Genomic DNA, 57214 nt, shown 5'->3' on the forward strand with positions numbered 1-57214 from the left:
CTGCGCCAGCTGCAACCGGCTGCGGGTCTCCGCACTCGGCAACCTGCATCTGTGCCTGTTCGGTGAGCAGGGGATGACGCTGCGCGATCTGCTGCAGCAAGATGCGCAGCTACCGGCGCTACAGGCACGCATCGCCGCCGCCCTGCAGCACAAGCGGGAGCGCCATTTCCTGCACCAGGGCGATAGCGGACATACCCAGAATCTCTCTTTCATCGGCGGCTAGCCCGCCGGTTCGGCCAATCCGGAATAGCGAAAAACTTATGAGCCAGTTAACCCATATCAACGCGGCCGGCGAAGCGCACATGGTCGATGTCTCCGCCAAGGCGGAGACGGTACGCGAAGCGCGCGCCGAAGCTTACGTCACCATGCGCCCCGACACCCTGGCGATGATCATCGACGGTAAACACCCGAAGGGGGATGTGTTCGCCACCGCACGCATCGCCGGTATTCAGGCCGCCAAGAGCACCTGGCAGCTGATCCCGCTCTGCCATCCGTTGTTACTGAGCAAGGTGGAGGTGACGCTGAGCGTCGAACCGGCGCACCATCGCGTGCGCATCGAGACCTGTTGCCGCCTGTGTGGCAAGACCGGGGTAGAGATGGAGGCGTTGAGCGCCGCCTCGGTAGCGGCCCTGACGATTTACGACATGTGTAAAGCGGTCCAGAAAGATATGGTGATCGGGCCGGTGCGCCTATTGGCCAAGAGTGGCGGTAAGTCGGGCGATTTTCGTGTCGAGGAGGCGCAATGATCCAAGTGCTATTTTTTGCTCAGGTACGTGAACTGACCGGCTGTGCCCAGTTAGCGTGTGAGGCCTGTCAGGATGTGGAGACCCTGCGCCGACAGTTGATCCAGCGCGGTGATAAGTGGGCCTTGGCGTTGGAGGCGGGTAAGCTGCTGGCCGCCGTCAACCAGACCATGGTCTCCTTCGACCATCCGTTGCAGGATGGCGACGAGGTGGCCTTCTTCCCCCCCGTCACCGGAGGCTGAGATGACACAGAGTCGGATCGTCGTCAGCACGGCACACTTTGCGGTCGCCGATGAGTATTCGTGGCTGGCGCAGTGCGATGAGGATGGCGCGGTGGTGACCTTCACCGGCAAGGTGCGCAACCATAACCTGGGGGATGACGTCAGTGCGCTGACGCTAGAGCACTATCCGGGGATGACGGAGAAGGCGCTGGCGCAGATCGTCGAGCAGGCGCGCGCCCGCTGGCCGTTGGGACGGGTGTCCGTGTACCACCGTATCGGTCCGATGCAGCCCGGCGAGGAGATCGTCTTCGTCGGCGTGACCAGCGCCCATCGCGGCATGGCCTTCCAGGCGGCGGAGTTCATCATGGATTATCTGAAGACGCGTGCGCCCTTCTGGAAGCGCGAGGCCTCGAATGGCCACGAGCGTTGGGTCGATGCCCGCGATAGCGACCGTCAAGCCGCCGAGCGCTGGTAAGCATACACCCCGCGTGCCAGGGACGTGGATTTCCCGCCAGGGCTAGCCTATAACTGTTGTGATCATCCGTAGACAAAAGGAGTCGGGATCATGGCAGTCATCGTTATGGTGTATCACAGCGGTTACGGGCATACCGCCCGCGCCGCCGAGGCGGTCGCGCAAGGGGCGCAAGGCATCGACGGCGTGCAGATCACACTGCTGCCGATCGACAGCGAGGGCAATCTGCCCGAGCACGGCTGGGAGCAGTTAGCGGCGGCCGATGCCATCATCATGGGCTCGCCGACCTATATGGGTGGGCCCTCCTGGCAGTTCAAGAAGTTCGCCGACGCATCCTCTAAACCCTGGTTCACTCAGCAGTGGCGCGACAAGCTGTTCGCCGGGTTTACCAACTCCGCCAGTATGAACGGCGACAAGCTCTCTACCCTGGATTACCTGTTCCATCTGTCGCAGCAACATGGCGGCGTGTGGGTCGGCATGGGCATGTTGCCGGCCAACAGCAAGGCGGCACAACGTAATGATGTGAACTATATCGCCGGTTTCTCTGGGCTGATGACCGTCTCCCCCTCCGACGCGACGCCGGATGAGGCGCCATTGCCAGGCGATCTGGAGACGGCGCGGCGTTTCGGTGCGCGTGTGGCCACGCTGGCCGTGCGTTGGGGCGGCGCGGCATCATAAGCGTAAGCCTGGCTGTACGCCGCCCGGCTAGTGCCTGGCGGCGTATGACGTGATTGTTTGAGCGAGATCGCATTTTTTTATGTTAGGCTTAGAGGCGTTAATCTAGGCGGTTCGCAGTGTCTATCGCCTGCGGACACGATTTTTTCGTATGCATTATCAAGGGGCATTCCATGGATCGTTACCCACGAACAAATGGCACACTGGTTGAGCGTGCCGGTAGCGGCCTCCAGGCCTATATGGCGCAAGTGTATGGCTGGATGTGCTGCGGGCTGTTGCTGACGGCGCTGGTTGCCTGGTATGCCGCCCGGACGCCGGCGGTAATGGAGCTGATCTTCGCCAATAAGGTGGTTTTCTTCGGGCTGATCATCGTGCAGTTGGGGGTGGTGTTCGTGCTGTCGGGGATGGTTAACCGCTTAAGCGGATCCGCCGCCACCGGGCTGTTCATGTTCTACTCGCTGCTCACCGGCCTGACGCTGTCGAGCATCTTCATCGTCTACACCTACAGCTCTATCGCCAGTACCTTCGTGGTCAGCGCCGGGATGTTTGGCGCCATGAGCCTGTATGGCTATACCACGAAACGCGATCTGAGCGGGATGGGGTCGATGCTATTTATGGCGTTGATTGGCCTGGTGCTGGCATCGCTGGTCAATATCTGGCTGAAGAGCAGCACCCTGACCTGGATCGTGACCTACGCCGGGGTCCTGATCTTCGTCGGTCTGACCGCTTACGATACCCAGAAGCTGCGTGTGATGGGGGAACAGATTGCGAGTGATGATCGCGACGGTTTCCGTCGTTATGCGATCATGGGGGCGTTGACGCTCTACCTGGACTTCATCAACCTGTTCCTGATGCTGTTGCGCATCTTCGGCGATCGCCGCTAAACGACCGTCACTCGACGGCCGCATTGATAACCCCAATGGCCTTTGGCCATTGGGGTTTTTTGTGCGCTTTTATCGCCTGGCGTCAGCGTGGCCTAAGGGGGTGACTATACTTACTGTTTTACAGTGTGCCGTGGGGGAATCATGAAGCAGAAGATAGAAACCTATCGGGCCGCCGCCGGCGGTTGGGATGCGGTGAAGGCGGTGGCGGGTGCGCTGCGCCAGCAGATGGATCTGCGGCGTGAGGTGATCGCCATGTTTGACATGAACAAACCGGATGGCTTCGACTGCCCGGGATGTGCCTGGCCGGATCCCAAGCACAGTGCCTCATTCGACGTGTGCGAAAATGGCGCCAAGGCATTGGCCTGGGAGGTGACGGATAAGCGGCTGGATGCCCCGTTTTTTACCGCGCATACGGTGCAGTCACTGCTGAGTTGGGACGATCACGCGCTGGAGGCCGCCGGCCGCCTGACCTTGCCGTTAAAGTATGATGCCGCCAGCGACCGTTACCTGCCGTTGAGCTGGCAGCAGGCGTTCGATGAGATCGGCGCCCGTCTGCAAGGTTATAGCGACCCGAACCAGGTCGAGTTCTATACCTCGGGGCGCACGTCTAACGAGGCCGCCTTCCTCTATCAGCTCTTCGCCCGCGAGTATGGCAGCAACAACTTCCCCGACTGCTCTAACATGTGCCATGAGCCAACCAGCGTCGGCCTGGCCGCCAGCATCGGCGTCGGTAAGGGAACGGTACTGCTGGAGGACTTCGAGCAGTGCGATCTGGTGATCTGTATCGGCCATAATCCTGGGACCAACCATCCCCGCATGTTGACCTCACTGCGGGCCTTGGTGAAGCGTGGGGCGAAGATGATCGCCATCAACCCCCTACAGGAGCGCGGTCTGGAACGATTCACCGCGCCGCAGAACCCGCTGGAGATGTTGACGGATGCCGAGACCCAGTTGGCCAGCGCCTACTACCGGGTGCGCATCGGCGGCGATACGGCGTTGCTCAAGGGGATGATGCGTTTATTGATCGAGCGCGATGAGGCGGCCCGCGCCGCCGGGCAGGCGCCGCTGCTGGATGACGCCTTTATTCAGACGCATACCGTCGGCTATGCCGATCTGCGTCGTGACGTACTCAATACGAACTGGGCGGATATTGAGCGGATCTCCGGCTTGCGCCAGGCCCAGATCGCCGAGCTGGTCGATGCCTATGCCGCCGCCGAACGTACCATCATCTGCTATGGGATGGGGATCACGCAACACCAACACGGGACGCAGAACGTACAGCAGCTGGTCAATCTGCTGCTACTGAAGGGGAACATCGGGCGGCCGGGAGCGGGCATCTGCCCGTTACGCGGCCATTCCAATGTGCAGGGCGATCGTACCGTCGGCATTACCGAGAAGCCATCGGCCGAGTTTCTGGCTCGTCTGGGGGAACGCTTCGGCTTCACGCCACCCTCGGCTCCCGGCCACGCGGCGGTCGCCAGTATGCAGGCGATTTGTTGCGGCCAGGCCCGGGCGCTGATCTGCCTGGGGGGAAACTTTGCGCTGGCGATGCCCGATCGGCAGGCGAGTGCCATTCCGTTGACCCAGTTGGATCTGGCGGTGCATATCGCCACCAAGTTGAACCGTTCGCACCTACTGACCGCGCACCATAGCTATATCTTACCGGTACTGGGGCGCAGCGAGATCGACATGCAAAAGAGCGGGGCTCAGGCCGTGACGGTGGAAGACTCGATGTCGATGGTGCATGCCTCGCGTGGGGTATTAAAACCGGCCAGTGCCTTACTGAAGTCAGAGTGTGTCGTGGTGGCCGGCATCGCCCAGGCGGCCTTGCCGCATAGCGTGGTGGCCTGGGAGAGCCTGGTGGAGGATTACGATCGTATTCGTGACGACATCGAGGCGGTATTCCCGGCCTTTGCCGACTTTAATCAGCGTATCCGTCATCCGGGCGGTTTCCACCTGACCAATGCGGCGGCGGAGCGGCGCTGGTTGACGGCATCGGGTAAGGCTAATTTTATTCCCTGTGAGGGTCTGTTAGAGGATCCCGCCTCGGCGTTTAACAGCGAGTTGGTATTGGCGACGGTGCGTAGTCACGATCAATACAACACCACCCTGTATGGGATGGATGACCGTTACCGTGGGGTGTTTGGCCAGCGCGATGTGGTGTTTATCAGCGCCGAGCAGGCGCAGCGCTGTGGTGTGCAGGCGGGCGAACGCGTCAATCTGATCGCCTTGACGTCGGAGGGGAAACGCAGCGCTCGCCGAATGGATGGCTTAACGGTGGTGATCTACCCGATGGCCGATCGCTCATTGGCGACCTACTTCCCCGAGTCCAACCATATGCTGACCTTAGAGAACCATGATCCAGCGAGTGGCATCCCTGCCTATAAGAGTATTCCGGTGGTGCTGGAACGGGTCGGTTAGAGATCCAGTTCGATGTCCTGCTGCACCTGACAGCAGCAGGGCAGGATCTCATCCGCCTGCAGGAAGGCCAGCGGCGGTTGGCGGTAGCTGACTCGACCGCGTAGTAGCCGGCAGCGGCAGGCGCCGCAAAAACCGGAGCGGCACTGGTACTCCAACGCCACCTGTTGCCGCTCCAGGCTCGCCAAGAGGGAGCCGCCATCATCGAGGTGGTCGACTTGGCGTCCGCTCCGCGCCAGCCGGATGCGGTAACGCACCGGCGCACAACCGTCACTCTCGCTTGCCGCCGTTTCCACGGCGGCGTCTAGGGCGAGCTTCGACATCAGAGTTGGAAGTCGCTCAGATCGTCGGTGTTGACTTCGGCGTCGATCTGTCCGACCAGATAGGAACTCACCTCGACTTCCTGCGGGGCGACCTGCACGTTGTCGGAGACCAGCCAGGCGTTGATCCAGGGGATCGGGTTGGAGCGTGTCTCGAAGGGCAGCGACAAGCCGACGGCTTGCATGCGGATATTGGTGATGTACTCCACGTACTGGCACAGAATATCCCGGTTTAGGCCGATCATCGAGCCGTCGCGGAACAGGTAGCTGGCCCAATCCTTCTCTTGCTGGGCGGCCTGCACAAACAGATCGTAGCACTGGGTCTCACACTCGGCGGCGATCTCGGCCATCTCAGGGTCGTCTTGCCCCGAACGCATCAGGTTGAGGATGTGTTGCGTACCGGTCAGGTGCAGCGCCTCGTCGCGGGCGATCAGCCGGATGATCTTGGCGTTACCCTCCATCAGTTCGCGCTCGGCGAAGGCAAAAGAGCAGGCGAAGCTGACGTAGAAGCGGATTGCCTCCAGGGCATTGACGCTCATCAGGCAGAGATAGAGCTTCTTCTTCAGATCGCGCAGGTTGACGATGACCGTCTTGCCGTTGACCTGATGCGTGCCTTCGCCCAGCAGATGGTAGTAACCGGTACTTTCGATCAGATCATCGTAGTAGACGGAGATGTCGCGCGCACGCTTGAGGATCTCCTCATTGCTGACGATATCATCAAAGACCACCGACGGATCGGTGACGATATTGCGGATGATATGGGTATAGGAGCGCGAATGGATGGTCTCGGAGAAGGACCAGGTCTCCACCCAGGTTTCCAGCTCCGGGATGGAGATCAGCGGCAGCAGGGCGACGTTGGGGCTGCGCCCCTGGATGGAGTCCAGCAACGTCTGGTACTTCAAGTTACTGATGAAGATATGTTTCTCGTGATCCGGCAGGGCCTGGTAGTCGATACGGTCACGTGAGACGTCGACCTCTTCCGGACGCCAGAAGAAGGAGAGTTGTTTCTCGATCAGTTTCTCGAAGATCTCATGTTTCTGTTGATCATAGCGAGCAACGTTAACCGGCTGACCAAAGAACATCGGTTCGAGTAGTTGGTCGTTCTTGTTTTGCGAGAAGATGGTGTAGGCCATACCCTAATCCTAGTGTGCCCCGCGGCGCGGGGCGTCGAAAATCAAGCGGAGATACCAGCGCTCCCGGCGGGGAGCGCCTGAGGCGGGAAGGTTAGATCTTACAGGCGCCGCTTTCGCAGCCATCATCCTGTGCACTTCCCAGATCCTCCTGGGCATCCTCCGCACCGTCGCGGGTGTTTTGATAATAGAGCGTTTTCACGCCCAGTTTATACGCCGTCAACAGATCTTTTAACAGTTGCTTCATCGGCACCTTCCCGGAGGGGAAGCGTGACGGATCGTAGTTGGTATTGGCAGAGATCGCCTGGTCGATAAATTTCTGCATCAGGCCGACCAACTGCAGGTAGCCGTCGTTGTTCGGCAAGGACCACAGCAGCTCGTAGGCCTCCTGCAGACGCTCATACTCCGGCACCACCTGGCGCAAGATACCGTCCTTCGAGGCCTTGATGCTGATGTAGCCGCGCGGCGGTTCGATGCCATTGGTGGCGTTGGAGATCTGTGATGAGGTCTCCGAGGGCATCAGGGCCGACAGGGTCGAGTTGCGTAGCCCGTCGCGGACGATATCGGCGCGCAGGGTCTCCCAATCATAGTGCAGCGGCTCGGCGCAGATGGCGTCGAGATCCTTCTTATAGTTGTCGATGGGCAGGATACCCTGCGCATAACGAGTCTCATTGAACCACGGGCAGGCGCCTTGCTCACGCGCCAGCTGGTGGGAAGCCTTCAGCAGATAGTACTGGATGGCCTCGAAGGTGCGATGCGTCAGGGCATTGGCGCTACCGTCGGAATAACGTACCCCATTCTTCGCCAGGTAGTAGGCAAAGTTGATCACCCCGATACCCAGGGTGCGACGTCCCATGGCGCCGCGCTTCGCGGCCGGGATCGGATAGTCCTGGTAATCGAGCAGGGCGTCGAGCGCACGTACCGCCAGGGTCGCCAACTCTTCCAGATCGTCCAGCGAGTCGATGGCACCCAGGTTGAAGGCCGACAGGGTACACAGGGCGATCTCACCGCTCTCGTCGTTGACGTCCTCCAGCGGTTTGGTCGGCAGCGCCACCTCCAGACAGAGGTTAGACTGACGAACCGGCGCCACCTGGGGATCGAACGGGCTGTGGGTGTTACAGTGATCGACGTTCTGAATATAGATACGCCCGGTGGAGGCGCGCTCCTGCATCATCAGCGAGAACAATTCGACGGCCTTGATCTTGCGTTGGCGGATGCGGCTGTCCTGCTCGTACTGTACATACAGGCGTTCAAACTCATTCTGATCGGCGAAGAAGGCATCGTACAGCCCCGGCACATCGGAAGGGCTGAACAGGGTGATCTCGCCGCCCTGGATCAGGCGTTGATACATCAGGCGGTTGAGCTGCACACCATAGTCGATGTGGCGCACACGGTTATCTTCGACCCCGCGGTTGTTTTTCAACACCAGCAGGCTCTCGACCTCCAGATGCCACAGCGGGTAAAACAGGGTGGCCGCGCCGCCACGTACTCCGCCTTGAGAGCAGGATTTCACCGCGGTCTGGAAATGCTTGTAGAACGGGATACAGCCGGTGTGGAAGGCCTCACCGCCCCGGATTGGGCTGCCCAGCGCGCGCAGACGCCCGGCGTTGATGCCGATGCCGGCACGCTGGGAGACATACTTCACGATGGCGCTCGAGGTGGCGTTGATGGAGTCCAGGCTGTCGCCGCACTCGATCAGCACGCAGGAGCTGAACTGGCGCGTCGGGGTACGCACCCCAGACATGATCGGCGTCGGCAGAGAGATCTTAAAGGTGGAGACTGCATCGTAGAAACGTTTGATGTAGTCCAGCCGTGTCTCACGCGGATAGTGGGAGAACAGGCAGGCAGATACCAGGATATACAGGAACTGGGCGCTCTCGTAGATCTCGCCGCTGACGCGGTTCTGCACCAGGTACTTGCCCTCCAACTGCTTGACCGCCGCATAGGAGAAGTTCATGTCGCGCCAGTGGTCGATAAAACCATCCATCTGTTCGAACTCATCACGGCTGAAGTCTTCCAGCAGATGGCGGTCATACTTGCCCATCTCGACCAGGCGCACCACGTGGTCGTACAGTTTCGGCGGCTCGAATTGGCCATAAGCCTTCTTGCGCAGGTGGAAGATGGCCAGACGCGCGGCCATATATTGGTAGTCCGGGGTCTCACGGGAGATCAGATCGGCGGCGGCCTTGATGATGGTTTCGTGGATATCCGCCGTGCGGATGCCATCATAAAACTGGATGTGGGAGCGTAGCTCAACCTGGGAGACCGAGACGTTCTGTAACCCTTCCGCGGCCCAATCGAGGACTCGGTGGATCTTGTCGAGGTTGATGCGCTCTTTTCTTCCGTCGCGTTTAGTGACGAGCAGACTCTGATTCATAGGATGCGTTCCTGTCCGTGTGATCCCCGGCGAGGCGTGCCCTGAGGGCCAGCGCCGCGCGGCATCAACACCCGGCGCACTAGTGGCTTGCTTGGGGTGTTAACACAATATATAGGGGGTTGGTGACGATGTGGCAACAAGATAGTGGTGTTTGCCGCGATTTGCAAGTGAACAAAATCGGCACGGCTTGTGGATAAGTTGGGGGTGAAATGTTACGGAGTGGACGGTAGACGGCGTCGGCTCTGGCACCATCCCCGTGGGGGATAAAATGGAGGCGGATTTAAAAAAATTGATCGTCTGCCGCTTTATTATTCATTGCTAAAATCACTAATCTTGATCTGCTTCGAGGTTGCTGCAAAAGCCATCGCATGGTGGACGGACGGTGCACCGCTACCGCCCGCCTTATCGGCCTTTTCGCTACGCTCGCCTTAGTCCGCCTCGCGTTGGGCGTGCAACAGGTAGTTGACATCGACGCGGGTCCCGAGGGTGAAACGGTCACGCAGCGGGTTGTAGTGCATGCCGCACAGATGGCGTACCGTTAACGGGGTGCTGTCTAACCAGCCCATCAGCTCGGCGGGGCGGATAAATTTACGCGCATCATGGGTGCCTTTGGGGACCATCTTCAGCAGGTACTCGGCGCCGACGACCATCAGTAGCCACGACTTCGGGTTACGGTTGATGGTCGAGAAGAATAACTGGCCGCCGGGCTTCACCAGGCGGGCGCAGGCGTGTACGACCGAGCAGGGGTCGGGCACATGCTCCAGCATCTCCATACAGGTGACCACATCATACTGTGCCGTGCCATCGGCGGCATGCTGCTCGACGGTCTCTTGGCGGTAGTCGACCGTGACGCCGCTCTCCAAGGCGTGCAGGCGCGCCACCTGGAGTGGCTCGCCTCCCATATCCAGCCCCGTCACGTCGGCACCGGCCTGCGCCATGGCTTCGGCCAGCAGACCGCCGCCACAGCCGACATCGAGCACCCGCTTGGCGAACAGCCCATCGGCACGCTGCTGGATGTAATCCAGCCGGAGTGGATTGATGCGGTGTAGTGGTTTGAATTCGCCTTCGGGGTCCCACCAGCGTGAAGCGACGGCCTCAAACTTGGCAATTTCCTGCATATCAACGTTTTGTGACACCTCAGACTCCTTTAATTCGGCGCGCTGGCGCGCGCAAAAAATACCCATTAGCGCGGATTATACCTTTTCCACGCCACGGGCAAAGGGGCAGCGATCAGGCGGGCAGGAATGGCGTGGCGCATTTCGCACAAGCAGTGCCTTTGTGGTATCATTGTCGTCTTTGTCATCGTGTATGCGCCTGGTTCTACTCGATGTATTGAGGGTAGCGGCAGATGAATAATTAGTAGAGGGATAGCAGCTCCATGAGCGACCTTGCCAGAGAGATTACGCCGGTCAATATCGAAGAAGAGTTGAAAAACTCGTATCTGGATTACGCCATGTCCGTTATCGTCGGTCGTGCGCTGCCGGATGTTCGGGATGGCCTGAAACCGGTACACCGTCGCGTCCTGTTCGCGATGAACGTGCTGGGCAATGACTGGAACAAACCATACAAAAAATCGGCCCGTGTGGTCGGTGACGTTATCGGTAAATATCACCCGCACGGTGACATCGCGGTTTACGACACCATCGTGCGTATGGCGCAGCCCTTCTCCCTGCGTTATATGTTGGTTGACGGTCAGGGTAACTTCGGCTCCATCGACGGCGACTCCGCCGCGGCGATGCGTTATACCGAAGTGCGCATGGCTAAGATCGCCCATGAACTGTTGGCCGATCTAGAGAAAGAGACGGTGGATTATGTGCCCAACTACGACGGCACAGAGCAGATCCCCGACGTGCTGCCGACCAAGGTACCGAACCTGTTGGTGAACGGCTCGGCCGGTATCGCCGTGGGGATGGCGACCAATATCCCGCCCCATAACCTGACCGAAGTGATCAACGGTTGCCTGGCCTATATCGATGATGAGAACATCACCATCGAGGGGCTGATGGAGCACATCCCGGGGCCGGACTTCCCGACGGCGGCGATCATCAATGGCCGACGCGGTATCGAAGAGGCCTACCGTACCGGGCGCGGCAAGATCTACGTGCGCGCGCGCGCCGAGATCGAGACCGACGCCAAGAATGGTCGCGAGACCATCGTGGTGCATGAGATCCCTTACCAGGTCAACAAGGCACGTCTGATCGAGAAAATCGCCGAGCTGGTGAAAGAGAAGCGCGTCGAAGGCATCAGCGCGCTGCGCGACGAGTCCGATAAAGACGGCATGCGTATCGTCATCGAGATCAAACGCGACGCGGTGGGCGAGGTGGTGTTGAACAACCTCTACTCCCAGACGCAGATGCAGGTCTCCTTCGGTATCAACATGGTCGCCCTGCATCAGGGGCAACCGAAGCTGCTGACCTTGAAAGAGTGTCTGGAAGCCTTCGTTCGCCACCGCCGCGAAGTGGTGACGCGCCGGACGATTTTCGAATTGCGCAAGGCGCGCGAACGCGCGCATATCTTGGAAGGTCTGGCCATCGCCCTGGCGAACATCGATCCGATCATCGAGATGATCCGTCATGCGCCGACGCCGGCGGAAGCCAAGGCGGCCCTGGTCTCCCACGCCTGGGCGCTGGGCAATGTGGCGGCGATGCTGGAGCGCGCCGGCGATGATGCCGCTCGTCCAGAATGGCTGGAACCACAGTATGGCATCCGCGACGGTCACTACTACCTGACCGAGCAGCAGGCGCAGGCGATCTTGGATCTGCGTCTGCAAAAGCTGACCGGCCTGGAGCACGAGAAGCTGCTGGATGAGTACAAGCTGCTGCTGGAGCAGATCGCCGCGTTGATCTTCATCCTGCAAAGCCCAGAACGCTTGATGGAGGTGATCCGCGAAGAGCTGATCGCCATCCGTGAGCAGTTCGGCGACGCGCGTCGTACCGAGATCACCGCCAACACGGCGGACATCAACATCGAAGATCTGATCGAGCAGGAAGATGTGGTGGTCACCCTGTCGCATCAGGGCTACGTCAAGTATCAGCCGCTGAGCGACTACGAGGCCCAGCGTCGTGGCGGTAAGGGTAAGTCTGCCGCCCGCATTAAGGAAGAGGACTTCATCGAGCGCCTGCTGGTGGCCAACACCCATGACACCATCCTGTGCTTCTCTAGCCGTGGTCGCATGTATTGGATGAAGGTCTATCAGCTGCCGGAAGCCAGCCGTGGCGCCCGTGGCCGTCCGATCATCAACCTGTTGCCGCTGGAGGCCGATGAGCGTATCACCGCCATCCTGCCGGTGCGCGAGTACGCCGAAGGGGTGAATGTCTTCATGGCCACCGCCAGTGGGACCGTGAAGAAGACGGCGCTGACCGAGTTCAGCCGTCCGCGAGCCGCGGGGATCATCGCGGTGAACCTGAACGACGGTGACGAACTGATCGGCGTCGATCTGACCGACGGTAACGACGAGGTGATGCTGTTCTCCGCCGCCGGTAAGGTGGTGCGCTTCAAGGAGGACGCTGTGCGTGCCATGGGCCGTACCGCCACCGGGGTGCGTGGGATTAAGCTGGCCGACGATGATCGCGTCGTCTCGCTGATCGTGCCGCACGGTGAGGGGGCGATCCTGACGGTGACTCAGAACGGTTACGGTAAGCGCAGCGCCGTGGCCGAGTATCCGACCAAGTCCCGTGCCACTCAGGGGGTCATCTCCATCAAGGTGACCGAGCGTAACGGTCGCGTGGTGGGCGCGGTGCAGATCGATGACGGTGACCAGATCATGATGATCACCGACGCGGGCACCTTGGTGCGTACCCGCGTCTCCGAGGTGAGCATCGTTGGGCGTAATACCCAAGGGGTGATCCTGATCCGTACCGCCGAGGATGAGCACGTCGTTGGCTTGCAACGCGTGGTCGAGCCGGTGGATGACGAAGAGCTGGACAGCATCGACGGTAGCGCCGCCGAAGGCGACGAGGAGATCGTGCCGGAGGTGGAGAACGACGACGAGGGGAGCGACGACGCGGAGTAAGCGTCGCCACGCCCGAGTAAACCAAGGCCGGTCTTGACCGGCCTTTTTGCTGTCTCCGCGCTTGTTGAGCCCCCGCTGGCGCGGCGCCAAGGGGGGCGATCGGCGTCAAGTCATTGCGCCGCGCGGGGTTTGCCGCTACCTTAACGCCATTCCTCCTGTCATCACGGTTACGGGTGCCACGTTGAAATATTTTGTCTCTTTTCGCACCACGCTCCGCCTGTCGCGCTACCTGTTCCGAACGCTGGCGTTGATGCTGTGGATCCTGGGCGCCCTGCTGACCACCTTCTATATTCTGAATCAGTTCCACCAGAAAGAGTCCGATATTCGCCAGGACTTCCACCTGAACTACGATCAGGCGGAGGCGGTGATCCGTCAGGCTAGCGCCACCATGCGCGACATTCGCTATATCGCCGAGAATCGCCTGGCCTGGTCGGGGGATGAGAGTATCCAGCCTTACAGCGGCGGGCTGTTGGACATTCACGGCGAGGTACCGCCGTTGTTGCCGGTATTCCCCGAGTCGGACTGCCGGCGAGCCAGCGACAACTATCGCACCTCGCTGCGGGCATTGAGCGGCTTCATCCGCTACTGGAAGGAGAACTTTGTCGCCGCCTACGATCTCAACCGCATCTTCGTCATCGGTGGTAGCAGCCTGTGCTTGGCGGATTTCAGCATTCGCAACGTACCGTTGGAGGGGGGGAACAGCCTGCGCTTATTACAGCAGCGTGTTAACCATTTCCGTAATAACAACGACAAGGAGCAGGTGTTGTACTGGGTGGTGCCAGGCGCGCAACGGGACGTCGGCGCCCTGTATATCACCGCGCCGGTCTATGCGGCCACCCACCTGGAGGCGGTGCTGGGGATCGAGCAGACGCTGCGCCTAGAGGAGTTGACCAATCCCTCGGTACTGCCCATCGGGGTGACGCTGCTGAGCGATGACGGAGACGTGTTGCTGAGTTACGCCGAAAACGGGGGCGCGTTGCCGCTGCTGAATGGCTTGCCGGAGGATGACAACTATTTCGGCTATAACAGCGGCTACGATACCCTGCTGTTGAAGAAGAAGTTGCGTCCCAGCGGCCTGACTATCGTCTATTCGTTACCGGTACGGGTATTGCTGGAACGTTTTAACCTGCTGTTGATCAACGCCATCGTGCTGAACCTGATCAGCGCGCTGGTGCTGTTTGTGCTGACCTGGCTATTTGAGCGCAAGATGTTCCTCCCGGCGGAGAACAACGCGCTGCGCCTCGAGGAGCACGAGCAGTTTAACCGTAAGATTGTGGCGTCGGCGCCGGTGGGGATCTCGATCCTCCGGGTGAGTGACGGCAGCAACATCCTCAGTAACGAGTTGGCCCATAACTATACGCGCCAATTTACACCGGAAGATCGTCAACGCATCGTACGCCTGCTCAATGAAGAGCAGGTCAGCGTGCTGGATGTGATCACCGCGCAGAATCAGAACCTGCAAATCAGCTTCGTGCGCTCGCGTTACCGCAACGAGGAGGTGGCCATCTGCGCCATGGTCGACGTCAGTACCCGGGTGAAGATGGAGGAGTCGTTGCAGGAGATGGCGGCGGCGGCAGAGCAGGCCAGCCAATCCAAGTCGATGTTCCTGGCGACGGTCAGCCATGAGTTACGCACGCCGCTGTACGGCATCATCGGCAACCTGGATCTGCTGCGTACCAAGACGCTACCCGAGGAGGTACAACGTCTGCTGGGGGCGATGAGCAACTCGTCGGGACTACTGCTGAAGATCATCAATGACATCCTCGACTTCTCCAAGATCGAGTCGGAGCAGTTGAAGATCGAGCCGGGGCGCTTCGTCGCGCGCGAGGTGATCCCGCACATCATCGGCAACTATCTGCCGCTGGTGGTGCGTAAACGTCTGACTTTGTACTGCTTTATCGAGCCCGATGTCCCGGCGGAGATCAGCGGCGACATCATGCGTATTCAACAGGTGCTCTCTAACCTGTTGAGCAACGCCATCAAGTTTACCGATACCGGCTGCATTATCCTCCAGGCGCGAGTCAATGATTTCTATCTGGAGTTCCGTATCCGGGACACCGGGATGGGGATCCCGGCGCGTGATGTGCTGCGCCTGTTCGACCCCTTCTTCCAAGTAGGTAGCGGCGTGCAGCGTCACTTCCACGGCACCGGGCTAGGGTTGGCTATCTGCGAGAAGCTGGTCAGTCTGATGGATGGGGATATCGCGGTGGAGTCGGAGCCGGGGCTGGGCAGTATCTTTACTATTCGTCTGCCGATGTATCAGGCCGTGCCGGCGCAGCCGATACAGCCGGTCTTGCTACAACGTACTCTATGGTTGGATATTCACAACGCCCGGTTGGAGCGTTACCTGCACGCGCTGCTGAGCGCGGCCGGGGCGCGGGTCTGTCTCTGTCCCGCCTCGTCAGACGAGGCGGCGCAGTCGGTGGTGATCAGCGATCATCCGTTGGCTGCCGAGACGCCTTTTGCTACCCGTATTCAGCTGCGTGCCGACTACTTGGGACACGCCTGTAGCCAAGCACCGGGCGCATGGGTGCTGAATACTGCCGCCCCGTTGGAGCTGTTGCAGCTACTCAACCGCCTCTTTGCCGCGCCGGGCGATGTGGTCAGCGAGGCGCTCGTCTCCTCGGGCGACGATGAGCAGGCGATGTCGCCGCAGGACTTCAGCGATATCGCGATCCTGATCGTCGATGATCATCCGATCAATCGTCGTCTGTTAGCCGACCAACTGAACTCGCTCGGCTTCACGCAGGTCAGCGTGGCGTGCGATGGGGTGGATGCCTTAGGCATGTTGCAGCAACAGCCGGCCGATATCGTGCTGACGGATGTCAACATGCCCAACATGGATGGCTATCAGCTGACGGCGCGTCTACGGCAGCAGGGGCGTACCCAACCGATCGTTGGCGTGACGGCCAACGCGTTGGCGGAGGAGCGGCAGCGCTGTATCGAGGTGGGAATGGACAGTTGCCTCTCCAAACCGGTGATGCGTGAGGATCTGCTGGCTTCGCTCAGCGGTTATGCGGCCGAGATCCGTCGCCATCGGGCGGCCACGCGCGGTGAATAAAAAAAGACCCCACAGATTTGGCGGCTGTGGGGTGACGGCTCGCCGCCGAGGCGGCGGGCGAGGGCGTGTTATTCCTTGTCATCATTCGGCATGATGTTGACCGATGAGAGGTAGTTGAGCAGGGCGATGTCGTTATCGACGCCCAGCTTCAGCATCGCCGATTTCTTCTGACTGCTGATGGTCTTGATACTACGATTCAGCTTCTTGGCGATCTCGGTGACCAGGAAGCCTTCGGCGAACAGGCGCAGAACCTCGCTCTCCTTCGGCGAGAGGCGCTTATCGCCATAGCCGCTGGCGTTGATCTTCTCCAACAGTTTAGAGACGCTCTCCGGGGTAAATTTCTTGCCTTTCTGCAGGGCGGCGAGCGCCTTGGGGAGATCGGTCGGCGCGCCCTGTTTCAGCACGATCCCTTCGATATCCAGATCCAACACGGCGCTGAGGATGGCCGGGTTATTGTTCATGGTCAGGACGATGATCGACAGTTCCGGGAAGTGGCGCTTGATGTATTTGATCAGGGTAATACCATCGCCGTACTTGTCACCGGGCATGGAAAGGTCGGTGATCAGAACGTTGACATCCAGCTTAGGCAGGCTATTGATCAGCGTAGTGGAATCTTCGAATTCCCCGACGACATTCACCCACTCGATCTGTTCCAGCGACTTACGAATGCCGAATAAAACGATGGGATGGTCGTCAGCAATGATTACATTCAGGTTATTCATATTGTTGGTTACCTAGTTGAAGCAGTCGGCTGACAAAAGCGTCAATATGACTGATCAGGACTCGCGCTTGTGCCGCGTCGTTATGTTTAACGGCCTCTTCTAGCTGTTCACACAGCTTTTTACCGACGGGGAACGCCAGCATGGCGAAGACACCTTTGAGGCGATGTGCGGTGAGGGCCAGCGTGGGCCAATCCTGTTGATCCGACTCAGTATACAGTTTTTGTATATCTGCGGGTACTGTATCCAAAAACAGCGAATAGTAATCCTTTGATTTAAAAGGGTTCTCCTCGATAGAGGATAACGCATTTTCAGCATTTTCAGCATATTCGCAATGGACGGGGGGCTCTGCCGCCGCCATTTGCCGCTCGATCAGCAGCAGGATGGCGTCGATCAATGCATCGCTGAGATTAAAGTTGGCGCGAATGCGTTGTGGCGCGTACTCCTCGAACCCGTCGACGTCGGCCGCCAGCAATAAGGTATTCGCCTGGGCCAGGGCGGGATCATCGGTAACCAGCAGATCGCAGGGAGGCGTGGCGCCGTTGGCTTCGCCCTCGTCGGCGGCGTTGATCAGCGTCGCGCCGAGTCCCTCCAGACGTTGGCTGACACGGGCGTGGATCTCTTCGGCGGTGATACGCAGGCCGATGGTGATGCCCTCCAGCAGTTTCTCCTCCTGCTGCTCGTTGAGTGGCAGGGGGTGCATACGGCAGGTGAAGCGGTAGTGGGTCCCGATATCGGGCCGGCTATCGATGGTTAACTCGCCGTCTAACCGGCGACAGAGCTGGGCGCAGAGGTAGAAGGTGAGGCTCGATCCACGGGTGAAGCGGTCGCTTTGTGCCGCGGATAGCGCTGGATAGTGCAGGTTACGGCGCTCGGTGCGTGTGAGGCCGGCGCCGGTATCGCTCAGTTGGACGTGCAGCCGGTCGGGTTGCTGGGGATCGAGGCCGATGGTCAGGCTGATCTTGCCATAGGCGGTGGTGACGATGGCATAGTGCAGTAGCATTTCCAGCACCCGCTCCAGGGTGGCGATGTCGCCATCAAACTGTTGCGCGGGATCGGTATCGACGCGCCCCAGTAGCATTAATCCCTTGCGCCGCATGGCGGGGAGATTGCGCAGTAACAGGGCGTCGATGTGCTCATGCAGGCGGAATTGGCGGGTCTGAGGATGCCAATCCTGGCTTTCGACGGCGGTCAACAGGGTGATTTCGTCGATCAGGCGCTGTGCGTGTTGGCTCTCCAGCCACAGATCATCGAGCAGGGCCGCTTGATTCGGCGCCTCGCGTAGGGCCGTACTTAGACGAGAGATCGCGCGTAGGGGGGCTTGCAACTCATGACTCAGGTTGTCGGTCATGGTCTTGCGCGCCGTCAGGTTCTTCTCATACTCCTCATGAGCCAGCTTGAGCTTCTGACTCATCAGCACCTCGGTGTCCAAATTCCGGATCAGAAATAGCGCCGAGTGAGGCGTCTGTTGGCTGCGCACCATCTGTACTTCGTACATGGCATTGTTGATGCTGACCTGCACCTTACCATGATGGCGATCGGCCATCGCAGCGATCTTATGCAGGCTCAGGTGGGGCAGCAACTGGTCAGCCTGTTTGTTACTGGCGACCAACGTGTTGTTATCGAAGCGGTAGATTAACAACCCCATCGGCAGATGCGCGATGATCTCCTGATTCATCTCTTGCTGGGCGTTCAGTTGAGCCGCCATGCGTTTACCGGGGCGAACATACTGGTGGCGTACGATGTAGAAGGCGATGGCGGAGAGGACCAGCAGCGCCAGGTTGATCAGCAGCACCCAGAAGTTGTTGCGCGCCAGATCGATGATCAACGCCATCGCCGGAATGTGGAACTGGAGCGTCAAGGGCGTGTTATGGATCGGGCTGTTGATGGTGATCCAGGGCCAGCTCAGCTGAGTCATCGCGCGTGGTGGCTCATCGTTGGCGTTCCACTCGCCCTCGTTGCCTTGCTCCTCCCGTAACTGGAAGCGCTGCGCCGGTAGGTTGCTCGGCAACAGATCCTCCACCGGAAGATCGAAGGCGATCACGGTGGCCAGATGACCGGGATCGTTGAAGGTGGTACGCAGGGTAAAGTAGTAGGCGTTTTGGAAACGAAACTTACGCAACCCGGAGAAGCCTTCACGCTGATCGAGCGCGTTCGACTGCTGGAGCATCTCGGCCTTGCGCGCCTCGACCAGGTTCCCCAGATAGCCATCCTTATAGCGCGCCGAGAGATCCTTCATCGGCATGGTTGAGATCAGGATCAGACTATTATCTTGCCCATTGAGATAGTAGAGCGAATAGGGTTCGGTATTGGCGCTCCAGAGGGTGTCCAGATAGCGCGACAGGTTCTGCGCCAGTTCGCTGGTGGCGCTATCGTGTAGGCCAAAGATCAAGGCATCGGTCTTATGGCGCGCCTTATCCAATAAGTAGATATCCGGGCGTAGGCGCAATTCATGCTGCGGCGCCGAACTGTTGGCGGGCTCGTCGCTGGGGGGCGTTTCGTAGATCTGATAGGTGATGAAACGGTAGGTCTCGATCCGTTGTTGTAACAACCGGGCGACCGACGACAGCATATTTTGTTTGGCGCTGAGGTAGCCATTGACCGTGTTATAGCCGTACAGCAGGTTGCCCAGCAGCAATAGCAAGATAAACAGCAGATAGCTGCGGGTGACGCCGGAAAGGGACATGGAATTTGACGTTAGCTGCATAGCGCGCGGGCGATCCTGTCAGTCGAAAAAAACGCTGTGCGCAGTATAGCAAGGGGGAGCAGCGCTGGCATCGCCCATCGTCGCCCCCCGCCTCATTAGGCGATCTTGCGCCGGAAGATGGCGTAGGCGATACCGCTGGTGGCGACGGTGATCACCAGCAGTGGCCACAGATTGTGCCAGATGACCGCGAAACCGACATTTTTCAGGTAGAGCTGCTTGGTGATGTCGGTAAAGTGGCGGATGGGGTTAATCCACGTCACATTCTGCAGCCAGACCGGCATATTCTCCACCGGTGAGACATAACCGGACAACAGAATGGCGGGCATCATGAAGACAAAGACGCCGATAAACGCCTGTTGCTGTGTGGCACACAGGGCGGAGATGAATAACCCGAAGCCGACCAGGGACAGGCCGTAGATCAGCAGGGTGAAGTAGAACAGCCACAGCGAGCCAGCGAAGGGGATCTGGTAGCCAAAGATGCCGATCAGCAGGACCAAGGTCGCCTGAAAGGTGGCGACGATCAGGGCGGGCACCGCCTTACCGATGAAGATCTGCCAGGTATTGAGCGGTGAGACCAGCAACTGCTCGAGGGTACCCTGTTCACGCTCACGCGCCACGGAGAGTGAGGTGACGATCATCACCCCGATGGTGGCGATCAAGGCGATCAGCGAGGGGACCACGAACCATTTGTAATCCAGATTAGGGTTATACCAGTTACGTACGATCAGGCGGCTATTAATCAAGCTAGGCTGATGCAGCTCGCTACGCAGCTGTTGCTGATACTCGCTGACGATCTGCTGGATATAGTTGGCGGCGATCTGGGCACTGTTAGAGCTACGGCCATCGAGGATCAGTTGCAGGGTGGTGGGCTGGTCGCTGAGCAGATCGCGGCTAAAGTTAGCTGGAAAACGCACCACGAGGAGGGCGCGCTGATCGTTGATGGTCGGGGCGATGGCTTGCGGACTCTCCAGCAGGATCACCTGAGAGAAGGCGCTGGCCTTGGCCAGACGCTGGGTCAGTTCGATGGAGGCCGGGCCGCTATCCGCGCTGTAGATGGCGATGGTGGCGTTAGTGACGTTAAGCGTTGCGGCAAAGGGAAACAGTAAGACTTGCATGATCACCGGCACTACCAAGATGGTGCGCGTCTGCGGGTCACGCAGTAGCGACTGTAGCTCTTTGATGATCAGGGTCAGTAGACGGTGCAGCATGGTCTCACTCCTCCTTAGTCCAGCCGCCGCCGGGTTTTTAAGGCCGTTAGGCCGATGAAGAACAGCGCCGATACCAGCAGGAAGGCCAAGTTTACCCACAGTACACTGCTGATGTTGCCGGCCAGAAACAGGGATTGCAGGGTGCTGACGAAGTATCGCGCCGGGATGACGTAGGTGATCGCCCGCACGATGGCGGGCATGCTATCGATTTCGAACACGAAGCCGGAGAGCATCACTGCCGGCAGAAAGGCCGCGTTCAGGGCGATCATCGCCGCGTTGAACTGGTTGCGGGTGACGGTGGAGATCAGTAGCCCCATCCCCAGGGTACTGGCCATAAACAGGCTGGTCATGGCGAACAGGATCAGCAGCGAACCACGGAACGGTACCCCCATAATAAAGACCGCCACCACCATGCACAGCACCATCGCCAGCATGCCCAATACATAGTAGGGCAACAGCTTACAGAGCAAGAGCTCGCTACGGGTGACCTGGGTCGACAGCAGCGCCTCCATGGTGCCGCGCTCCCATTCGCGAGCGATCACCAGTGAGGTCAGGATGGCGCCGATGACCGTCATGATGATGGTGATGGCGCCGGGAATGATAAAGTGCTGGCTGATGGCGGCCGGGTTAAACCAGTAACGCAGCTGAATATCAATAGGGGGCTGATAGGACAAACCGCGATCCTGGGCGCGTTGCTGGAGCCACACCTGCCAAACGCCTTCGGTGTAGCCGCGCACAAAGTTGGCGGTATTGGGTTCGCTACCGTCGGTGATCACCTGGAGCGGCGCGCTATCTTGGCTCCGCAGTAGGCGATCGGAAAAATCGACCGGGATCACCACCATGCCGCGGATCTGCCCGGCCTGGAGTTGGCGCGTCAGCTGTTGGCGATCGTCGCTGACGGTGGCGGCGATATAGGGTGATCCGCGGAAGGTATCGGCCAACTGGCGGGCCTCCGGCGTCTGTTGTTCCAATAGGATGCCGACGTGTAGGCGGCTGGAGTCGAGGTTGATGCCATAGCCGAAGATAAACAGCAGCAGCAACGGGATCACCACGGCGATCAATAAACTGCTGGGATCGCGCATGATCTGGGCGGTCTCTTTGCGGCATAGGGCGCGTAGGCGGCGCCAGGAGAAGTGGAGAGTCCCATCAGCCATGTTCATGCTCCCGATCGTAGGCCTGTACCAGTTCGATGAATGCCTGCTCCATGGTGGGCGTCGGATTGTCGGCACTGGCGATGCGCGCCTTGAGATCGTCCGGTGAGCCGGTGGCGATGATCTGCCCATGGTAGACCAGGCCGATACGATCGCAGTACTCCGCCTCATCCATAAAGTGGGTGGTAACCATCACGGTGACCCCCTTATCGACCATCCCATTGATGTGCAGCCAAAACTCACGCCGGGTCAACGGATCGACCCCGGAGGTGGGTTCGTCGAGAAACAGGATGTCCGGTTCATGCATCAGGGCGCAGGAGAGGGCTAGGCGCTGCTTAAAACCCAGCGGCAGGGCATCCGGCGTCTGCTGCAGGATCGGAGTAAAGTTAAACGCCCGGGTCATGTCGGCGATCTTGGCGCGCTGACGCTTGCCGTGTAGGCCATAGACGCCGGAGAAGAAGGCCAGATTTTGGGCGACCGTCAGGTTGCCGTAGAGGGAAAACTTCTGCGCCATGTAACCCAGATGCTGGCGCGCGCGCCCCGAATCGGTCTTGAGATCCATGCCTAACACCAGCGCGTGGCCGCTGCTGGGTACCAGCAGGCCACACATCATCTTGAAGGTGGTCGACTTGCCGGCGCCGTTGGGGCCGAGCAGACCGAAGATCTCGCCACGTTTGACCTGAAAATCGACGTGATCGGTGGCGGCGAAGCTACCAAACTTCTTGGTTAATTGACGCGCCTCGATCACCGTCTGCGTCGCATCGGCCTCAACCTGCGGCATGATACTCGCTAATGCCGAGGCCTGGTGCGGTCCGCCGCCTAAGAGGTCGATGAAGGCATCCTCGAAGCGAGGGGTGGCCTCCAACACCTCGGCCTGCATGAGGTTAAGCGCCGTCGGGATCTGCTGGTGGTCACAACCGGCTTGGAGGATCAGGCGCAGATACTGCCCCTGGATCACCGCGTCGCTGACCATCGGCAGGGTAATGGCCTGTTGCAGCAGGCGACGGTGAGAGAGGCCGGGGGCGCGTAGCAGAATGGTGCGCCCGGCCATGCGTTGGGTCAGTTGTTGCGGCGGGCCGCTGTACAGTAGCCGTCCCTCGTTAAGCAGGAGTACCTCACGGCACTGTTCGGCCTCATCCAGGTAGGAGGTGCTCCACAGGATCAGCATCCCCTCGTCGGCCAGCTCGTGCACCATGCGCCATAGTTCGCGGCGTGAGATGGGGTCAACCCCGACGCCGGGCTCGTCGAGCAGTAGCACTTGTGGCGAGCCGAGCAAGGTGCAGGCCAGCCCCAGCTTCTGTTTCATTCCGCCGGAGAGCTTGCCGGCGAGACGATCGGTGAAGGGGGCCAGCGAGGTGAAGGCGAGCAGACGTGCGAAGGTGCTGGCGCGCGCTGCGCCAGTGACGCCGCGCAGCTCGGCATACAGCACCAAGTTCTCCATGACCGTCAGATCCTCATACAGGCCGAACTTCTGTGGCATGTAGCCGAGGAGGGCGTGCAGTTGGCGATCCTGGCGCACGGGATCGAGTCCGACGACGTTGACCCGGCCGGCGCTCGGTTTCAGTAACCCGGCTAAGATGCGCATCAGGGTCGTCTTGCCGGCGCCATCGGGGCCGACCAATCCCATCACGGCGCCGCTGGCAATGCGCGTCGTCAGGCTGGCGACCGCTGGGCGATCCAGCCCCGCGAAGCGTTTTTCCAACCCCTCCAGCTCGATGTAATGGCTGACCATGCGCTACTCCGCTAGCGTTGCGCCGGGGTGGTCGGGAAGCGCAGGGTGACCGGCATCCCCTGGCGTAGCGCGTCATCGGCATCGTCGATGATCACGCGCAGACGATAGACCAGCGAGGTGCGCAGATCCGGCGTCTCGACGCTCTTCGGCGTGAATTCGGCCGTGGGGGAGACGAAGCCAATGGTGCCGTGATAAGGCTGACGCCGTCCATCGATATACAGCGCGATGGGCGTACCGGGGATGGCGCGATCGAGGTGGGTCTCATCGATGTAGGCCCGTACCCAGACCGGGCGGGTTAAGGCGACGTTGAATACCGTGTTACCGGCGGCCAGCATGGTACCCGGCTCGACGGCGCGGGTCATCACGGTACCGCGCGACGGGGCGAACAGCGCGGTGTCATGCAGATTCAGCTCGGCCTGCGCCACTTGGGCCTGGGCCTGTTGCAGTTGCGCCTGCGCCTGCTCGATCTGCTGCGGACGATTACCGGACTGATACTGTGCCAGCCTATCGCGCGCCTGTTGCAGTTGGGCCTGCGCCTGATTACGGTTGGTGCGCGCACTCTCTAACTCATTGGCCGAGACGGCGCGGCTGGTCCACAATCCCTGCTGGCGTTCATAGAAACTCTGCATGTAGCGGTAGTTGGCTTCGGCCTGAACCACGGCGGCCTGCGCCTGAGCGATCTCTTCGCTGCGATAACCGGCCTGCAACAGCGCCAGGTTCGCCTGTGCGGCGGCGGCGGCGGCCCGCGCCTCGTTCAACGCATTGACATAAGGGGCGTCATCCAGCCGACCGAGCAACATGCCGGGCTTGACCGCCGCGCCTTCATCGACGGTCAGTGAGGCCAGTCGGCCGCTGACGCGGAAGCCCAGATTGACGGTACGGATGTCGACATTACCGTACAGGGTCAGCGGTTGATCCTGCTGGCTGCGGTAGTAGCCATATCCTCCGGCGATGAGTGCTATCAGCACGATGCCGATAACGACGCCGGCGACTCGCCTTTTATTCATCGTTGATTCCTCGCGTTCCTCGCAATGCAGTGGGCTGTGCTGCGCCAAGGTGACGGCGCAGCCCGGTGATCAGCAGTTCGGTGTGGAGCTGTACCACCTGATGGATTTCATGTGCCTGTTGCGGCCCGATCTGTGGCCAGCCGGTCCGGGTAAGAATGGTTTCGCGCGCCATGCGAAAGGCCAGCACCTGACCGATCAGCGCATGGGTGTGCAGCGCCGCGATGGGATGATGCGCATCCAGACCGACGTAGCCCGAGACCAGGCGGGTCATCAGGGTATGCAGCGGGGTAATAAACTGTTGGTGCAGGATGGGGGAGGCGGCGCTGGGAAACATCTGCTCGCGCGAGATGATCTGGCTTAGGTGCAGGGTTTGTGGCTGAGTCATCAGGTGGCACAGATGGGCGATGGCGCGTTGGATCAATGCCAGCGCCGCCTGCGGCGTGGCGTCGGGATCGGCGAGATGGCGCTCGCACTCCTCGCGTAGCGGGCTGAAGCTGTGGCTGAGTGTCGTCGCGATCCATTGGGCGACGGCCAGATAGAGTCCCTGTTTAGAGTGAAAATAGTAGGGGATGGCGGCGATGTTTTGCCCACTTTCCTGGGCGATGTCGCGCGTGGTGGCCCCCTCCAATCCCTGCTGGGCGAACAGGCGTAATCCGGCGGCGATCAGTGCCTGGCGCGCCTGGTCGCCGCGTGAGCGGGCTTGATCTGGCGGTGGCGCGCGACGAAGTCTCTTCATGACGATGACACTCGGAAAAAGTTAATCATCTGATTGATTAACTTTAGGCCTCTTTTCCCCCACTGTAAAGTCGTGTCAGGCGGAACATCAGGGCAGACAGCGCGGGTGCTTACTGTTACACTAGCCGCCAATTGTGTACCCGCAGTTTGTGCCTGTCCTCGTGGTAATTCTCGCTTTGCCTCGTCTGATACGCCCGTCCGGAAACTGCATCCCTGGAAGCCAGGGAGTGGGCGGGTTTGGAGTTTTTCATGTCTTTTGATTCCCTTGGCCTGTGTGCCGAACTGTTACGTGCGGTGGAAGAGCAGGGTTACCGTGACCCCACCCCGATTCAACAGCAGGCCATTCCTCTGGTGCTGCAACGTCGCGATCTGATGGCGAGCGCGCAGACCGGTACCGGCAAGACCGCCGGTTTTACCCTACCGTTGCTGCAATTGCTGCACCAGAACCCGAAGAACGGCAAGGGGCGCCGTCCGGTGCGTGCCCTGATCCTGACGCCGACCCGTGAGTTGGCGGCCCAGATCGGTGATAACGTCCGCGAATACAGCCGTCATCTGCCGTTACGCTCACTGGTGGTGTTCGGTGGGGTGAGCATCAACCCGCAGATGATGAAGCTGCGTGGTGGCGTGGACGTGCTGGTGGCGACACCGGGACGCCTGCTGGATCTTGCGCATCAGAATGCGGTCGATCTGTCCCAGGTTGAGATCTTGGTGCTGGATGAGGCCGATCGCATGCTGGACATGGGCTTCATTCACGATATTCGCCGTGTGCTGGCTCGTCTGCCGGCCAAGCGTCAGAACCTGCTGTTCTCCGCGACCTTCTCCGACGAGATCAAGGCGCTGGCCGCCTCGCTGCTACATAACCCGGCCGAGGTGGAAGTGGCGCGCCGCAACACCGCCTCCGAGTTGGTTAGCCAACACGTGCATCTGGTGGACAAGAAGCGTAAGCGTGAGCTGCTCTCTTTCCTGATCGGCTCACAGGATTGGCGCCAGGTTCTGGTGTTCACCCGTACCAAGTATGGCGCCAACCATCTGGCCGAGCAGCTGAATAAGGATGGCATCAGCGCGGCGGCGATCCATGGCAACAAGAGCCAGGGCGCGCGTACCCGTGCGCTGGCAGACTTCAAGAGTGGCGACATTCGCGTCCTGGTGGCGACGGATATCGCCGCCCGTGGTTTGGACATCGATCAGCTGCCTTACGTGGTGAACTATGAGCTGCCCAATGTCCCGGAAGATTATGTCCACCGTATCGGACGTACCGGGCGTGCGCAGGCGACGGGCGAGGCGCTCTCACTGGTCTGCGTCGACGAACATAAGCTGCTGCGTGATATCGAACGCCTGCTGAAACGCCCGATCCCCCGTATGGCGATCGCCGGTTATGAGCCGGATCCCAGCATCAAGGCCGAGCCGATCCAAAATGGTCGTCAGGGTGGACGGCAGAATGGCCGCAACGAGCGTGGCACGCAGGGACAGGGGCGACGTGGAACAGGGACGCGCAGCAAGGAAAGTTCGGCGGCGGAAGGCCAACGTAACCCGGCGGCCCGTCCGGGGCAGAATCGTCGTCCGCGCCGTCCGGCGGCGGAGGCGAAGGGACGGGTAGAGGGGCGTTAAGCGAGACGTCCTAAGCGGAAAACGATCCGCCGCTGAGGCAGTCGTGAGACTGCATCCGCAGCGGGTCGATCACGCGCGGCGCTCAGGCGGCGCGCTCGAAGGATTTCGCGGTCACCATCTCCCGCTTCCAAACTCCCGGCGTCATGTCGAAACGGCGCTTAAAGGAGCGGGTGAAGGAGCGTTGGGAGTCGAACCCCATCGACAGTGCGATGTCGAGGATTGATCCTTGGCATACTTTCAGGCGACGCGCCGACTCATCCAACTTCTTATTACGAATATACTCGCCAAGGCGTACGCCGGTGTGCGCTTTAAACATGCGTTGTAGGTGCCATTTGGAGTAACCCGCACGCGCCGCTACATCATCGAGGGATGAGATGGTCGCAACATTGTTATCGATCCAGGTACGGAGCGCGCTGATAAAATCGGTATTGTACATGGCAATCACCTTACTCTTTTTGTGCGATGGTTAGTGACACGACGCGGTGTACAGCAGTTTAATCCGTACAGCAGGTGCGTTTTAGTGTCATTCTGGTGACGATCGCGGTGATGTTCGCATCGGGCGCACATCGTATGAAGTCATTATCTTAACGATCGTTAATTTAATGGTAATTCCGTCGCCGGAGTGTCGTCAACGTTTTTTATTAACGCTTATTAATAAAATTGTTAACTCTATGTTTGTTAACAAAATATTATTTATTCTCTACCTAGGGTGTGCAGCGTTCTGGCGGCGCCTGCACGGGCGGTGCGCCACGGTTTGCATATTCGTGGGGGCAAGGCTACCTTTAGCGGGAGATCCAGTGAGTGAGGTGTAGATAAAGGGAATGGTAACAGAACATACATCCTGTAAACGCGCCGGGCGCGGCCGTCCAAAGGTGTTCGATAGGGAAGTCGCGTTGCGCAAGGCGCTGGAACTGTTTTGGCGTAAGGGCTACGAGGCGACCTCGATGGCCGATCTGGTCGAGGCGACCGGTGCGAAGGCGCCGACCCTGTACGCGGAGTTTGAAAACAAAGAGGGGCTGTTTCGCGCGGTGGTCGAGTATTACACCGCCTGTAATGAGGATAAATACGATCGTCTGCTGTTCAAGGTTAACTTGCCGTTGATCGATACACTGCGTGACTACCTGAATGTCACGGCGTGTTGTTTTACCAGCGATGACACGCCCAGCGGCTGCTTTATCATCTGCGCATCGATGGTGCCGACCAGTTGTTCGGATAAGGTCAGCCAAGTGCTGAAGAGTCGTCAGCCGATACAAGAGGCGATGCTGACGCGCTTTCTCGAGCAGCGTCAGCGTGCCGGTGAATTGCCCGCCTATAGCGATGTTCAGGGATTGGCGCGTTACCTATGCTGCCTGATTCAGGGGATGTCGGTGCGCGCCCGTGAGGGGGCTGAATGCGGCGATCTCCAGGCCATCGTGGAGACCACCATGGCGGTCTGGCCGGCGTTATGTGAGGCCTGTCGCCTACCGGCATAAGCGTGTCGAGGAAAGCTAAACGACATGCTTTGCAACACTCTAGCGCTTGCCATCGATGAGTTAAACTGGTTAGCTGCCAAACAGGGTGATGGCGTGCCACCCGTGATAACCAACCGCCGTAATCCACTTACGGATGATGACGCCTGATGACTACCGTTCCTGGGGAGCGGGGCATCGGCGTCATACTATTTTCCCGCGCTTATCCCTGCACTCCCCGTGGTTAACCACCGCTATACGGAGGAGAAATGATCTACGTTTTTGGCCATAAGTATCCCGACAGCGACGCGATCTGTAGCGCACTGGTCGCCGCCCAGTGGCTGACGGCGCGCGGCTTGCCCGCGCACGCTTGGCGTCTGGGAGAGATCAATCATGAAACGGCCTACATCCTGCGCCAGGCCGAGTGTGAGCCGCCACCACTGTTGACCGAATCGTTGCAGGATAAAACGACTTGGCTGGTGGACTTTAGCGATGCCGAGCAGGGGCCGGACACGCTCGGGCAGAGCCACTTGCTGGGGCTGATCGATCACCATCGTCTGGGTACCCTGACCAGCCGTGAACCGATCGATGCCTGGATCCGTCGTGTCGGCAGTACGGCGACCTTGCTGTGGCAGATCCTGACCCAGGAGTACGCCATGGTGCCGGATCGCAGCCAGTCGATCTTGTTACTGGGCGCCATCCTGAGTGATACCATCGGCCTGATCTCCCCGACCACGACCGAGGCAGACCGCCAGGCGGTTGCCGCCTTACGCGCGGCTTGCCGCCCCGACTATGACACCTTCCTCGCCGGGCTCTTGGCGGCGAAGACGAGCTTGGCGGGTTACACGGCGCAGGCCTTGTTGGAAAAGGATCTGAAGCGTTTCGTCATCGGTGAGTATACGTTGGAGATCGCCCAACTGGAGGTGGCGTCGCCGCAACAGGTCGACGCACAGTTGACGCCGCTGTTGGCATGTATGCAACAGCGTTGCCGTGAACAGGCGTTGGATTACGTTATGTTGGCGGTCAGCGACATTCGGCAACGCCATACGATGCTCTACCGTGTCGCCCGCGATGGTCGCATTCTACCCGTCCAGCCATTACCCGGTATGCTAAGCCGCAAGAAAGAGATTTTGCCCTGGGTTAGCGCCCAGCTGATTTGAGATGAGGTCCCCGATGAAGATCTATCGACACGTTTTGGTTCTGGTGCATGGCCGGCATGATGGTGAGGTGTTATTGCCACACGCCTGTCAGGTCGCGCGCCAGAATGAGGCCCAGCTGACGCTCGGGCATATCAGCGGCGATTTGGCCGCGCTGCGTGGCATGTTGGATGTCAACCTGACGCGTATGGAGCAGCAGAGTATCAATGAGACGCGCCAGTTGCTGATGTCGCTAGTACATCAACAAGATTATCCGATCGATACGCAACAGATCGTGACTATCGACGCCCTCGACGATGTGCGCGCGTTCGTGACCAGCCAACAGGTGGACTTATTGATGCTGGGTCATCATAACCGCACGTTGGCCAAGTTTGTCTCCACCTCATTTGACTTTATCAATGGCCTTGAGACTGACGTTCTAGTGAAACACCTGTAAACCTAGGAGTAGAACATGAGCTTTGTGATCGATGACATTGTCGCCCGCGAGATCCTCGACTCGCGCGGTAATCCTACGGTAGAAGTGGATGTACGCGTAGAGACGGGCGCCTGGGCGCGCGCGTCGGTACCCTCCGGCGCCAGCACCGGTTCGCGCGAGGCGGTCGAATTGCGCGATGGCGATAAGGCGCGTTTTGGTGGGCGCGGCGTACAGCAGGCGGTGGCCCATGTCAATGGCCCGCTACGCGAGGCGTTACGCGGTTATGATGTACGCCAGCAGGCGGCGATCGATGGGTGTATGTTGGCGCTGGATGGCAGCGATAATAAGTCCGTGCTCGGGGCTAACGCCATCCTCGGCGTCTCGCTGGCCTGTGCTCGCCTGGCGGCGCAGCTGACGCAGCAACCGTTGTATCGTTATATTGGTGGGTTGGGCGCGACGCTGCTGCCAGTCCCGTGTATGAACATCATCAATGGTGGGGTGCATGCGCGTTGGCAGGGGGCCGATTTCCAAGAGTACATGATCGCACCGTGGGGCGCGAGTTCGCTGCGCGAGGCGGTGCGCTGGGGCAGTGAGGTCTACCAAACGTTGCGTCAGGTGCTGTTGGATGCCGGTCTGAGCATCGGCGTCGGCGATGAGGGGGGCTTCGCCCCGCATGTACGCAGTAACCGTGAACCTTTGGCCTTGATCGTGCAAGCTATCGAGCGTGCCGGCTATCGTCCCGGCGAGGATATTGTGATTTGCATCGATCCGGCCTCTAGCGAGTTTTATCAGGATGGCATCTACCACTTACGCAGCGAGGATCGTCGTCTCACGGCTCAGGAGATGACCGACTACTATACGGATCTGCTCGATGACTTCCCCATCGTCTTGTTGGAGGATGGCTTGGCCGAGGATGACTGGAGCGGCTGGCGTCATCTCAACACCCGCCTGGGTCAACGCGTCGAACTGGTGGGCGACGATCTGTTCGTCACCAATGTGCGTTATATTCAGCGTGGCATCGATGAGCAGGTGGCGAATGCGGCGTTGATCAAGCTGAACCAGATCGGCACGCTGACGGAAACTATCGCGGCGGTTCAGCTCTGCCATCGCCACGACTGGGGGACGTTCATCTCGCATCGTAGCGGCGAGACGGTAGACAGTTTCATTGCCGATATGACCGTCGGGGTGCGCGCGGGTCATCTGAAGACGGGGGCCCCTTGCCGCGGTGAACGCATCGAGAAATATAATCAACTGATGCGCATCGAGGATCAACTGGGGGCGGCGGCACAGTTTGCCGGGAAACACGCCTTCAAACGCCGTTAAGGCCCATTAATCTTCACGGCGCGATCCAGCGGGGTCGCGCCGTTTTTTTCGCCGCCACCCGCCTTTCTCATCGACCATCTCTCCCGCTCCTTTGCGCGAAATTCCGCCTTCCTCGTTGGCGCGTCACCGTGGCGTGTAGAAAAGAGGTTGTCAATCTTAGGTCCGCTATCTATAGTTACTATGATGGGACTTTTCTAAATATTTATAATAATTTCAATATATTATTTTTCTTATCTAACGGTGACTCCAGTATGAGGCCACAGGGGAATGATGGATCTTTTTGGCGATGATCGGCACCGCTCGATGGCGTTGTATGGTGATCCGGCGCAACCGCGCCGGCGCTTTACCCGTCGGCGTGCGTGGTTCCTCATGCTACTCGGGATACTGATGGTCGCGATCGCCGGCTTACATCTCGCCTATCTCCCCCATTATGCCTTGCAGCGCTTTAATGGCTTCGCCTTTGCATTGGAGTTAGTGGACTATTTGACGGTATTGCTGATGTTGGTGGCGGTGCAATACTCGGCGCTGGATCGCCCCGCCTACCTCTGCCTGACCTTTGGCTTGTCCCTGTGGCTGTTGAGTGGTTTGCTGAATTTATTGGATGAGATCGTCGTACAACCCGTCCTGTTAGGCGATCTAGAGGATGTTTTACACAGTCTGGGGATGTTGATCGGCGCCTGGGGTGGGGGCTATACCCTGCGTTATCTGGCGCGGGTGCGCGCGCGGTTACGTTACCTGGCGATGTTTGACGATCTGACCGCCTTGCCGAATCGACGCCATTTCTACTCCTACCTGATGTCACGCCCACAACCGCGCCAGATCGGGTTGCTGATCATCGATCTGGATCACTTCAAACGGGTCAATGACGAGTTTGGTCATACCGTCGGCGATCGCGTGTTATTTCAGTTTGGTCGCCTGCTGCGTGCCGAGTTTACCCATCATGCGTTTCCGGCGCGCATCGGCGGTGAAGAGTTCGCCTTGGTGCTGGAGCAGAGCGATTGCGCCAGCGTGACCGCGAGTGCACAACGTCTGTTACAGCGTGCCAGCATGATCCGCATCACCGAGGAGCGGATGCTCAGCGTCAGCATCGGGGTCGGCATCAGTAGTCCCGATGAGATGTTGGAGTCGTTCATCCATCGCGTCGACGACGCGCTCTATCAGGCGAAGGGGGCGGGGCGAGGGACCTACCGCTGGAGCCCTGACGGCACGCCACACGCCGCGCGTTATACCCCCCACCTTGATGAGGAGAAACCTCGACAATAGGGGCTATTCCCCGTCCGGAGCGCCATGCGATCGCGCGCTGGCGGGTGGGCGAGGTAGGGTGATGCCCCGATCGGCGAACACGCGCTGGGCGACGCGAATGGCGTTGAGCGTACGCGGTAGGCCGGCGTAAGGGATAAGATGGATCAGCGTGTCGAGGATCTTTTGCGGAGCGACCGCGACATTCAGCGCGTTGTTGATATTGGCGGTTAACTCCGCTTCACAACTGCCGAGAGTGGCCAAGGCGCTGATGGCGGTGAGGGTCTTTTCTCCCGGGCTGAGGCCGGGTCGGGCATAGATTTCGCCAAAGACAAACTCGACGATATAGCGTTGGATTTCCGGTGCGACGTCCCCTATCTCATCGCTCAGATGGTGTTTACTTTGCTGCGTATAGTAGTCAAATACTTGTTTCCCCTGGTCATAACGGCTCATCGCTCTCTCCTCTCGTGTCATCATCCTCGGGGTGTCATATCGGTTAGTCTCGCGTTGCCATCTTGCCGTGCGAGCGCGACGCTGTGAAGCGGCAGCCATTCCGATTTTGACGAGATCCGTTGAGGGGATGGGGAGAGGTAGGTAAACATGATTGGCGAGCAGAAACAAAAAAACCAACCGCAATGGTTGGTTTTTTTAGGGAATTTTGGTCGGCACGAGAGGATTTGAACCTCCGACCCCTGACACCCCATGACAGTGCGCTACCAGGCTGCGCTACGTGCCGAACTGGTTTTGTATACTACCGTTTTCCTCACCATTTGCAACCCATCACGCGATCGATCGCTGTTGTTTTAGGCAGTTAGTTGGCAATAAAGCGTTTTACGTCGGTCAGCACCTGCAACAACAGCGGCAGTGGCAGCTGTTCACCCGTCAGCTCACGATCCTCGCGGTCATAGGTGCGATAGCTCCCATTGCGGTTGAGCACGATGGTTTGCTGCGGGGTGACGATCACCAGATCGCGCCCATCGCCGAGCGTCAACCAATTGTGGCGACGGCTGGCGGCGAACAGATCTTCGCCCTGGGTGTAGTTGAGCGCTCGGCTATCGACGTGGAGCAGCCGCTGCATCAGGGTGGCCATCACATCCTCGTGGCTGGTCATCTTAGCGATCGATTGTGGCGTGGTGCCAGGCCAATGGACGATCAGCGGAACCTGGAGCTGATGACGTCGATAGGCATTATTCCCCGGCGCCTCGTTGTCGGCGGTTAAACCGTGGCTGGCGGTGATCACCACCACCGTCTTAGCCAGATCATGGCGCGCCCGCAGGGCATCGATCATCGCGGCGATCTGGCCATCTAACTGTTGGGCGGCGCGTGGATAGCGGCTGGCGGCACTCCCGCTCGGGTTACTGCCGCTGGTGGTGCCGTTAAGATTGACATAGGCAAACCACGGGTGCTGTGAGGTCTGGGTGTCTAACCAACTCTCCCATTGGCGCACGGTCGCGGCGTCACTCTGCTTCTGCGGAGTGGGGAGGGTAAAGTCACTAAACAGCGCCTGGCGGTACAGGGGCGCGTTGAAGCCATCGGAGGAGAAGAGGCCGAACTGATAATGCTGGTGTGCCAGTGCACTGATCAGCGCCGAAGACTTACGTCCGGCGAGGATGCTGTCCAAATAGTTGGGCGAGATACCATAAAACAAGCCGAATAACCCGCTATCGACGGCGCTACCGGTGCTGTAGTGTTGGCTAAAGTTCAGGCTGGTCGTGGCGAAGGCGGCCAAGTCCGGCATGTTCTGCGCCAGATCGTCGCTTTGCAGACCGTCGGCGACGATCATCAGGAGATTCAGCCCGGCGCCCTGGTCACTGTAGCTGAGCTCCCCCAAGGGGTATTCGATGGCGACCGCCTCTGGGTTACCGGTCCGAATCAGCCGCTCCTGATAGGCTTGGGCGTTCAACAGGCCGTGCTTCTCCAGGAAGCGTCGTGCTGTCATCGGATAGGAGAGTGGCAGATTCGCGCGCTGCATGGTGATCGGCCGGTAGAAGTTGGCATCCGCCCAAATATAGATCAGGTGTGAGGCGAGAAACGAGACAATAAACAATGCCGCCAACGGCTTACCGAAGGTCTGCCGGTTCAAGCTACGCAGCTTCTGCCAGCTCCAGGTACCGAAGAGCATCTCGATCAGGAACAGCACCGGGACGCAGATGAACATCAACTGCCAGTCGCGGGATAACTCGCCCTGGGACGGATTGACCACCAGCTCCCACACCAGGGGATTCAGGTGGAGATGGAAGCGTGTGAATACCTCGCTGTCGATCAGTAACAGCGTGAGCCCGGCGGTGGCGACCGCCGCCGAGAGAAAGCGCAGCAGACGCTGCGACATGACGACAAAGGTTAACGGAAACAGCGTCAGTAGGTAGACGGCAAAGCCGAGAAAGCTGAAGTGTCCTAGCCAACTCACAATGGCATAGACGCGTCCCGCGAGGGTAGCGGGCCAGTCGGCGATAAACAGGTAACGGCTGCCCAGCAGCAGCGCCAGCAGAATGTTGAACAGGGCGAACCAGTGCCCCCAGCTGATCATCTGGGAGACTTTTTCACGATAGCGCTGACGGTTGGTTACCATAAACTCTGTCTGTTTCCGTCGAATCCATACTCGGAGGATTTAGTGGGCGTTGTCTTCCCGAATGGAAGCCTGTAATGCCTCGGCAAAAGAGCGAGCGATCATGCGGCGTTGTGCGGGCGCAACGCTGCTGTTAATCAGGTTGGTTACCATGTTGCCCAGCACCATCAGTGACAGATCGGTGGGGGCATGTTGCGATTCTAGTACGTTGACCAGATCAGTGAGCAGTTGTTCAACGCGTTGATCGCTGTAACGGGATGATTGTGGCATATAAAGAGACCATCGATGACTGACAAAGTCACACATATTACCCGATGGGCGGCGGATTTTCTGCAGTTTTCTGCATACGCCGCATCGATGAGCGGAGCGCCCCTTGCGAGGGGCGGGCAACGGTGTTTGAATACGCGCCTATATCAGGCTGAGGATAACAGGAGTAAACAATGAGTCTGGATCTGGAGAACATCGCGCTGCATCAACTGGTGAAACGCGATGAACAGCAGTTGGAGGTCGTGTTGCGCGACTCGTTGTTGGCGCCGAGTGCCGTCGTCGACGAGACCATGGCGGAGCTGCACCGGGTCTACAACGCCAAGAGCAAGGCCTATGGCACTTTTACTCCCGACAGCGAGTTGGCGCAGGCGCTGACCCACTATCGTAAAGGGGAGGACACCTTTCTGCAATTCAGCCGGGCGGCGACCGGGCGCTTGCGCGATGAGCTGGCCAAGTATCCGTTTGCCGATGGGGGGATCGTGCTGTTTTGCCAGTATCGTTATCTGGCGGTGGACTACCTGTTGGTCGCGGTGCTCAACAATTGCAACAGCATGCGTGTCAATGAGCAGTTGGATCTCAGCGCCACGCACTACCTGGATATCATGCACGCCGACATCGTCGCGCGTATCGATCTGACCGAGTGGGAGACCAATCCAGCCTCCCAGCGCTATCTCTCCTACCTAAAGGGACGGGTTGGTCGCAAGGTGGCCGACTTCTTTATGGATTTCCTCGGCGCGCAGGCGGGGTTAGACGCCAAGGTGCAGAATCGTGGCCTGCTTCAGGCGGTGAGCGATTATTGCAACGAAGGGCAACTGGACAAGAACGAGCGTCAGGCGTGCCGTCAGCAGGTGTATGACTATTGCAACGAACAGTTGCAGGCGGGCGAGGAGATTGCCCTGGAGGCGCTATCACGCGAGATCCCGACGGTTGGCGAGCAGAGTTTTCAGCAATTTACCGCCGAGCGGGGCTACGAGCTGGAGGAGCATTTCCCGGCGGATCGCAGCACCCTGCGTCAGTTGACCAAGTATGCCGGTAGCGGTGGCGGCCTGACCATCAACTTCGACGCCATGCTGTTGGGTGAGCGCATCTTCTGGGATGCCCAGACCGATACCCTAACGATTAAGGGAACACCGCCGAACCTGCGCGATCAGCTGCAACGTAACGGTAGCGGGCGCTGAGTCCGCAATGGGAGGCGGGTGGCCGCCTCCTGTGCACGACAGGCGAAAAAAAACGCCGCTAAAGCGGCGTCTTTTTTACTGATCTGAATCCGAACGGCGATTAGGCGCGAACGAAGTCGATGTGGCTCAGTTTCGGCTTGTACGGATGACGCTGTACCGCCTGAACTTTTACTTTGATTTCTTTGCCGTCGACAACCAGGGTCAGCACTTCGCCGTAGAAACCGTCTTTTTCAGACATGTTCATGGTAGAGTCGTGGTCCAGGGTGATGGTCAGCGCGTCTTCTTTACCACCATAAACGATTGCCGGGAATTTGCCGGCGCTGCGCAGGCGGCGGCTCGCACCCTTACCCTGCTCGTTACGTACTTCTGCATTGATAGTTAACATAGATCTATCTCGATAAAAAAATGAAGTCCGCCACAGGCGACCCAGCAGCAGACGGGATAGTGTGCCTTGCCTCGGCAAAGCGGGCGGCATTCTAGCCGATCTGCGCCGGGACGGCAAATAAATTAGCCGCGCAGTTGATACGCCTTGCGATAACGTCCTTGGTAATCAAACACCTTTTGCCGTATTTGCCAGAATTGCCCCTTGCGGCGCGCCACCACGAAGTCGGGGGCGCGTAGCGCGTCTTGCTGGGCGACGATGTCCGCCGCCTGGCGCCAAGCCAGCTCGCATCCCGGCGCCCGTTGGTGCGGGCGTAAGAACAGCTGGGCGAAGGCGGTACGCTGGGCCGGCGTCGTCAGACGGAAGCGCTCACTGACATCGGCACCGTCCTCGTCGTAATAGGTGATCTGGAGCCACTCACCTTTGGCGTCCTCGCCATGGCGTAGCTGCATGCCGGCGCAACGTAGCACCAAGGCATCCTTCAGCTTCAGCGCCGCCTTGAGCATATCGTCGGCATCGACGAGGAGCGCCGCGCACTGATGGCAACGTCGGGCGGCGATATCGTTTTCTGCGTTGCACTGCGGGCAATGTTTAAAGCGGAAGCGGTAATCGCACTGCTCGCGCGCGCCCTCGTCATCCTCGAAGTAACCCTGACAGCGGCGTCCATAGTGCTCGATGATGCGCCCCTGGGCGTCGCATTTACCCCAGAAGGTGTTGGCGAAGCCACAGGCTGGGCAGAACACCTGTACCGGTTGGCTGTCGGCGTGCGGTTTGTGGCTGCCCACTTCGGGGCTATATAGGTCGTGTGGGTTCCCGGCGTAATCGAGGATCAGGCAATCCTGTTTCCCTTCGCACAGGCGCAGCCCACGGCCGACGATCTGCTGATACAGGCTGACGGACTCCGTCGGGCGCAGGATGGCGATCAGATCGATATGCGGGGCGTCGAAGCCGGTGGTCAGCACCGCCACGTTAACCAGGTAGTGTAAGCGCTGCGCCTTGAAGGCGTCGATGATCTCATCCCGCTCCTGATGCGGCGTGGTGGCGCTGATCAGCGCCGCACTGCCGGTGGGTAACAGCCCCAGCACCTCTTGCGCATGCTCGATGGTGGCGGCGAAGATCATCACGCCCCGGCGGTTGGCGGCATACTCCTCGATCTGGCTGACGATGTGCGGGGTGATGCGTTGCTGGGCGCGTAACTCGCGATTGAGATCATCCTGGCTGAACAGCCCGCTCTCCGAGGGTTGCAGGCGGCTAAAGTCATACTGTACCACCGGCATGTCCAAGCGCTCTGGCGGTACCAGGAAGCCGTGGCGGATCATGTAGCGCAACGGCAGCTCATAGATACAGGTCTGAAACAGACAGTCGGCGTCGCCCCGCACCATGCCATGGTAGTGATAACGGTAGATCCAGCCTTTACCGAGGCGGTAGGGGGTCGCGGTCAGGCCGAGCAGGCGTAAGCGAGGATTATGGCCGCGCAGGTGTTGCAGGATCTGCTGGTACTGCCCCTCTTCGCCGTCACCGATACGGTGACACTCGTCGACGATCAGCAGCGAGAAGGCGTCGTCGAAGTCGGCCAGGTTACGGGCAACCGACTGCACGCTGCCGAACACCACCTTGGCCTGGCTGCCCTTCTGGTTTAGACCGGCGGCATAGATGTCGGCCTCCAGCCCCCAGGCCAGATATTTGGCGTGATTCTGCGCCACCAGCTCTTTGACGTGGGCCAGGACTAATACTCGCCCACGCGCCAGGCGGGCCAGTTCGGCGATCACCAGACTCTTGCCGGCACCGGTTGGCAAGACGATCAGGGCCGGTTCGTCATGTCGCCGGAAGTAGGCCAGCGTGGCCTCGACGGCCTCACGCTGGTAGGGGCGAAGGGTAAAGGCCATCAGTGACGGCAGATCTTATTTGCCTGGGTGGTGAAGCCACCGTCGGCGGGGACGAACTTGCCGCGCGCCGCCAGCAGATCCACCAGCTCAGCGGCGCTGAGATCGGTCGCGGAGCAGGTGTGAAAACGGGCATCGGCGCCGAAACGCTGTGCGATGGCGGCGATCAGCGTTTCGCGAGTATAGGGCGTCGCGCTGGCAAGCATCATGTGCATGACTTCGTGGCCGTGGATAGATGTGCTCATAGGAGAACCTCGATAGTGACGAGAATAGGGGCCCGTTCGGGGCAGGGGATTCAGTTTACTCATGGCACGCGCGAGATCCAGTGGCATGACGGCGTGGGGGCGATGGCTGCCGGGGGGCGCTCTATGCTAGACTGGACGATCTGCGTTCGTCGCGATCTCCGCGGCCCCGCTTGATCTTCGCCGTCGGCTTATGCTTACGTCGGAATCGGTTTTTATTCGCCTAGTAATAACAGAGCAGATTTAATGAGACTGGATAAATTTATCTCCCAGCAGTTGGGGATCAGCCGCGCGCTGGTCGCACGGGAGCTGCGTGCTCGGTACGTCACCGTCGATGGTGTGGTGGCGCGCAGTGGCTCGCTACAGATCACGGCAGAGCAGGAGGTCGCCTATCAAGGTAATGTGTTGACCTTTATCACCGGGCCGCGCTACTTCATGCTGAACAAACCGGAAGGGTATGTCTGTTCGACGGACGATCCCGATCATGCCACCATTCTCTACTTTATCGACGAGCCGATGGCCGAGAAACTGCATGCCGCCGGGCGCCTGGATCTGGATACCACCGGTCTGGTGCTGTTGACGGACGACGGCCAGTGGTCACACCGTATCACCTCGCCGCGTCATCATTGCGAGAAGACCTATCTGGTGACCCTGGAGCAACCGTTGGATCCTCAGACGGCGGAGCAGTTCGCTCAGGGCGTGCAGTTGCATGGCGAGAAGGATCTGACCAAACCGGCGCGTCTGGAGGCGTTGGATGAGCATCAGGTGCGTCTGACCATCAGCGAGGGGCGTTATCATCAAGTGAAACGGATGTTCGCCGCCGTGGGCAACCGGGTGGTGGCCTTGCATCGTGAGCGTATCGGTGCCATCGCGCTGGATGCGGCGCTGGCACCGGGCGAGTACCGGGCATTGAGCGACGACGAAGTCGCCAGCGTCCTGGCGCCCGGAGCATAAGGATGGGCGAACGGAAGGGATCTCACCTGGGATTGATCTTGATCCTCGGGCTATTATCGATGTTGATGCCGTTGGCCATCGACATGTATCTGCCCAGCCTGCCGGTGATCGCCGCGCAGTTCGGTGTCTCCGGTGGCGAGGTGCAGATGACGTTGAGCGCCTACACCCTGGGTTTCGCCGGCGGTCAGCTGCTGTATGGGCCGTTGGCCGACAGTGTAGGGCGCAAGCCGGTGATCCTGTTTGGTACCCTGTCGTTCGCCTTGGCCGGTACCGCCTGCGCCCTGGCACAGAGTATCGAGCAGTTGATCGTTCTGCGTCTGCTGCATGGCCTGTCTGCCGCCGCCGCCAGCGTGGTGATCAATGCCCTGATGCGCGATATGTTCAGTAAGGATGAGTTCTCGCGCATGATGTCCTTCGTGGTGCTGGTGATGACCATCGCCCCGCTGCTGGCCCCATTGTTGGGTGGGGCGTTGATGCTGTGGTTTAGCTGGCACGCCATCTTCTGGGTGATGGCCGTGGCGGCATTATGCGCCACACTGCTGGTGGCGCGCTTTATCCGCGAGACCTTGCCGCGTGAGCGGCGTCAGCCCTTCCGCCTGTATACGACGCTGACCAATTTCGCCACGCTGTTTCGCCACCGGCGAGTGCTGAGTTATATGTTGGCCAGCGCCTTCTCCTTTTCCGGCATGTTCTCTTTCTTCAGCGCCGGCCCGTTTGTCTATATCGAGTTACACGGTGTTTCGCCGCAGCACTTCGGTTACTACTTCGCCTTGAACATCGTATTCCTGTTCCTGATGACCACCCTTAATGGCCGCCATGTGCGCCGTCAGGGCGCCCAATCGATGCTACGCATTGGTCTGGCGGTACAGTTCATGACGGGGCTATGGCTACTGGCCTGCGTCTCGCTCGATTGGGGGTTTTGGGCCTTGGTGCTCGGCGTGGCGGCCTATGTCGGTTGTATCGCCATGGTGTCATCGAATGCCATGGCGGTGATCCTGGACAGTTTCCCGCACATGGCGGGCACCGCTGCCTCACTGGCCGGCACCCTGCGTTTTGGCCTCAGTGCGCTGGTCGGTGCCTTGCTGGCGCAGTTACCGATCACCTCGGCTTGGCCTCTGGTTGGGTCGATGGCGTTGTGCAGTACCTCGGCGATGGCGCTGTTTCTGTATGCGGCACGATCGGCGCTACCGGCAAGGTAGATCACCCGTTGCGACGTCGTGGAGGGGAGAGATGTCGCTTCTGTTAGGAGTATGTAATTAAGTTCGCTTGGGCGCGGATAGGAAAATTGGAAATTTAATTGAATTTACGCGATTCAGCATTTACGTTGTGATTTTTTTGTGAAAAAATTGTGCCGTGTTTCCGAGCAAGGTATTAACGTGAACAATTTCCAGCTTTCGATCGTTCATCGGTTGCCGCGACCTTATCGCTGGGCATCGGGAGGTACCGGTGTCCAGGTGGAGCCGCTCTCCGAGCCGGAGTCGCAGAAGGCGGATGACCGGCTGATCGGGATTCAACTGCTCAGTCAGCGCGGTGAGGCGGCATGGCAGGTGATGCGTGACCTGGATCTCTCCCTGCAAGAGATGCAGGTTTCCAGCACTATCGTGGCGCTGGAAGGCGAGCCCTGCCTGTTTGTCCATGCCGATGATGAGAGCACGGTGATGTGCCGGCTGAAGAATGCCGGTGTGGTCATCGCCGAACCCATGGCACAACCCATCTTTATTTGATCCCTGTGGTGTCCCGCTCGGCGGAGTGCCCCAGACAGGGGGACGGCGTCGGCGCTAGGCGTGCGGCGCGATTCACATCATACCACCAGTAATCCCATCCAAGATCATACGGCACCGGCTGTGACGGCATGGCGAAGCGATCCCAATAGGCGATACGTCGCTGTGGGGTATACCACAGCGGCAACATGAACGCATTCCAGGTTAATACCCGATCGAGCGCTCGTCCCAATGCTAACAGCGATGGGGGATCGTCTTGTCGGGCGACGATCGCCGCGAGGAGGGTATCTACCGCCGGATTGTGTACATTAGCGAAATTGGCGCCGTCATCGGCGTAGCGCGAGCCCCAGCGCGCCAGTAAGGCGGGCGAGGGGTAGGGCGTGGCGGGATAGATGACGGGGAGCATGCCGAAGTCATGCCGCCGAGCCAGCGTGGCGAACTGAGCGCGCGGGGCATAGCGGATATGCATCACGATACCCAACGCGGCGAGACGATCGCCTAGGGCGGCGACATAGTGCAGCTGGCTGGCGTAGGGCAGCAAGAGGGTAAAGGCGAAGCGTTGTCCGCTATGCGTGTTGATCAGGCGCGCACCCTGGCGCCGCCAGCCCGCCTGAGCCAGCAGCACCTCGGCCTGGCGCAGGGCATCCTTGCCATGCCCTCCCGGCTGATAGATATGGTGGAAGAGGGCGGGCGGCAGTTGCCCCTGTAGCGGCGCCAGCCAGAGCAATTCGGCGGCGTCGGGGTAGCTGCGTGCCGCATAGGGGGTTTGCTGAAAGTAGCTGTTGGCGCGGCGGTAGGCCGCGTGATACCAGCGCCGATTGAGCGTCGGGAAGTCGAAGGCCAACGAAATAGCCTGGCGTACCCGTCGATCGTGAAACAGCGGGAGCTGCGTGTTGAAGGCGAGCCAGCGCGTCGCCTGGGCGGCATGGCTGTCGCGTACCTGGAGTATGATCTGTCCTTGGCGTACGGCGGGTCCCGTATATTGTTGTGCCCAAGCGGCGGGCGAGCGCTCCAGGCGGGCATCCAGCGCATCGTCGAGGAAGGCCGAGCGCGCCGCGGCGTCATTGGGATAATAGCGGTACGTCAGCGTGGTGAAGTTATCGCGTCCGCGGTTAACCGGCAGATCGCTAGCCCAGTAGTCGTCCAGGCGCTGGTAGGTCACCGAGTGGCCAAGCCGGTAGCAGGCGACGCGGTAAGGGCCGCTGCCGATGGGTGGCGTGTATCGCGGCCGATCCAGGCGCTGATGGCGCCAGGCATGCTGCGGCAAGATCGGCAGTTGGGTCAACAGCGCGAAGATGCGCGCCTTGTCGGGACCAGGCTGGTCGATGCGTACCGATAATGGGCTAAGCGGCCGTAGCGTGACGCCGCGAAAGCGCTGGCGAAACGTGGCCGGACCATGCTGCATCAACGCCTGAAAGCTGAAGACGACATCGGCGGCGCCGATCGGTGTGTGATCTTGAAAGCGGGCCTTCGGGTTAAGACGGATCTCGGCCCAGCGAAAGCGCCGATCGTAGCGGATCGCGGAGCCGATCAGGGGATAGGCACTGGCGGGTTCATCCGCCGATCGCGTGAACAGGGTATCGAACAGGCGGGCGCTGCGGATGGCCGGGGTGCCCTGTGCGGCATAGGGATTAAAGTTATCATAGCTGCCGAGGGCGGCAAGGCGTAAGGCGCCTCCCTTAGGGGCGGCCGGATTGGCATAGTCGAAGTGGTTGAAGTCCGCGGCGTAACGAGGCGGGCCGAAGAGGGAGAGGGCATAACGCTCGTCGATGTGATCGGCCTGGGCCGCCGCATAGGGCGAGCACAACAGAAAGAGCGCCGCCAGCGGCCGCGCGATGGAGACAAACATGGCAAGCAGGCTCCAGAGAGTAAGCGTGGGGGCGCCAACGCGAGCGTGCCACACGGCGTGCGACCATAGGCCGCGGGATAGCGACCTCAGTATACGCTAGATGCGGCGGCATTGCCGAGCAACAGGGTAGGTCTGCGTCGGTGAAATGGGTATACTTGCCGCCCTGTATCCGTAATCCCCTCGAATCTGACGATGAAGAACAAGCCAGTTACACCGCCGGAGCGGCGGCAGAAAGCGCGCCTACACCCCCGTAACCGCCATCAGGGGCGCTACGATATGGCGGCGTTGTGTCAGGCCTCGCCGGCCTTGCGTCCGTTTCTACGCACCACCCCGCGCGGTGAGACGAGTATCGATTTCGCCGATCCCCTCGCGGTACGCGCCTTGAATCAGGCGTTGCTGGCGCAGGTGTACGGCATCGCCCAGTGGGATATCCCCGCTCAGTTTCTCTGCCCGCCGATCCCGGGACGTGCCGATTACCTGCACTATCTGGCCGATCTGCTGGCGAGCCAGTGCGCGGATGGTCAGATTCCGCGCGGCGCACAGACCTGTGTGCTGGACATCGGCACCGGTGCCAACTGTATCTACCCCCTGTTAGGGCAGGCTGAGTATGGCTGGCGTTTCACCGCCAGCGATATCTCGCCGCAGGCGCTGGCGGCGGCGGCGGCGATCATTCAGGCTAACCCGGGCATGGCGACGCGTATTCGCCTGCGGCGTCAGCGCCAGCCACAGGCGCTGTTTCACGGCATTATCAAGCCCGGCGAGCGTTACGCCGCGACGATGTGCAATCCGCCCTTTCACCGTGACGCCGCGGAGGCGGCGGCGGGCAGCCAGCGCAAGCGGACCAACCTCGGGCTGGCAACGACGGCGGCCGACTTGAACTTCGGCGGCCAGGCGGATGAGTTGTGGTGTCCCGGTGGTGAGCAGGGCTTCATTCTACGGATGATCGCCGAGAGCCGTGAGTTCGCCGAGCAGGTGGGCTGGTTCACCTCATTGGTGTCTCGGCGCGAGACGCTACCAGCCTTGCGTAAGGCGTTGCGGGCCGTTCAGGCGCGCGAGGTGCGCGAGGTCACGATGGCGCAGGGGCAGAAGGTCAGTCGCTTTATCGCCTGGCGCTTCTAGGCGCCAGATGTCACCCGGGGCGCCATCGCACGCCCCGGGTTTTATCCTCACCGCCAGTGGTATTACGCGACGTGTTGCAGGAATTCGCGCAGACGCTCGTTGGGCGGATTATGGATCAGCTGTTGCGGGCTACCATCGGCGCTGATACGGCCTTTATCGACGAAGATCAGCCGGGAGGCTACCTTTTCGGCGAAGCCGATCTCATGGGTCACGATCACCATGGTCATCCCCTCTTCGGCCAGATCTTTCATCACTGTCAGGACCTCATGGCGCAGTTCGGGATCCAGTGCCGATGTCGGCTCATCGAACAGCATCAGCTTGGGTTTCACCGCCAGGGCACGGGCGATGGCGACACGTTGTTGCTGCCCGCCGGACAGTTCGGAGGGGTAGTGATGGGCGCGCTCCGACAGTCCCACCTTGGCGAGCAGGGTACGGGCGCGCTGCTCGGCGTCCGCCCGGCTCATGCCACGCACGCGGATCGGGCCGAACATGACGTTCTCCAGCGCGCTCAGGTGGGGGAACAGATAGAACTGCTGGAACACCATGCCCGCCTCCTGGCGGATCAGCCGCTCGTCCACCTTGGGATCGTTGACATCCATCCCATCGACCAACAGCTGGCCACGGCTGATCACCTCTAACTTATTGATGCAGCGTAATAGGGTGGATTTGCCCGAGCCGGATGGCCCGATGATCACCACCACCTCACCCGGCTGGATACGCAGGTTAATGTCGTGGAGGACGGCGGTCTGACCGAAGCTTTTATCGACGTTTTTAAATTCAATCATATAATTTTCAATCTTCTTTCCAGACGGCGTAAGACAAAGCTCAGGGCGAGCGTCATGATCAGGTAGATCACGGCGACGGCGCTCCAGATCTCCATGGCACGGAAGTTACCGGCGATGATCTCCTGCCCCTGGCGGGTCAGTTCGGCGACGCCGATGACGATAAACAGCGAGGTATCCTTGATGCTGACGATCCACTGGTTACCCAGCGGCGGCAGCATGCGGCGCAGTGCCAGTGGCATGATGACATAGCGCAGGGTATCGCGTCGTGACAGTCCCAATGCCAGCCCGGCCTCACGAAAGCCGCTGTGGATGGAGAGCACCGCACCGCGCGTGATCTCGGCGATATAGGCGCCGGAGTTGATCATGATGGTGACGACGGCGGCGGTAAAGGGATCGATACGCAGCGGCATCATCATCGGCAAGGCGAAGTAGATAAACATCACCTGTACCACGATGGGGGTACCACGGATCAGTTCGATGAACACCAGGGCGACGTGGTTACTCAGCCAGCCACCGAAGGCGCGGGCGAAGCCGGCGGCCAGACCGATGACCAGGCCGCCGAGTAGCCCTAGCACCGAGATCCAGAGGGTGAGTTTGGCGCCTTCCAGCAACAGCGGGATGGCATCCCAGATGGCGCTCCAATCAAACTGCATGTTGATTCTCCTGGTAAAACGAGGTTGTTACCGTGCAACGCCCAAGCGGGCAAAGGGGCGCCCGGCGGGCGCCCAAAGCATGACGATTATTTCGGTTCGACACCGAACCATTTTTTATAGATGGCGGCGTAGGTGCCGTTCTCTTTCAGGGTCTTCAAGGCACCATTAACTTGTTCACGCAACACATCGCTGCCTTTCGGGAAGGCGATGCCATAAGCCTGGGCTTCCAGTGAGTCGCCCACTGCCTTGAACTGGCCGTTACCGGCGGTCTGGATAAAGTAGAGGATGTTCGGGGTATCATGCAGCACGGCGTCGGCACGGCCGGTCGCCAGCTCCAGATAGGCGTTATCGATGTTGGGGAATTGACGCAGATCCTTGCTCTTCACGTGCGCCTTCGCATAGTCCACCCCGGCGGTACCACTCTTGACGGCCACCACTTTGCCATCCAGATCCTTAATCCCTTTGATCTCGGCGTTATCGCTCTTGACCATCACCATCAGGCCGCTGTTGTAGTAGCCGTCGGAGAAGTCGATGGCTTTCTTCCGCTCTTCAGTGATGCTGATCCCGGCCAGCGCCAGATCGACGTTATGGGTTTGCAACGCCGGAATGATGCCGCTGAAGTCCATCGGCTTCAGGGTGTAGTTCAGGTGCAGTTGCTTGGCGATGGCCTCCCACAGATCGATATCGAAACCGACATACTTGTCACCTTTCTTGAACTCAAAGGGGACAAAGGCCGTGTCGGTGGCGACGATCAGCGGTTTTTCCGCGGCCTGAGCGCCGAGGGCGAAGGTCAGGGCCAGTGCGGCTACAGAGGCTTTCAACAGTGATTTCATTGTAATGGTTCCTTGTCGTGGCGATAACCCGCTGCGCGGTGTCCCGTGGTGCTGCGCGTCAGCGACGCGAATCAGGACACCGCCTCATCTATTCCTGAACAGTAATGAAAGAAACGTGCCAATAATTTATTTTTATTTGTAATCAATCTATTAAAAGTATTTTTGCCATTAATGCCTATCGGGCGAGCGCGTGAGCACCATAAACTTGCACCATTTTTGTGCATTGTGAGTTGTTTTGGTGCAGAGAAGGGGCGAAGGTTGAGCGGGATTGGTGCAGTGCGGGAGATTGAGCGAAATAACGGCAGGTATCGTCTTCATTGTAGAGGAATTTTTATACAATCTTTCAGCGCTCCGCGACGGTGCGGGCGCACCATGGCGGAGCGTAGGCGCCTGGCTTAGCCGTGTGTCGCCTGATAGTGCTGTCGCGTCAGCCAGAGCGCGACGCCTTGGCGGCAGGCCTCGAAGCAGGGCTGTGGTAGCTGACGCGGATCGCACCACTGCCAGCCTTCACACTTATGCGGTTCGCAGCGTTGCGCCTCGCCCACGCTCGGGGCTGCCACCTGCATAATGATGGAGACGGTGTGTACCCCCTCGTCGCGCCAGGTCTGTAGATTGTTGGTGACACCGACGAAGTGTGGTGTGGCTATCTGCAGCGCGCACTCTTCGACCACTTCACGTATCGCCGCCTGCTCGAAGCTCTCGCCGGCCTCGACGTGGCCGCCGGGGATCGACCAATAGGGGGCGTGGCTGCCACAGCGTTTTCCCATGAGGATCTGGCCGTCCGCATTCACGATGATCACGCCGACCCCTACGTTTACTGCCATCTCTATTCCTCCATCAGCAAATTTCAGCTCTACCATTGTCGCACGTGAGATCGCGGGATGACAGCCTTCAGCAAAAATGTGCTGAAGGTCTAAAATTTAATCAGGCTTCGGGAGAAGTGCTTGCGTAACCCGGCGAGAAATACCACACTTCAAGAAACGATTCAGCTTCGTCATAGTGGCCCAGCAACGTAAAGATGGTCCATTTTTTACCTCACGAAGCTGAAACGATTCAATTCGCCGGCGGCGCTTGGTGCAGGCGCGACAACGAGGAGCATCCATCTATGTTTCATCTGACCCCACAGGATATTCACCTGGCTGCGGAAGCAGGAAATAAAGAAGAGGCCATCCGGCAGGTTGCGGCGGCCTTGGTTCAGGCCGGCTATGTCGGCGAGGGCTATGTACAGGGCATGTTACAACGTGAGAAGCAGACGCCGACCTACCTGGGCAATGGTATCGCCATTCCTCACGGCACCACCGACACGCGAGATCAGGTGCTGAAGACCGGCGTTCAGGTGTTTCAGTTCCCGCAGGGGGTGGATTGGGGCGAGGGGGAGCGCGCCTATGTGGCGATCGGGATTGCCGCCAAGTCCGACGAGCACCTGGCGCTGTTACGTCAGCTGACGCATGTGCTGGGTGACGAGAGCGTCAGCCGCGAGTTAGCGCAAACTACCTCGGCAGAGACCCTGCGCAGCCTGTTGCTCGGCGAGCGTAGCATTGCCGAATTTCGCTTCGATATCAGCATGATTACCCTGGATGTAGAGACGGATAACCTGATGACGCTGCAGGCGCTGAATGCCGGGCGTTTGCAGCAATGCGGTGCGGTGGGGGGAGAGTTTGTCAGCGATGTCATTCGTCGTCCGCCACTGTGCCTCGGCCAAGGGATCTGGCTGTGTGATAGCGCGCTGGGCGTCAGCGCCAGCGCGGCGGCCGTGGCGCGTCCGCGTCAGCCGTTTGAGGTCGATGGCGAGCAAGTGGCCTTGTTGCTGACGGTCGCCATGGCCGATGCCCAACCGGAAGGGATGCTGGATTATCTGAGTCGTTTGCTGCGACAGCAACAAGCTGAACGCCTACTGACGGCTCAGAGCGCGGCGGAGGTGCTGGCCTTGCTGACCAGCGAGCTGACGGATCAGCAACTCAGCCTGAGTGCCGAGTTTACCATCCGCAATGAGCATGGATTGCATGCCCGTCCGGGCGCACAACTGGTGAGTACTATCAAGCAATTTGCAAGCCAGATAACCGTTGCCAATCTTAATGGCAGTGGGATTCCGGTCAATGGCCGCAGTCTGATGAAAGTCGTCGCACTGGGGGTTAAAAAAGGCCACCGCCTGCGTTTCACTGCCAGCGGCAGTGATGCGCAGCAGGCTTTAGACGTTATTGGTCAGGCCATCGCAGATGGCCTCGGCGAGGAAATATCATGAGTAGACGAGTAGCAACCATCACCTTAAACCCGGCTTACGATCTGGTGGGCTATTGTGCCGAGATCGAGCGAGGTGAAGTCAACCGGGTGCAGACCGCCGGGTTGCATGCCGCGGGTAAGGGGATCAACGTCGCCAAGGTGCTGAAGGATCTGGGCATCGATGTGACGGTAGGCGGTTTCCTGGGGAGAGATAACCAAGATGGCTTTCAGCAGCTGTTCAGCGAGCTGGGTATTGCCAATCGCTTCCAGGTGGTGCCAGGGCGTACGCGCATTAACGTGAAGCTGACGGAGAAGGATGGGGCGGTCACCGACTTTAACTTCTCCGGCTTCGATGTCAGCAAGAATGACTGGGATCGTTTCGTCAACGATTCGCTCAGTTGGCTGGGGCAGTTCGACATGGTGTGTGTCAGCGGCAGCCTGCCGGCTGGCGTGGCGGCAGACGACTTCACCGACTGGATGCGTCGTCTGCGTAGCCAGTGCCCCTGCATCATCTTCGACAGCAGCCGCGAGGCGTTGGTTGCCGGCCTGAAGGCGGCGCCCTGGTTGGTGAAGCCGAATCGTCGCGAGTTGGAGATCTGGGCGGGGCGTGCGCTGCCGACGCTGGCGGATGTGGTCGGCGCGGCGCATGCGCTACGTGACCAGGGCATTGCCCATGTGGTGATCTCCCTCGGCGCCGAAGGCGCGCTGTGGGTTAACGCCTCCGGCGCCTGGCTGGCGAAGCCGCCGGAAGTCGAGGTCATCAGCACCGTCGGTGCCGGTGACTCGATGGTCGGTGGGCTGATTTATGGTCTGATGATGCGTGAATCCAGTGAACATACCCTACGGCTGGCGACGGCGGTCTCCGCCTTGGCGGTCAGCCAGAGTAATGTGGGCATTACCGATCGGACTCAACTGGCGGCGATGATGGCACGCGTGGAGCTCGATCCTTTTAACTGATTGCGGAGGGCGTGATGAATACCCTACTGATTACCGAAGGTGCGCAGGGCGAAGCCCGTTGTTTCCTGGCTCGACGAATGTTGGAAGCGGCCGGTGAACAACGGCAGGTGAGCTGGGTGAGCCACCCGCAAGAGGCGGAGTTGGTGCTGTTTATCGGCGACGACACGCCGCAGGATGCGGCGTTAGACGGTAAGCGTTTCTACCGTGCCACGGTGGCCGAGGCGATCCGCCAGCCGGAGGCGCTATTGGCGCGAGCACAGCGCGATGCCATGCCTTACCAGTATGTGGCGCCGCAAACAGCTGCGCCGGGCGCTCGGCCGTTGCGCCTGGTGGCGGTCACCGCCTGCCCGACCGGGGTGGCCCACACCTTTATGGCAGCCGAGGCGTTGGAGGCTGAGGCACGACGTCGCGGCTGGCAGGTCAAGGTAGAGACGCGGGGATCGGTAGGGGCGGGTAACGCCATTACGCCCGAAGAGGTGGCACAGGCCGATCTGGTGGTGGTCGCCGCTGACATCGAGGTCGATCTGGCGAAGTTCGCCGGTAAGCCGATGTATCGGACCAGCACCGGCTTGGCGCTGAAGAAGAGTGCGCAGGAGTTGGATAAGGCGCAGCGGGAGGCGGTGATCTATCAACCGGCCTCTGCGGCGGGTGCCCCGGCGTCGGCGAGCGCTAAGAAGGAGGCGGGCGGCGCCTATCGCCATCTGCTGACCGGTGTCTCCTATATGCTGCCGATGGTGGTGGCGGGGGGGTTGTGTATCGCGCTCTCCTTCGTCTTCGGTATTCAGGCCTTTAAGGAGCCGGGTACGTTGGCGGCGGCGTTGATGCGGATCGGCGGAGACTCCGCCTTCGCATTGATGGTGCCAGTCTTGGCCGGCTATATCGCCTTCTCGATCGCCGACCGTCCCGGCCTGACGCCCGGGTTGATCGGCGGGATGTTGGCGGTCAGTCTCGGTTCCGGCTTTATCGGCGGCATCATCGCCGGTTTCCTTGCCGGCTATGTGGCGCGCGCCATCAGCAATGGCCTCAAGCTGCCCGCGAGTATGGAGGCGTTGAAGCCGATCCTGATCATTCCGCTGCTGTCGAGTCTGATCGTCGGTCTGGCGATGATCTATGTCATCGGTACGCCGGTGGCCAAGATCCTAGAGTGGCTGACCCACTGGCTGCAAACCATGGGCACCGCCAATGCGGTGATCCTGGGGGCCATCCTGGGTGCGATGATGTGTACCGACATGGGGGGGCCGGTAAACAAGGCGGCCTATGCCTTCGGGGTGGGGCTGCTCAGCACCCAGACCTATGGCCCGATGGCCGCCATCATGGCCGCCGGGATGGTGCCGCCGCTGGCGATGGGCTTAGCGACGTTCGTGGCGCGGCGTAAATTCGCGCAGAGCGAGCGAGAGGGCGGCAAGGCGGCGGTGATCCTCGGGCTGTGCTTTATCACCGAGGGGGCGATCCCCTTCGCCGCGCGCGACCCGATGCGTGTCCTGCCCTGCTGTATCCTGGGCGGCGCGTTGACCGGGGCGTTATCGATGCTGTTTGGCGCCAAGCTGATGGCTCCGCACGGTGGGCTGTTTGTCCTGCTGATCCCTGGCGCGATCTCGCCGGTATTGCCTTACCTGTTGGCCATCGTGGCCGGGACGCTGTTGAGCGGGCTGTTGTATGCCCTGATCAAGCAGCCGGACGGCGCCATTCAGGCGGAGAAGGCGGCGGCACACTAAGCACGCCCTTTTATCTCGCCACGCTGAAGCGGGGGAGTCAGTTGACTCCCCCGCTTTTTTTATATGATGCCATTCTCCTCGCGCTGGGGCGTGGTGGCGGGACGGTGGCGGGTGAAACGCCAGCCGATAGCCAGCGCGATAAACCACAGCGGGGTGACCATCAAGGCTTGGCGGGTATCGTTTTCGAGGGTGAGCAGGATCAGCACGCCGAACAGAAACGCCAGGCATAGCCAACTCATGACGATGCCCAACGGCATCTTGTACTGGGAGGCCGCATGGCGCTGTGGATAGCGCCGGCGATAGACCAGATAGCTGCACAGGATGATCGACCAGACGAACATAAATAGCACCGCCGAGACGGTGGTGATCAGGGTGAAGACGGTGATGACGTTAGGGATCAGATACAGCAGTACCACACCACCCAACAGGCACAAACACGAAAAGAGCAACCCGGCGGCGGGAACGGAGCGCCGCGATAGCCGGGCGAAGCGCCGCGGGGCCAGACCGCTCTGCGCTAACCCATACAGCATACGGCTGGTGGAGAAGATGCCGCTATTGGCAGAGGAGGCGGCGGAGGTCAGCACCACGAAGTTGACGATCCCGGCGGCGGCGGGCAGTCCCGCTAAGACGAACAGCTCGACGAACGGACTTTTGTTCGCGACGACCTGATGCCAAGGGGTGACGATCATGATGGTACAGAGCGCCAGGACGTAAAACATGATGATGCGTAGCGGTATGGCGTTGATCGCCTTGGGTAAGACCTGATGAGGGTTGCGCGTCTCCGCCGCGGTAGTGCCGACCAGTTCGATACCGACGAAGGCGAAGACGGCGATCTGAAATCCGGCAAAGAAGCCGCTGATACCATGGGGGAAGAATCCCTCGCGCCACAGATTGCTGAAGGCGGCCTGCTCGCCGGAGGGGGCGCGGAAGCCGGAGAGGGCCATGCCGAGGCCGATCAAGATCAAGGCGATGATGGCGACGATCTTAATCATCGCGAACCAGAACTCGGTCTCGCCGAACATCTTGACCGTGACCAGGTTAAGCGACAGTAACAACAGCACGCAGGAGAGCGAAATGCTCCAGTCTGCCAGATGGGGAAACCAGAAGTGGGCATAGGCGGTGATGGCGACCACGTCGGCCATGCCGGTGACCACCCAGCAAAACCAATAGGTCCAACCGGTAAAGTAGCCGGCTCGCGGTCCGAGGAGATCGCTGGCGAAGTCGCTGAAGGACTTATAGTCCAGATTGGAGAGCAGTAGCTCGCCCATCGCCCGCATCACGAAGAACAGCATAAAGCCGATGATCATATAAACGAAGATGATCGAGGGACCCGCGAGGCTGATGGTTTTACCCGATCCCATAAACAGGCCGGTACCGATGGCGCCACCGATGGCGATGAGTTGAATATGGCGGTTGGTGAGGTGACGCTGTAGTCGCTCTCCCGGGGGCGGAGTGGGATGGGCTTCCGGTGGTGCGATGCGATTTCCCATGTCTGCTCTTCCTATCTGATTAGCCTGAGGAAAGGCGTCGGCTTGCGTCATAGCGCGCTATCGCCGCTGCCGCCATGTTGCTGCTAGGCGATATGAATAGTAGGGCCTATAGCGCATTTTGCCTACCGCGACGAGATTATTGTGTTAATAAAATGTATGTCTTTGTGTAAATCTTCGCGGCGGGGTGGGGGAGGAGCAACAAAAAACGCTGCCGAGGCAGCGTCTTATCGGGACAGGAAAACGGTAGGTATATTAACTGTGTGTATCGGCCTGGGCTAACTGGACACCCGGCAGGACGCGACGCGCCTCACGGTAGCGTTTCTTCCAGTAAGTCTCGTTCAGGTTAGAGATGGTTACGCCGCTGCTGGTGGAAGCATGCACGAACTGATCATTGCCCAGATAGATGCCGACGTGACGCCCGGTAGAGCCGGCGCGGAACAGCACCAGATCGCCGATACGCAGTTTGGAGCGTTTGATGGCGCGCCCGGTTCCCTCTTGCTGAGAGGTGGAACGCGGCAATTCCAAGCCGAATTGTTCACGGAAGGTTCGCTGCACAAAGGCGGAGCAGTCGATACCACGCTTGCTGTCGCCGCCTAAACGGTAGCGGACGCCTTTCCAGCTTGCGTATTGATCCATGATCTTGGACTTGATGTCCACATTGCGCACCATCTCTTCGAATTCATCCTGAGACGCTTGCAGTAAAAGGTTATCTTGATTGGTAACTGCATGCGTATCAGTCTGTGCGTAGCGATCGCGAGGTACCGTGGTACAGGCTGAAAGTAACACTGCGGCGGCGATGGCGGGTGCCAAACGCAGAATGTATCTCAGAACTGGTTGAGACTTGACCATTATAAACCGTTTCCCTTGTTGTCCTTAACGACCTGTCATGTCGCTATCTAAAAATTACCCTTCAAGAGACTAATTTCCGCGTGACAGGCTGACAATCACACTAGGGTAGAATTGTGCAGCAGAACACACTTTTTGTCCTGTTTTATTCCCATCGCCGGCAAAAATTTGCGTCTGCAAAAGCAAAGTTATGGAATAAACGTCAGGTTACCGCTTGTCTCTCGGGGGATATTCAGTAGAAGCCACTAAGCTAATCATATGTAAAACCAGCTAAATATATGACTTATTCTCCTGATTTGTGCCGCCCTATTATATGGAGGAAAAAACGAAACGGGGAGAGATATCTTATCAATAAGTAAGCAATAGTTTAATTTGACACATTTAGTAATATATTCGCCTGTAATCTCTCCAGATTCTTCCTCTCCTCATGCCGTTTTGCCGTGCCTCGCCGAGCGTTTGGTCGTTGCTGATCCCTTGCGAACTCGACGAGGGCATCGGGGATGCAGAATATTCATCGGCTATCGGGTTGCTTGCGTCGTGCTTACTCTGGTTGTGGGAGAGGGGATTGGCCGTTGAGGTGGGGGACTTTCTCCCCCTTCGTCTGCCGGCCTGCGGGTGATGAGCGCGAGGAGGACGGCATCGACACGCGACGGGAGCCTTTACCCTCTCACCGGCGTGGGCAGGCTGGGCGTCACGATTAAGAGCACTGCCCAGGGCCAAAATGGCAAACAAAATAGCCTACTGGAATAGGCTCTAAGCCCTGTCGTCGCAGTGACGGCGCGTGCGCAGCTTTAATAAGGCACTCTGTAGGCTGTTCCAATCGGCTTCGGCGTCGTGGATCACCTCGATGCGGCTATCCGGTGGCGCGACGGGGCTGGTTTCGATGTGGAAGTCGTCTCCCTGGCGGTTGACGCGTAGCGTCCCTTCGGCGACGCGTAAGACACCCTTAATGCGTAGCAGTGGGGTGAGGCGAACCCACTCCAGCAGCCCGACGGTATCGAAGAGGCTGTCATCGCTAAAGATCCAGCCGCAACTGTAGTACCCCTGGCCTTGATTGAGCGCGCGGCGCCAACCTTGGCCCGGTTGTAGGCGTAAGGCGGCGATGCCGGAGGCGGGCGTCGGGGAGGCGTGATGATGCGCGGATGTGGGGAGTGGCGTAGTGGCGCGACGCGGGGTGTCGAGCCAGTGTGTATCGAGCTGGCCCTGCTGAGTCTCGATCAGCGTGCGTTCGGCTCCCTGTGCTTGCCACCAGCGCTGCAAATGCTCACGTGTTACGGCGTCATAGGTGTCGCATTTATTCGCCACAATAATGTCGGCCACGGCCAGTTGCGCATTGAAGCTCTCATCGTTGCGTAGACGCGCGCTGTCGAGCTGGCGCGCATCGAGCAGGCAGAAGGTCGCCTGGATCGTCAGCCAAGCTTGATAGGTGTCGCTCGCGAGTTGTCGCAGGATCTGACTGGGGTGCCCCAATCCCGTGGGCTCGATCAGCAACCGATCGGGCTGCTCCTTCAGTAGTCGGTTTAAGCCGATTTGCATCGGCAGTCCATTAACGCAGCACAGGCATCCGCCGGGGATCTCCTTCAACAGGGCTCCGCTATCGGCTAAGAGTGCGCCGTCGATGCCGATTTCGCCAAATTCATTGACCAGTATCGCCCAGCGCTCTTGTGCCGGTTTGTGGGCCAGTAAGTGGCGCAGGGTGGTGGTTTTGCCACTGCCGAGAAAACCGGTGATCACATTTACACGGGTCATTGTCTCTTCCTTCTCTTTCTTTGCTGCTACGGCCGGGACGGGAGTTTTGTGAGCAAGAAAACATTCTTGAGAAAAATCGACCGGGAGACAACCCCACGCCTAGCGGGAGTTTGCGTAAACGCCATGTATTTAATCAGATTCGGCATTTTATTTATCATATTTAAGATTTTTATGCTGAATTAGCTAAGTGCTTTGGCGAGTAATTCTGTATTTATATCACCTGAAGAAATAACTGAAGTTTTGATCTGGATAGCCGTTATTAATCAATGAGTTCTGCTATGTTTCAAGGAGAGGGTTTACAAGGAATGTCTCTGTTTTTTCACCCATTATTGCCTAGGCAGGGTGAGAAAACGCAGTAACTTGACGACAGGAGTGATATATGAAGCGTGAGTATTTATCACTATTTAAGGTTGTCGCTGTGGGGATGCTATTGATGGCCGGATTGGCCGCAGGTCCCGCCCAAGCTCAATCCATGGGCGTGGTCCATTTTGGAGGTATGATTGAGGAGGATGGCTGTCAGTTCACTGTTATAAATAATCAGGTTCATTCCGCGTGTTATCGCGAGGGTAAGCTCCAGCAGGTTAAACGCGATATCGGCAGGCAGTATCATGCCGACTGGCGTCTACCGGCTCAGGTAGGCGAAGGGCGTCTGACCTGGGTGGACACGGCGCATACTCAGGCGCTGATTACCGTCGTGTATCGTTAATGCTCCTGTCCGGGACGTTCCGGCGTGAGCGGGAACGTCCCTCCTATCTCTTGCACCTTCATCATGAGGCGTGCCATTGTCGTGTTCTTATCTGCTTTTTCTGAACGAATCAACGCTGTGATACAATCAGACCAATCTAGACGCAACAGCGTATAATTATTGACAATTGGTCTGTCCAATTGCGGTTTTACTCTGCATCGGCGTACATCCAGAGGGGCAAGCCATGAGATTGTATCAGGAAGTCGGCAACACGCTGCGGGCCGCGATCGCACGCGGCGATTATCCTATCGGGGAGCGTCTGCCTCCGGAGCGTGATATCGCCGAGCAGTTCGATGTG

Annotated in this window: 51 protein-coding genes, 1 tRNA gene and 1 riboswitch (2 of these 53 only partly in view); of the genes, 25 read left to right on the forward strand and 27 right to left on the reverse strand. The window is 59.4% G+C overall.

Annotation, left to right across the window (positions count from 1 at the left end):
* The 7 genes from moaA to ydeP all read left to right on the forward strand — a co-directional run.
* Positions 1 to 223, forward strand: the 3' end of a protein-coding gene (moaA, locus tag ACEQFP_RS00245) for a GTP 3',8-cyclase MoaA (RefSeq protein ID WP_370547298.1). Its footprint begins 767 nt before the window's first position; only the last 223 of its 990 coding nucleotides appear in the window; the start codon falls outside the window, past its left edge; its stop codon occupies positions 221 to 223.
* A 37-nt stretch (positions 224 to 260) separates the two neighbouring features.
* Entirely contained in the window at positions 261 to 746 is a 486-nt protein-coding gene (gene moaC, locus ACEQFP_RS00250) for a cyclic pyranopterin monophosphate synthase MoaC (protein WP_005288115.1), read from the forward strand.
* Positions 743 to 985: a molybdopterin synthase sulfur carrier subunit gene (gene moaD / locus ACEQFP_RS00255; protein ID WP_337977750.1), complete on the forward strand. Its 243-nt coding sequence runs from the start codon at positions 743 to 745 to the stop codon at positions 983 to 985. Before moaC ends, moaD begins: the two co-directional genes overlap by 4 nt.
* 1 nt (position 986) lies before the next feature.
* Positions 987 to 1439: a molybdopterin synthase catalytic subunit MoaE gene (gene moaE / locus ACEQFP_RS00260; protein ID WP_047059457.1), complete on the forward strand. Its 453-nt coding sequence runs from the start codon at positions 987 to 989 to the stop codon at positions 1437 to 1439.
* Positions 1440 to 1529: 90 nt separating this feature from the next.
* Complete coding sequence (locus ACEQFP_RS00265) at positions 1530 to 2114, forward strand: flavodoxin family protein (protein ID WP_005288106.1); 585 nt, start codon at positions 1530 to 1532, stop codon at positions 2112 to 2114.
* A gap of 170 nt (positions 2115 to 2284) precedes the next feature.
* On the forward strand, positions 2285 to 2995 hold the full coding sequence (locus ACEQFP_RS00270; protein ID WP_035602283.1) for a Bax inhibitor-1/YccA family protein: 711 nt from the start codon (positions 2285 to 2287) through the stop codon (positions 2993 to 2995).
* Between the two features lie 141 nt (positions 2996 to 3136).
* Positions 3137 to 5416, forward strand: a complete 2280-nt coding sequence (gene ydeP / locus ACEQFP_RS00275; protein WP_370547299.1) for an acid resistance putative oxidoreductase YdeP — start codon at positions 3137 to 3139, stop codon at positions 5414 to 5416.
* On the opposite strand, the gene yfaE is transcribed toward ydeP, so the two are convergent.
* The 4 genes from yfaE to ubiG all read right to left on the reverse strand — a co-directional run bounded on the left by yfaE (position 5413) and on the right by ubiG (position 10424).
* Positions 5413 to 5736, reverse strand: a complete 324-nt coding sequence (yfaE, locus tag ACEQFP_RS00280; protein WP_109728344.1) for a class I ribonucleotide reductase maintenance protein YfaE — start codon at positions 5734 to 5736, stop codon at positions 5413 to 5415. The genes ydeP and yfaE overlap by 4 nt on opposite strands.
* Entirely contained in the window at positions 5736 to 6866 is a 1131-nt protein-coding gene (gene nrdB / locus ACEQFP_RS00285) for a class Ia ribonucleoside-diphosphate reductase subunit beta (protein WP_005288097.1), read from the reverse strand. Before nrdB ends, yfaE begins: the two co-directional genes overlap by 1 nt.
* Before the next feature lie 91 nt (positions 6867 to 6957).
* Entirely contained in the window at positions 6958 to 9240 is a 2283-nt protein-coding gene (gene nrdA / locus ACEQFP_RS00290; protein ID WP_035602295.1) for a class 1a ribonucleoside-diphosphate reductase subunit alpha, read from the reverse strand.
* A gap of 428 nt (positions 9241 to 9668) precedes the next feature.
* On the reverse strand, positions 9669 to 10424 hold the full coding sequence (gene ubiG / locus ACEQFP_RS00295; protein WP_047059460.1) for a bifunctional 2-polyprenyl-6-hydroxyphenol methylase/3-demethylubiquinol 3-O-methyltransferase UbiG: 756 nt from the start codon (positions 10422 to 10424) through the stop codon (positions 9669 to 9671).
* Between the two features lie 194 nt (positions 10425 to 10618).
* Between ubiG and gyrA the strand changes: the two genes are divergently transcribed.
* Together gyrA and rcsC are read left to right on the forward strand one after the other, a co-directional pair.
* Complete coding sequence (gyrA, locus tag ACEQFP_RS00300) at positions 10619 to 13252, forward strand: DNA topoisomerase (ATP-hydrolyzing) subunit A (protein WP_370547300.1); 2634 nt, start codon at positions 10619 to 10621, stop codon at positions 13250 to 13252.
* Between the two features lie 181 nt (positions 13253 to 13433).
* Positions 13434 to 16313 (forward strand): two-component system sensor histidine kinase RcsC, encoded by a 2880-nt coding sequence (gene rcsC, locus ACEQFP_RS00305; RefSeq protein WP_005294637.1) that lies wholly within the window; start codon positions 13434 to 13436, stop codon positions 16311 to 16313.
* A 68-nt stretch (positions 16314 to 16381) separates the two neighbouring features.
* Here the strand turns inward: rcsC and rcsB are convergent, their stop codons facing one another.
* The 7 genes from rcsB to cecR all read right to left on the reverse strand — a co-directional run bounded on the left by rcsB (position 16382) and on the right by cecR (position 25573).
* Complete coding sequence (gene rcsB / locus ACEQFP_RS00310) at positions 16382 to 17035, reverse strand: response regulator transcription factor RcsB (RefSeq protein ID WP_005288075.1); 654 nt, start codon at positions 17033 to 17035, stop codon at positions 16382 to 16384.
* A complete protein-coding gene (gene rcsD / locus ACEQFP_RS00315; RefSeq protein ID WP_047059463.1) occupies positions 17028 to 19739 on the reverse strand; it encodes a phosphotransferase RcsD in 2712 nt (903 codons plus the stop codon). The genes rcsB and rcsD overlap by 8 nt, the downstream gene beginning before the upstream one ends.
* A gap of 95 nt (positions 19740 to 19834) precedes the next feature.
* Positions 19835 to 20947, reverse strand: coding sequence for an ABC transporter permease (locus ACEQFP_RS00320; RefSeq protein WP_005288071.1), 1113 nt, complete (start codon positions 20945 to 20947; stop codon positions 19835 to 19837).
* Positions 20948 to 20961: 14 nt separating this feature from the next.
* A complete protein-coding gene (locus ACEQFP_RS00325; RefSeq protein ID WP_005294642.1) occupies positions 20962 to 22101 on the reverse strand; it encodes an ABC transporter permease in 1140 nt (379 codons plus the stop codon).
* Positions 22094 to 23830, reverse strand: coding sequence for an ATP-binding cassette domain-containing protein (locus ACEQFP_RS00330; protein ID WP_370547302.1), 1737 nt, complete (start codon positions 23828 to 23830; stop codon positions 22094 to 22096). Before ACEQFP_RS00330 ends, ACEQFP_RS00325 begins: the two co-directional genes overlap by 8 nt.
* A gap of 11 nt (positions 23831 to 23841) precedes the next feature.
* Complete coding sequence (gene hlyD, locus ACEQFP_RS00335) at positions 23842 to 24837, reverse strand: secretion protein HlyD (RefSeq protein ID WP_370547303.1); 996 nt, start codon at positions 24835 to 24837, stop codon at positions 23842 to 23844.
* Positions 24830 to 25573, reverse strand: a complete 744-nt coding sequence (cecR, locus tag ACEQFP_RS00340; protein ID WP_005288052.1) for a transcriptional regulator CecR — start codon at positions 25571 to 25573, stop codon at positions 24830 to 24832. The genes hlyD and cecR overlap by 8 nt, the downstream gene beginning before the upstream one ends.
* Before the next feature lie 248 nt (positions 25574 to 25821).
* Between cecR and rhlE the strand changes: the two genes are divergently transcribed.
* Positions 25822 to 27180: an ATP-dependent RNA helicase RhlE gene (rhlE, locus tag ACEQFP_RS00345; protein WP_005288049.1), complete on the forward strand. Its 1359-nt coding sequence runs from the start codon at positions 25822 to 25824 to the stop codon at positions 27178 to 27180.
* 82 nt (positions 27181 to 27262) lie between these two features.
* Here the strand turns inward: rhlE and ACEQFP_RS00350 are convergent, their stop codons facing one another.
* Entirely contained in the window at positions 27263 to 27616 is a 354-nt protein-coding gene (locus ACEQFP_RS00350; RefSeq protein ID WP_370547305.1) for a helix-turn-helix domain-containing protein, read from the reverse strand.
* Between the two features lie 385 nt (positions 27617 to 28001).
* Between ACEQFP_RS00350 and ACEQFP_RS00355 the strand changes: the two genes are divergently transcribed.
* The 5 genes from ACEQFP_RS00355 (at position 28002) to ACEQFP_RS00375 (ending at position 32786) form a co-directional block, all read left to right on the forward strand.
* Positions 28002 to 28652, forward strand: a complete 651-nt coding sequence (locus ACEQFP_RS00355) for a TetR/AcrR family transcriptional regulator (RefSeq protein WP_005294656.1) — start codon at positions 28002 to 28004, stop codon at positions 28650 to 28652.
* A gap of 75 nt (positions 28653 to 28727) precedes the next feature.
* A riboswitch (Fluoride riboswitch) is annotated at positions 28728 to 28805 on the forward strand.
* Positions 28806 to 28897: 92 nt separating this feature from the next.
* Positions 28898 to 29788 (forward strand): DHHA2 domain-containing protein, encoded by an 891-nt coding sequence (locus ACEQFP_RS00360; RefSeq protein WP_005288035.1) that lies wholly within the window; start codon positions 28898 to 28900, stop codon positions 29786 to 29788.
* A gap of 13 nt (positions 29789 to 29801) precedes the next feature.
* Entirely contained in the window at positions 29802 to 30221 is a 420-nt protein-coding gene (locus ACEQFP_RS00365) for a universal stress protein (RefSeq protein WP_005288032.1), read from the forward strand.
* Between the two features lie 15 nt (positions 30222 to 30236).
* The gene (eno, locus tag ACEQFP_RS00370) at positions 30237 to 31523 is read left to right on the forward strand and encodes a phosphopyruvate hydratase (RefSeq protein ID WP_005294660.1); all 1287 of its coding nucleotides are present in this window, start codon (positions 30237 to 30239) and stop codon (positions 31521 to 31523) included.
* Between the two features lie 267 nt (positions 31524 to 31790).
* Positions 31791 to 32786: a GGDEF domain-containing protein gene (locus ACEQFP_RS00375; protein ID WP_370547306.1), complete on the forward strand. Its 996-nt coding sequence runs from the start codon at positions 31791 to 31793 to the stop codon at positions 32784 to 32786.
* Positions 32787 to 32789: 3 nt separating this feature from the next.
* Here the strand turns inward: ACEQFP_RS00375 and ACEQFP_RS00380 are convergent, their stop codons facing one another.
* The 4 genes from ACEQFP_RS00380 to ACEQFP_RS00395 all read right to left on the reverse strand — a co-directional run bounded on the left by ACEQFP_RS00380 (position 32790) and on the right by ACEQFP_RS00395 (position 35598).
* The gene (locus ACEQFP_RS00380; RefSeq protein ID WP_047059471.1) at positions 32790 to 33215 is read right to left on the reverse strand and encodes a carboxymuconolactone decarboxylase family protein; all 426 of its coding nucleotides are present in this window, start codon (positions 33213 to 33215) and stop codon (positions 32790 to 32792) included.
* Positions 33216 to 33421: 206 nt separating this feature from the next.
* Positions 33422 to 33498, reverse strand: a tRNA-Pro gene (locus tag ACEQFP_RS00385).
* Positions 33499 to 33573: 75 nt separating this feature from the next.
* Positions 33574 to 35331, reverse strand: a complete 1758-nt coding sequence (yejM, locus tag ACEQFP_RS00390; protein WP_005288012.1) for an LPS biosynthesis-modulating metalloenzyme YejM — start codon at positions 35329 to 35331, stop codon at positions 33574 to 33576.
* A gap of 39 nt (positions 35332 to 35370) precedes the next feature.
* Positions 35371 to 35598, reverse strand: coding sequence for a YejL family protein (locus tag ACEQFP_RS00395; RefSeq protein ID WP_005288010.1), 228 nt, complete (start codon positions 35596 to 35598; stop codon positions 35371 to 35373).
* Between the two features lie 170 nt (positions 35599 to 35768).
* Here ACEQFP_RS00395 and yejK point away from each other — a divergent pair, with 170 nt between their 5' ends.
* Positions 35769 to 36773, forward strand: coding sequence for a nucleoid-associated protein YejK (gene yejK / locus ACEQFP_RS00400; RefSeq protein ID WP_005288003.1), 1005 nt, complete (start codon positions 35769 to 35771; stop codon positions 36771 to 36773).
* Between the two features lie 100 nt (positions 36774 to 36873).
* Here yejK and rplY read toward each other — a convergent pair whose 3' ends face one another.
* The 3 genes from rplY to ACEQFP_RS00415 form a co-directional block, all read right to left on the reverse strand.
* On the reverse strand, positions 36874 to 37158 hold the full coding sequence (rplY, locus tag ACEQFP_RS00405) for a 50S ribosomal protein L25 (RefSeq protein ID WP_005288000.1): 285 nt from the start codon (positions 37156 to 37158) through the stop codon (positions 36874 to 36876).
* Positions 37159 to 37280: 122 nt separating this feature from the next.
* Positions 37281 to 39041, reverse strand: coding sequence for a DEAD/DEAH box helicase (locus tag ACEQFP_RS00410; protein WP_370547307.1), 1761 nt, complete (start codon positions 39039 to 39041; stop codon positions 37281 to 37283).
* On the reverse strand, positions 39041 to 39283 hold the full coding sequence (locus tag ACEQFP_RS00415; RefSeq protein WP_005287995.1) for a YecH family metal-binding protein: 243 nt from the start codon (positions 39281 to 39283) through the stop codon (positions 39041 to 39043). Before ACEQFP_RS00415 ends, ACEQFP_RS00410 begins: the two co-directional genes overlap by 1 nt.
* A gap of 243 nt (positions 39284 to 39526) precedes the next feature.
* Here ACEQFP_RS00415 and rsuA point away from each other — a divergent pair, with 243 nt between their 5' ends.
* The 3 genes from rsuA to ACEQFP_RS00430 all read left to right on the forward strand — a co-directional run bounded on the left by rsuA (position 39527) and on the right by ACEQFP_RS00430 (position 41958).
* Complete coding sequence (gene rsuA / locus ACEQFP_RS00420; RefSeq protein ID WP_005287990.1) at positions 39527 to 40234, forward strand: 16S rRNA pseudouridine(516) synthase RsuA; 708 nt, start codon at positions 39527 to 39529, stop codon at positions 40232 to 40234.
* A gap of 2 nt (positions 40235 to 40236) precedes the next feature.
* Positions 40237 to 41433, forward strand: coding sequence for a Bcr/CflA family multidrug efflux MFS transporter (locus ACEQFP_RS00425; protein ID WP_370547308.1), 1197 nt, complete (start codon positions 40237 to 40239; stop codon positions 41431 to 41433).
* A gap of 177 nt (positions 41434 to 41610) precedes the next feature.
* Entirely contained in the window at positions 41611 to 41958 is a 348-nt protein-coding gene (locus ACEQFP_RS00430; RefSeq protein ID WP_005294676.1) for a YejG family protein, read from the forward strand.
* On the opposite strand, the gene ACEQFP_RS00435 is transcribed toward ACEQFP_RS00430, so the two are convergent.
* Complete coding sequence (locus ACEQFP_RS00435) at positions 41951 to 43804, reverse strand: extracellular solute-binding protein (RefSeq protein WP_370547309.1); 1854 nt, start codon at positions 43802 to 43804, stop codon at positions 41951 to 41953. The genes ACEQFP_RS00430 and ACEQFP_RS00435 overlap by 8 nt on opposite strands.
* Positions 43805 to 43996: 192 nt before the next feature.
* On the opposite strand from ACEQFP_RS00435, the gene rlmF reads away from it, so the two are divergent.
* On the forward strand, positions 43997 to 44923 hold the full coding sequence (rlmF, locus tag ACEQFP_RS00440) for a 23S rRNA (adenine(1618)-N(6))-methyltransferase RlmF (protein ID WP_005287979.1): 927 nt from the start codon (positions 43997 to 43999) through the stop codon (positions 44921 to 44923).
* A 62-nt stretch (positions 44924 to 44985) separates the two neighbouring features.
* Here rlmF and glnQ read toward each other — a convergent pair whose 3' ends face one another.
* The 4 genes from glnQ to ACEQFP_RS00460 all read right to left on the reverse strand — a co-directional run bounded on the left by glnQ (position 44986) and on the right by ACEQFP_RS00460 (position 48018).
* Positions 44986 to 45708, reverse strand: coding sequence for a glutamine ABC transporter ATP-binding protein GlnQ (gene glnQ / locus ACEQFP_RS00445; protein ID WP_005287976.1), 723 nt, complete (start codon positions 45706 to 45708; stop codon positions 44986 to 44988).
* Positions 45705 to 46361: a glutamine ABC transporter permease GlnP gene (gene glnP, locus ACEQFP_RS00450; RefSeq protein ID WP_005287972.1), complete on the reverse strand. Its 657-nt coding sequence runs from the start codon at positions 46359 to 46361 to the stop codon at positions 45705 to 45707. Before glnP ends, glnQ begins: the two co-directional genes overlap by 4 nt.
* 86 nt (positions 46362 to 46447) lie before the next feature.
* Positions 46448 to 47194, reverse strand: coding sequence for a glutamine ABC transporter substrate-binding protein GlnH (gene glnH / locus ACEQFP_RS00455; RefSeq protein ID WP_370547310.1), 747 nt, complete (start codon positions 47192 to 47194; stop codon positions 46448 to 46450).
* A 395-nt stretch (positions 47195 to 47589) separates the two neighbouring features.
* Positions 47590 to 48018 (reverse strand): NUDIX hydrolase, encoded by a 429-nt coding sequence (locus ACEQFP_RS00460; RefSeq protein ID WP_068870703.1) that lies wholly within the window; start codon positions 48016 to 48018, stop codon positions 47590 to 47592.
* Between the two features lie 281 nt (positions 48019 to 48299).
* Here ACEQFP_RS00460 and fruB point away from each other — a divergent pair, with 281 nt between their 5' ends.
* The 3 genes from fruB to fruA are packed head-to-tail and all read left to right on the forward strand — an operon-like array spanning position 48300 to position 52086.
* Complete coding sequence (gene fruB, locus ACEQFP_RS00465) at positions 48300 to 49436, forward strand: fused PTS fructose transporter subunit IIA/HPr protein (protein WP_005294685.1); 1137 nt, start codon at positions 48300 to 48302, stop codon at positions 49434 to 49436.
* The gene (gene fruK, locus ACEQFP_RS00470) at positions 49433 to 50371 is read left to right on the forward strand and encodes a 1-phosphofructokinase (protein ID WP_005294688.1); all 939 of its coding nucleotides are present in this window, start codon (positions 49433 to 49435) and stop codon (positions 50369 to 50371) included. The genes fruB and fruK overlap by 4 nt, the downstream gene beginning before the upstream one ends.
* A 14-nt stretch (positions 50372 to 50385) precedes the next feature.
* A complete protein-coding gene (gene fruA / locus ACEQFP_RS00475) occupies positions 50386 to 52086 on the forward strand; it encodes a PTS fructose transporter subunit IIBC (RefSeq protein ID WP_068870705.1) in 1701 nt (566 codons plus the stop codon).
* Between the two features lie 59 nt (positions 52087 to 52145).
* Here fruA and cycA read toward each other — a convergent pair whose 3' ends face one another.
* The 3 genes from cycA to ACEQFP_RS00490 all read right to left on the reverse strand — a co-directional run bounded on the left by cycA (position 52146) and on the right by ACEQFP_RS00490 (position 56171).
* Positions 52146 to 53576: a D-serine/D-alanine/glycine transporter gene (gene cycA / locus ACEQFP_RS00480; protein WP_370547311.1), complete on the reverse strand. Its 1431-nt coding sequence runs from the start codon at positions 53574 to 53576 to the stop codon at positions 52146 to 52148.
* A 252-nt stretch (positions 53577 to 53828) separates the two neighbouring features.
* Entirely contained in the window at positions 53829 to 54425 is a 597-nt protein-coding gene (gene mepS, locus ACEQFP_RS00485; protein WP_068870707.1) for a bifunctional murein DD-endopeptidase/murein LD-carboxypeptidase, read from the reverse strand.
* Between the two features lie 750 nt (positions 54426 to 55175).
* Complete coding sequence (locus ACEQFP_RS00490) at positions 55176 to 56171, reverse strand: GTP-binding protein (RefSeq protein ID WP_097364479.1); 996 nt, start codon at positions 56169 to 56171, stop codon at positions 55176 to 55178.
* 379 nt (positions 56172 to 56550) lie between these two features.
* Between ACEQFP_RS00490 and ACEQFP_RS00495 the strand changes: the two genes are divergently transcribed.
* Together ACEQFP_RS00495 and ACEQFP_RS00500 are read left to right on the forward strand one after the other, a co-directional pair.
* Positions 56551 to 56877 (forward strand): hypothetical protein, encoded by a 327-nt coding sequence (locus ACEQFP_RS00495; RefSeq protein WP_005287933.1) that lies wholly within the window; start codon positions 56551 to 56553, stop codon positions 56875 to 56877.
* Between the two features lie 223 nt (positions 56878 to 57100).
* On the forward strand, positions 57101 to 57214 hold the start of the coding sequence (locus ACEQFP_RS00500; protein WP_005287930.1) for an FCD domain-containing protein. Its footprint extends 633 nt past the window's final position; only the first 114 of its 747 coding nucleotides appear in the window; its start codon is at positions 57101 to 57103; its stop codon lies beyond the right edge, outside the window.

It is taken from the genome of Edwardsiella sp. A.80236, assembly GCF_044540725.1.
In the GTDB taxonomy this organism is placed as follows: Bacteria; Pseudomonadota; Gammaproteobacteria; order Enterobacterales; family Enterobacteriaceae; genus Edwardsiella; species Edwardsiella tarda.

Coding starts and splice junctions, on each gene's coding strand:
- ACEQFP_RS00265 (WP_005288106.1), top strand. CDS start 1,530: ATGGCAGTCATCGTTATGGTGTATCACAGCGGTTACGGGCATACCGCC.
- ACEQFP_RS00375 (WP_370547306.1), top strand. CDS start 31,791: ATGATGGATCTTTTTGGCGATGATCGGCACCGCTCGATGGCGTTGTAT.
- rsuA (WP_005287990.1), top strand. CDS start 39,527: ATGAGACTGGATAAATTTATCTCCCAGCAGTTGGGGATCAGCCGCGCG.
- hlyD (WP_370547303.1), bottom strand. CDS start 24,837: ATGAATAAAAGGCGAGTCGCCGGCGTCGTTATCGGCATCGTGCTGATA.
- ACEQFP_RS00360 (WP_005288035.1), top strand. CDS start 28,898: ATGATCTACGTTTTTGGCCATAAGTATCCCGACAGCGACGCGATCTGT.
- ACEQFP_RS00325 (WP_005294642.1), bottom strand. CDS start 22,101: ATGGCTGATGGGACTCTCCACTTCTCCTGGCGCCGCCTACGCGCCCTA.
- ubiG (WP_047059460.1), bottom strand. CDS start 10,424: ATGGGTATTTTTTGCGCGCGCCAGCGCGCCGAATTAAAGGAGTCTGAG.
- yejM (WP_005288012.1), bottom strand. CDS start 35,331: ATGGTAACCAACCGTCAGCGCTATCGTGAAAAAGTCTCCCAGATGATC.
- ACEQFP_RS00270 (WP_035602283.1), top strand. CDS start 2,285: ATGGATCGTTACCCACGAACAAATGGCACACTGGTTGAGCGTGCCGGT.
- fruB (WP_005294685.1), top strand. CDS start 48,300: ATGTTTCATCTGACCCCACAGGATATTCACCTGGCTGCGGAAGCAGGA.
- fruA (WP_068870705.1), top strand. CDS start 50,386: ATGAATACCCTACTGATTACCGAAGGTGCGCAGGGCGAAGCCCGTTGT.
- glnQ (WP_005287976.1), bottom strand. CDS start 45,708: ATGATTGAATTTAAAAACGTCGATAAAAGCTTCGGTCAGACCGCCGTC.
- ydeP (WP_370547299.1), top strand. CDS start 3,137: ATGAAGCAGAAGATAGAAACCTATCGGGCCGCCGCCGGCGGTTGGGAT.
- yejK (WP_005288003.1), top strand. CDS start 35,769: ATGAGTCTGGATCTGGAGAACATCGCGCTGCATCAACTGGTGAAACGC.
- ACEQFP_RS00435 (WP_370547309.1), bottom strand. CDS start 43,804: ATGTTTGTCTCCATCGCGCGGCCGCTGGCGGCGCTCTTTCTGTTGTGC.
- rlmF (WP_005287979.1), top strand. CDS start 43,997: ATGAAGAACAAGCCAGTTACACCGCCGGAGCGGCGGCAGAAAGCGCGC.
- ACEQFP_RS00425 (WP_370547308.1), top strand. CDS start 40,237: ATGGGCGAACGGAAGGGATCTCACCTGGGATTGATCTTGATCCTCGGG.
- mepS (WP_068870707.1), bottom strand. CDS start 54,425: ATGGTCAAGTCTCAACCAGTTCTGAGATACATTCTGCGTTTGGCACCC.
- ACEQFP_RS00415 (WP_005287995.1), bottom strand. CDS start 39,283: ATGAGCACATCTATCCACGGCCACGAAGTCATGCACATGATGCTTGCC.
- ACEQFP_RS00410 (WP_370547307.1), bottom strand. CDS start 39,041: ATGGCCTTTACCCTTCGCCCCTACCAGCGTGAGGCCGTCGAGGCCACG.
- ACEQFP_RS00350 (WP_370547305.1), bottom strand. CDS start 27,616: ATGTACAATACCGATTTTATCAGCGCGCTCCGTACCTGGATCGATAAC.
- glnP (WP_005287972.1), bottom strand. CDS start 46,361: ATGCAGTTTGATTGGAGCGCCATCTGGGATGCCATCCCGCTGTTGCTG.
- gyrA (WP_370547300.1), top strand. CDS start 10,619: ATGAGCGACCTTGCCAGAGAGATTACGCCGGTCAATATCGAAGAAGAG.
- rplY (WP_005288000.1), bottom strand. CDS start 37,158: ATGTTAACTATCAATGCAGAAGTACGTAACGAGCAGGGTAAGGGTGCG.
- fruK (WP_005294688.1), top strand. CDS start 49,433: ATGAGTAGACGAGTAGCAACCATCACCTTAAACCCGGCTTACGATCTG.
- ACEQFP_RS00460 (WP_068870703.1), bottom strand. CDS start 48,018: ATGGCAGTAAACGTAGGGGTCGGCGTGATCATCGTGAATGCGGACGGC.
- ACEQFP_RS00495 (WP_005287933.1), top strand. CDS start 56,551: ATGAAGCGTGAGTATTTATCACTATTTAAGGTTGTCGCTGTGGGGATG.
- rhlE (WP_005288049.1), top strand. CDS start 25,822: ATGTCTTTTGATTCCCTTGGCCTGTGTGCCGAACTGTTACGTGCGGTG.
- yfaE (WP_109728344.1), bottom strand. CDS start 5,736: ATGTCGAAGCTCGCCCTAGACGCCGCCGTGGAAACGGCGGCAAGCGAG.
- moaE (WP_047059457.1), top strand. CDS start 987: ATGACACAGAGTCGGATCGTCGTCAGCACGGCACACTTTGCGGTCGCC.
- ACEQFP_RS00330 (WP_370547302.1), bottom strand. CDS start 23,830: ATGGTCAGCCATTACATCGAGCTGGAGGGGTTGGAAAAACGCTTCGCG.
- ACEQFP_RS00320 (WP_005288071.1), bottom strand. CDS start 20,947: ATGCTGCACCGTCTACTGACCCTGATCATCAAAGAGCTACAGTCGCTA.
- moaD (WP_337977750.1), top strand. CDS start 743: ATGATCCAAGTGCTATTTTTTGCTCAGGTACGTGAACTGACCGGCTGT.
- rcsD (WP_047059463.1), bottom strand. CDS start 19,739: ATGCAGCTAACGTCAAATTCCATGTCCCTTTCCGGCGTCACCCGCAGC.
- cecR (WP_005288052.1), bottom strand. CDS start 25,573: ATGAAGAGACTTCGTCGCGCGCCACCGCCAGATCAAGCCCGCTCACGC.
- ACEQFP_RS00490 (WP_097364479.1), bottom strand. CDS start 56,171: ATGACCCGTGTAAATGTGATCACCGGTTTTCTCGGCAGTGGCAAAACC.
- ACEQFP_RS00380 (WP_047059471.1), bottom strand. CDS start 33,215: ATGAGCCGTTATGACCAGGGGAAACAAGTATTTGACTACTATACGCAG.
- cycA (WP_370547311.1), bottom strand. CDS start 53,576: ATGGGAAATCGCATCGCACCACCGGAAGCCCATCCCACTCCGCCCCCG.
- rcsB (WP_005288075.1), bottom strand. CDS start 17,035: ATGAATAACCTGAATGTAATCATTGCTGACGACCATCCCATCGTTTTA.
- moaC (WP_005288115.1), top strand. CDS start 261: ATGAGCCAGTTAACCCATATCAACGCGGCCGGCGAAGCGCACATGGTC.
- glnH (WP_370547310.1), bottom strand. CDS start 47,194: ATGAAATCACTGTTGAAAGCCTCTGTAGCCGCACTGGCCCTGACCTTC.
- ACEQFP_RS00365 (WP_005288032.1), top strand. CDS start 29,802: ATGAAGATCTATCGACACGTTTTGGTTCTGGTGCATGGCCGGCATGAT.
- nrdA (WP_035602295.1), bottom strand. CDS start 9,240: ATGAATCAGAGTCTGCTCGTCACTAAACGCGACGGAAGAAAAGAGCGC.
- nrdB (WP_005288097.1), bottom strand. CDS start 6,866: ATGGCCTACACCATCTTCTCGCAAAACAAGAACGACCAACTACTCGAA.
- ACEQFP_RS00395 (WP_005288010.1), bottom strand. CDS start 35,598: ATGCCACAATCATCCCGTTACAGCGATCAACGCGTTGAACAACTGCTC.
- ACEQFP_RS00355 (WP_005294656.1), top strand. CDS start 28,002: ATGGTAACAGAACATACATCCTGTAAACGCGCCGGGCGCGGCCGTCCA.
- eno (WP_005294660.1), top strand. CDS start 30,237: ATGAGCTTTGTGATCGATGACATTGTCGCCCGCGAGATCCTCGACTCG.